The 56,990-nt window shown below is 40.2% G+C and carries 59 protein-coding genes and 2 pseudogenes (1 of these 61 running past the window's edge); 33 read left to right on the top strand and 28 right to left on the bottom strand.

The window, feature by feature from the left end; all coding sequences use genetic code 11:
- Positions 1-474 carry the 3' end of an acetolactate synthase large subunit gene (locus tag ACKTT2_RS46300; RefSeq protein ID WP_407899469.1) on the top strand. 1,170 nt of this gene lie to the left of the window's left edge, so the window shows 474 of its 1,644 coding nt (coding positions 1,171-1,644); the start codon falls outside the window, past its left edge; the stop codon is at positions 472-474.
- Between the two features lie 77 nt (positions 475-551).
- Here the strand turns inward: ACKTT2_RS46300 and ACKTT2_RS46295 are convergent, their stop codons facing one another.
- Positions 552-854: a hypothetical protein gene (locus ACKTT2_RS46295; protein ID WP_407899466.1), complete on the bottom strand. Its 303-nt coding sequence runs from the start codon at positions 852-854 to the stop codon at positions 552-554.
- A 612-nt stretch (positions 855-1,466) separates the two neighbouring features.
- Between ACKTT2_RS46295 and ACKTT2_RS46290 the strand changes: the two genes are divergently transcribed.
- Positions 1,467-1,787, top strand: coding sequence for a hypothetical protein (locus tag ACKTT2_RS46290; RefSeq protein WP_407899464.1), 321 nt, complete (start codon positions 1,467-1,469; stop codon positions 1,785-1,787).
- A gap of 82 nt (positions 1,788-1,869) precedes the next feature.
- Here ACKTT2_RS46290 and ACKTT2_RS46285 read toward each other — a convergent pair whose 3' ends face one another.
- A complete protein-coding gene (locus ACKTT2_RS46285) occupies positions 1,870-2,163 on the bottom strand; it encodes a DUF2103 domain-containing protein (protein WP_407899462.1) in 294 nt (97 codons plus the stop codon).
- 5 nt (positions 2,164-2,168) lie between these two features.
- Positions 2,169-2,483, bottom strand: a complete 315-nt coding sequence (gene clpS / locus ACKTT2_RS46280; protein WP_407899460.1) for an ATP-dependent Clp protease adapter ClpS — start codon at positions 2,481-2,483, stop codon at positions 2,169-2,171.
- 267 nt (positions 2,484-2,750) lie between these two features.
- Between clpS and ACKTT2_RS46275 the strand changes: the two genes are divergently transcribed.
- Positions 2,751-3,494: a PEP-CTERM sorting domain-containing protein gene (locus ACKTT2_RS46275; RefSeq protein WP_407899458.1), complete on the top strand. Its 744-nt coding sequence runs from the start codon at positions 2,751-2,753 to the stop codon at positions 3,492-3,494.
- Here the strand turns inward: ACKTT2_RS46275 and ACKTT2_RS46270 are convergent.
- The 5 genes from ACKTT2_RS46270 to ACKTT2_RS46250 all read right to left on the bottom strand — a co-directional run bounded on the left by ACKTT2_RS46270 (position 3,447) and on the right by ACKTT2_RS46250 (position 11,022).
- Entirely contained in the window at positions 3,447-3,749 is a 303-nt protein-coding gene (locus ACKTT2_RS46270) for a DUF5615 family PIN-like protein (RefSeq protein ID WP_407899456.1), read from the bottom strand. The genes ACKTT2_RS46275 and ACKTT2_RS46270 overlap by 48 nt on opposite strands.
- A gap of 48 nt (positions 3,750-3,797) precedes the next feature.
- A complete protein-coding gene (locus ACKTT2_RS46265; protein WP_407899454.1) occupies positions 3,798-4,460 on the bottom strand; it encodes a glutathione S-transferase family protein in 663 nt (220 codons plus the stop codon).
- A 102-nt stretch (positions 4,461-4,562) separates the two neighbouring features.
- Positions 4,563-5,597 carry a methyltransferase gene (locus tag ACKTT2_RS46260; protein WP_407899452.1) on the bottom strand — a complete coding sequence of 345 codons (1,035 nt, stop codon included), beginning with the start codon at positions 5,595-5,597 and terminating at the stop codon, positions 4,563-4,565.
- A 259-nt stretch (positions 5,598-5,856) separates the two neighbouring features.
- Entirely contained in the window at positions 5,857-6,366 is a 510-nt protein-coding gene (locus ACKTT2_RS46255; RefSeq protein ID WP_407899449.1) for a MarR family winged helix-turn-helix transcriptional regulator, read from the bottom strand.
- A gap of 135 nt (positions 6,367-6,501) precedes the next feature.
- On the bottom strand, positions 6,502-11,022 hold the full coding sequence (locus tag ACKTT2_RS46250) for an AAA domain-containing protein (RefSeq protein ID WP_407899447.1): 4,521 nt from the start codon (positions 11,020-11,022) through the stop codon (positions 6,502-6,504).
- Positions 11,023-11,283: 261 nt separating this feature from the next.
- On the opposite strand from ACKTT2_RS46250, the gene ACKTT2_RS46245 reads away from it, so the two are divergent.
- Positions 11,284-12,012 (top strand): HAD family hydrolase, encoded by a 729-nt coding sequence (locus ACKTT2_RS46245; RefSeq protein ID WP_407899445.1) that lies wholly within the window; start codon positions 11,284-11,286, stop codon positions 12,010-12,012.
- Positions 12,013-12,060: 48 nt separating this feature from the next.
- Here the strand turns inward: ACKTT2_RS46245 and ACKTT2_RS46240 are convergent, their stop codons facing one another.
- Together ACKTT2_RS46240 and ACKTT2_RS46235 are read right to left on the bottom strand one after the other, a co-directional pair.
- Positions 12,061-12,510: a hypothetical protein gene (locus ACKTT2_RS46240; protein WP_407899443.1), complete on the bottom strand. Its 450-nt coding sequence runs from the start codon at positions 12,508-12,510 to the stop codon at positions 12,061-12,063.
- Positions 12,511-12,948: 438 nt separating this feature from the next.
- Positions 12,949-13,386 (bottom strand): DUF6918 family protein, encoded by a 438-nt coding sequence (locus tag ACKTT2_RS46235; protein ID WP_407899440.1) that lies wholly within the window; start codon positions 13,384-13,386, stop codon positions 12,949-12,951.
- Positions 13,387-14,166: 780 nt separating this feature from the next.
- Between ACKTT2_RS46235 and ACKTT2_RS46230 the strand changes: the two genes are divergently transcribed.
- From ACKTT2_RS46230 to ACKTT2_RS46215, 4 genes are all read left to right on the top strand, one after another.
- Positions 14,167-14,976 (top strand): YdcF family protein, encoded by an 810-nt coding sequence (locus ACKTT2_RS46230; protein ID WP_407899438.1) that lies wholly within the window; start codon positions 14,167-14,169, stop codon positions 14,974-14,976.
- 147 nt (positions 14,977-15,123) lie between these two features.
- A complete protein-coding gene (locus tag ACKTT2_RS46225; protein ID WP_407899436.1) occupies positions 15,124-15,441 on the top strand; it encodes a hypothetical protein in 318 nt (105 codons plus the stop codon).
- Between the two features lie 147 nt (positions 15,442-15,588).
- Positions 15,589-15,906, top strand: a complete 318-nt coding sequence (locus tag ACKTT2_RS46220; protein WP_407899434.1) for a hypothetical protein — start codon at positions 15,589-15,591, stop codon at positions 15,904-15,906.
- On the top strand, positions 15,903-16,268 hold the full coding sequence (locus tag ACKTT2_RS46215; RefSeq protein ID WP_407899432.1) for an aspartyl protease family protein: 366 nt from the start codon (positions 15,903-15,905) through the stop codon (positions 16,266-16,268). The genes ACKTT2_RS46220 and ACKTT2_RS46215 overlap by 4 nt, the downstream gene beginning before the upstream one ends.
- A 252-nt stretch (positions 16,269-16,520) precedes the next feature.
- Here the strand turns inward: ACKTT2_RS46215 and ACKTT2_RS46210 are convergent, their stop codons facing one another.
- Together ACKTT2_RS46210 and ACKTT2_RS46205 are read right to left on the bottom strand one after the other, a co-directional pair.
- A complete protein-coding gene (locus ACKTT2_RS46210; RefSeq protein WP_407899430.1) occupies positions 16,521-16,868 on the bottom strand; it encodes a hypothetical protein in 348 nt (115 codons plus the stop codon).
- Positions 16,869-16,910: 42 nt separating this feature from the next.
- Entirely contained in the window at positions 16,911-17,315 is a 405-nt protein-coding gene (locus ACKTT2_RS46205; protein WP_407899428.1) for a hypothetical protein, read from the bottom strand.
- 5 nt (positions 17,316-17,320) lie between these two features.
- Between ACKTT2_RS46205 and ACKTT2_RS52465 the strand changes: the two genes are divergently transcribed.
- The gene (locus ACKTT2_RS52465) at positions 17,321-17,431 is read left to right on the top strand and encodes an IS4/Tn5 family transposase DNA-binding protein (protein WP_500691433.1); all 111 of its coding nucleotides are present in this window, start codon (positions 17,321-17,323) and stop codon (positions 17,429-17,431) included.
- Between the two features lie 62 nt (positions 17,432-17,493).
- A complete protein-coding gene (locus tag ACKTT2_RS46200) occupies positions 17,494-17,778 on the top strand; it encodes a hypothetical protein (RefSeq protein WP_407899426.1) in 285 nt (94 codons plus the stop codon).
- Between the two features lie 242 nt (positions 17,779-18,020).
- Here the strand turns inward: ACKTT2_RS46200 and ACKTT2_RS46195 are convergent, their stop codons facing one another.
- Entirely contained in the window at positions 18,021-18,566 is a 546-nt protein-coding gene (locus ACKTT2_RS46195; RefSeq protein WP_407899424.1) for a hypothetical protein, read from the bottom strand.
- A gap of 210 nt (positions 18,567-18,776) precedes the next feature.
- On the opposite strand from ACKTT2_RS46195, the gene ACKTT2_RS46190 reads away from it, so the two are divergent.
- On the top strand, positions 18,777-19,205 hold the full coding sequence (locus tag ACKTT2_RS46190; RefSeq protein WP_407899422.1) for an IS4/Tn5 family transposase DNA-binding protein: 429 nt from the start codon (positions 18,777-18,779) through the stop codon (positions 19,203-19,205).
- Between the two features lie 577 nt (positions 19,206-19,782).
- Here the strand turns inward: ACKTT2_RS46190 and ACKTT2_RS46185 are convergent.
- Together ACKTT2_RS46185 and ACKTT2_RS46180 are read right to left on the bottom strand one after the other, a co-directional pair.
- Entirely contained in the window at positions 19,783-20,049 is a 267-nt protein-coding gene (locus ACKTT2_RS46185; RefSeq protein WP_407899420.1) for a type II toxin-antitoxin system RelE family toxin, read from the bottom strand.
- 3 nt (positions 20,050-20,052) lie between these two features.
- Positions 20,053-20,292 carry a hypothetical protein gene (locus ACKTT2_RS46180; RefSeq protein WP_017749546.1) on the bottom strand — a complete coding sequence of 80 codons (240 nt, stop codon included), beginning with the start codon at positions 20,290-20,292 and terminating at the stop codon, positions 20,053-20,055.
- Between the two features lie 115 nt (positions 20,293-20,407).
- On the opposite strand from ACKTT2_RS46180, the gene ACKTT2_RS46175 reads away from it, so the two are divergent.
- Positions 20,408-20,773 carry a hypothetical protein gene (locus tag ACKTT2_RS46175; RefSeq protein ID WP_407899417.1) on the top strand — a complete coding sequence of 122 codons (366 nt, stop codon included), beginning with the start codon at positions 20,408-20,410 and terminating at the stop codon, positions 20,771-20,773.
- Positions 20,774-20,804: 31 nt separating this feature from the next.
- Positions 20,805-21,794, top strand: a complete 990-nt coding sequence (locus ACKTT2_RS46170) for a GUN4 domain-containing protein (RefSeq protein ID WP_407899415.1) — start codon at positions 20,805-20,807, stop codon at positions 21,792-21,794.
- A 340-nt stretch (positions 21,795-22,134) separates the two neighbouring features.
- On the opposite strand, the gene ACKTT2_RS46165 is transcribed toward ACKTT2_RS46170, so the two are convergent.
- Positions 22,135-22,368 carry a type II toxin-antitoxin system Phd/YefM family antitoxin gene (locus ACKTT2_RS46165; RefSeq protein WP_407899413.1) on the bottom strand — a complete coding sequence of 78 codons (234 nt, stop codon included), beginning with the start codon at positions 22,366-22,368 and terminating at the stop codon, positions 22,135-22,137.
- 340 nt (positions 22,369-22,708) lie between these two features.
- On the opposite strand from ACKTT2_RS46165, the gene ACKTT2_RS46160 reads away from it, so the two are divergent.
- A complete protein-coding gene (locus tag ACKTT2_RS46160) occupies positions 22,709-23,512 on the top strand; it encodes an isopentenyl phosphate kinase (RefSeq protein WP_407899411.1) in 804 nt (267 codons plus the stop codon).
- Between the two features lie 225 nt (positions 23,513-23,737).
- Entirely contained in the window at positions 23,738-23,902 is a 165-nt protein-coding gene (locus ACKTT2_RS46155; protein WP_407899409.1) for a hypothetical protein, read from the top strand.
- A gap of 165 nt (positions 23,903-24,067) precedes the next feature.
- Here ACKTT2_RS46155 and ACKTT2_RS46150 read toward each other — a convergent pair whose 3' ends face one another.
- The gene (locus ACKTT2_RS46150) at positions 24,068-25,405 is read right to left on the bottom strand and encodes a molybdopterin molybdotransferase MoeA (RefSeq protein ID WP_407899407.1); all 1,338 of its coding nucleotides are present in this window, start codon (positions 25,403-25,405) and stop codon (positions 24,068-24,070) included.
- A gap of 176 nt (positions 25,406-25,581) precedes the next feature.
- Here ACKTT2_RS46150 and ACKTT2_RS46145 point away from each other — a divergent pair, with 176 nt between their 5' ends.
- The 11 genes and pseudogenes from ACKTT2_RS46145 to ACKTT2_RS46095 all read left to right on the top strand — a co-directional run bounded on the left by ACKTT2_RS46145 (position 25,582) and on the right by ACKTT2_RS46095 (position 33,635).
- Positions 25,582-26,955 carry a sensor histidine kinase gene (locus tag ACKTT2_RS46145; protein ID WP_407899405.1) on the top strand — a complete coding sequence of 458 codons (1,374 nt, stop codon included), beginning with the start codon at positions 25,582-25,584 and terminating at the stop codon, positions 26,953-26,955.
- 32 nt (positions 26,956-26,987) lie between these two features.
- A complete protein-coding gene (locus tag ACKTT2_RS46140) occupies positions 26,988-27,434 on the top strand; it encodes a response regulator (RefSeq protein ID WP_407899403.1) in 447 nt (148 codons plus the stop codon).
- Between the two features lie 10 nt (positions 27,435-27,444).
- Entirely contained in the window at positions 27,445-28,998 is a 1,554-nt protein-coding gene (locus tag ACKTT2_RS46135; protein ID WP_407899400.1) for a sensor histidine kinase, read from the top strand.
- A gap of 194 nt (positions 28,999-29,192) precedes the next feature.
- Positions 29,193-29,738, top strand: a complete 546-nt coding sequence (locus ACKTT2_RS46130; RefSeq protein WP_407899398.1) for an RDD family protein — start codon at positions 29,193-29,195, stop codon at positions 29,736-29,738.
- 44 nt (positions 29,739-29,782) lie between these two features.
- Positions 29,783-29,998, top strand: coding sequence for a 50S ribosomal protein L33 (rpmG, locus tag ACKTT2_RS46125; protein WP_407899396.1), 216 nt, complete (start codon positions 29,783-29,785; stop codon positions 29,996-29,998).
- A pseudogene (gene rpsR / locus ACKTT2_RS46120) lies at positions 29,962-30,084 on the top strand (30S ribosomal protein S18); the annotation flags it as partial. The gene rpmG and the pseudogene rpsR, both read left to right, overlap by 37 nt.
- Before the next feature lie 426 nt (positions 30,085-30,510).
- Positions 30,511-32,559 (top strand): ribonuclease catalytic domain-containing protein, encoded by a 2,049-nt coding sequence (locus tag ACKTT2_RS46115; RefSeq protein WP_407899394.1) that lies wholly within the window; start codon positions 30,511-30,513, stop codon positions 32,557-32,559.
- A gap of 2 nt (positions 32,560-32,561) precedes the next feature.
- Complete coding sequence (locus ACKTT2_RS46110) at positions 32,562-32,738, top strand: DUF6888 family protein (RefSeq protein WP_407899391.1); 177 nt, start codon at positions 32,562-32,564, stop codon at positions 32,736-32,738.
- Positions 32,735-33,004, top strand: a complete 270-nt coding sequence (locus ACKTT2_RS46105) for a DUF6887 family protein (protein WP_407899389.1) — start codon at positions 32,735-32,737, stop codon at positions 33,002-33,004. The genes ACKTT2_RS46110 and ACKTT2_RS46105 overlap by 4 nt, the downstream gene beginning before the upstream one ends.
- On the top strand, positions 33,001-33,252 hold the full coding sequence (locus tag ACKTT2_RS46100; protein WP_407899387.1) for a type II toxin-antitoxin system RelE family toxin: 252 nt from the start codon (positions 33,001-33,003) through the stop codon (positions 33,250-33,252). Before ACKTT2_RS46105 ends, ACKTT2_RS46100 begins: the two co-directional genes overlap by 4 nt.
- Before the next feature lie 53 nt (positions 33,253-33,305).
- Positions 33,306-33,635: a hypothetical protein gene (locus ACKTT2_RS46095; protein ID WP_407899385.1), complete on the top strand. Its 330-nt coding sequence runs from the start codon at positions 33,306-33,308 to the stop codon at positions 33,633-33,635.
- A 188-nt stretch (positions 33,636-33,823) separates the two neighbouring features.
- On the opposite strand, the gene ACKTT2_RS46090 is transcribed toward ACKTT2_RS46095, so the two are convergent.
- Both ACKTT2_RS46090 and ACKTT2_RS46085 read right to left on the bottom strand, forming a co-directional pair.
- Positions 33,824-34,624 (bottom strand): TolB family protein, encoded by an 801-nt coding sequence (locus ACKTT2_RS46090; protein ID WP_407899383.1) that lies wholly within the window; start codon positions 34,622-34,624, stop codon positions 33,824-33,826.
- Between the two features lie 349 nt (positions 34,625-34,973).
- A complete protein-coding gene (locus ACKTT2_RS46085; protein ID WP_407899381.1) occupies positions 34,974-35,219 on the bottom strand; it encodes a helix-turn-helix domain-containing protein in 246 nt (81 codons plus the stop codon).
- An 83-nt stretch (positions 35,220-35,302) separates the two neighbouring features.
- Between ACKTT2_RS46085 and ACKTT2_RS46080 the strand changes: the two genes are divergently transcribed.
- Positions 35,303-36,400 carry a DNA methyltransferase gene (locus tag ACKTT2_RS46080; RefSeq protein WP_407899378.1) on the top strand — a complete coding sequence of 366 codons (1,098 nt, stop codon included), beginning with the start codon at positions 35,303-35,305 and terminating at the stop codon, positions 36,398-36,400.
- Here the strand turns inward: ACKTT2_RS46080 and ACKTT2_RS46075 are convergent.
- Positions 36,363-37,280, bottom strand: coding sequence for a hypothetical protein (locus ACKTT2_RS46075; RefSeq protein ID WP_407899376.1), 918 nt, complete (start codon positions 37,278-37,280; stop codon positions 36,363-36,365). The genes ACKTT2_RS46080 and ACKTT2_RS46075 overlap by 38 nt on opposite strands.
- 454 nt (positions 37,281-37,734) lie before the next feature.
- On the opposite strand from ACKTT2_RS46075, the gene ACKTT2_RS46070 reads away from it, so the two are divergent.
- Complete coding sequence (locus ACKTT2_RS46070) at positions 37,735-38,550, top strand: carbon-nitrogen hydrolase family protein (RefSeq protein WP_407899374.1); 816 nt, start codon at positions 37,735-37,737, stop codon at positions 38,548-38,550.
- Positions 38,551-38,679: 129 nt separating this feature from the next.
- Here ACKTT2_RS46070 and ACKTT2_RS46065 read toward each other — a convergent pair whose 3' ends face one another.
- On the bottom strand, positions 38,680-39,249 hold the full coding sequence (locus ACKTT2_RS46065; protein WP_407899372.1) for a Uma2 family endonuclease: 570 nt from the start codon (positions 39,247-39,249) through the stop codon (positions 38,680-38,682).
- Positions 39,250-39,307: 58 nt separating this feature from the next.
- Positions 39,308-39,619 (bottom strand): type II toxin-antitoxin system Phd/YefM family antitoxin, encoded by a 312-nt coding sequence (locus ACKTT2_RS46060; protein WP_407899370.1) that lies wholly within the window; start codon positions 39,617-39,619, stop codon positions 39,308-39,310.
- Positions 39,620-39,937: 318 nt separating this feature from the next.
- Between ACKTT2_RS46060 and ACKTT2_RS46055 the strand changes: the two genes are divergently transcribed.
- The 4 genes from ACKTT2_RS46055 (at position 39,938) to ACKTT2_RS46040 (ending at position 41,139) form a co-directional block, all read left to right on the top strand.
- Positions 39,938-40,147, top strand: a complete 210-nt coding sequence (locus ACKTT2_RS46055; RefSeq protein ID WP_407899368.1) for a hypothetical protein — start codon at positions 39,938-39,940, stop codon at positions 40,145-40,147.
- The gene (locus ACKTT2_RS46050; RefSeq protein ID WP_407899365.1) at positions 40,144-40,413 is read left to right on the top strand and encodes a type II toxin-antitoxin system RelE family toxin; all 270 of its coding nucleotides are present in this window, start codon (positions 40,144-40,146) and stop codon (positions 40,411-40,413) included. The genes ACKTT2_RS46055 and ACKTT2_RS46050 overlap by 4 nt, the downstream gene beginning before the upstream one ends.
- A 112-nt stretch (positions 40,414-40,525) precedes the next feature.
- A complete protein-coding gene (locus ACKTT2_RS46045; RefSeq protein WP_407899363.1) occupies positions 40,526-40,762 on the top strand; it encodes a hypothetical protein in 237 nt (78 codons plus the stop codon).
- Positions 40,762-41,139: a type II toxin-antitoxin system VapC family toxin gene (locus ACKTT2_RS46040; RefSeq protein WP_407899361.1), complete on the top strand. Its 378-nt coding sequence runs from the start codon at positions 40,762-40,764 to the stop codon at positions 41,137-41,139. Before ACKTT2_RS46045 ends, ACKTT2_RS46040 begins: the two co-directional genes overlap by 1 nt.
- Positions 41,140-41,204: 65 nt before the next feature.
- On the opposite strand, the gene ACKTT2_RS46035 is transcribed toward ACKTT2_RS46040, so the two are convergent.
- From ACKTT2_RS46035 to ACKTT2_RS46025, 3 genes are all read right to left on the bottom strand, one after another.
- Entirely contained in the window at positions 41,205-41,444 is a 240-nt protein-coding gene (locus ACKTT2_RS46035; RefSeq protein ID WP_407899359.1) for a hypothetical protein, read from the bottom strand.
- Between the two features lie 155 nt (positions 41,445-41,599).
- Positions 41,600-50,704, bottom strand: coding sequence for a putative Ig domain-containing protein (locus tag ACKTT2_RS46030; RefSeq protein WP_407899357.1), 9,105 nt, complete (start codon positions 50,702-50,704; stop codon positions 41,600-41,602).
- Positions 50,705-50,812: 108 nt separating this feature from the next.
- Positions 50,813-51,037, bottom strand: a complete 225-nt coding sequence (locus tag ACKTT2_RS46025; RefSeq protein WP_407899355.1) for a hypothetical protein — start codon at positions 51,035-51,037, stop codon at positions 50,813-50,815.
- A 764-nt stretch (positions 51,038-51,801) separates the two neighbouring features.
- Here ACKTT2_RS46025 and ACKTT2_RS46020 point away from each other — a divergent pair.
- Positions 51,802-53,631, top strand: coding sequence for a polysaccharide deacetylase family protein (locus tag ACKTT2_RS46020; protein WP_407899353.1), 1,830 nt, complete (start codon positions 51,802-51,804; stop codon positions 53,629-53,631).
- Positions 53,632-53,720: 89 nt separating this feature from the next.
- On the opposite strand, the gene ACKTT2_RS46015 is transcribed toward ACKTT2_RS46020, so the two are convergent.
- The 3 genes and pseudogenes from ACKTT2_RS46015 to ACKTT2_RS46005 all read right to left on the bottom strand — a co-directional run.
- Positions 53,721-55,613 (bottom strand): thioesterase domain-containing protein, encoded by a 1,893-nt coding sequence (locus ACKTT2_RS46015; protein ID WP_407899351.1) that lies wholly within the window; start codon positions 55,611-55,613, stop codon positions 53,721-53,723.
- Positions 55,614-55,624: 11 nt separating this feature from the next.
- A complete protein-coding gene (locus ACKTT2_RS46010; protein WP_407899349.1) occupies positions 55,625-56,566 on the bottom strand; it encodes a condensation domain-containing protein in 942 nt (313 codons plus the stop codon).
- Between the two features lie 248 nt (positions 56,567-56,814).
- Positions 56,815-56,990, bottom strand: a pseudogene (locus tag ACKTT2_RS46005) (fructose-1,6-bisphosphate aldolase); the annotation flags it as partial.

Here is a 56,990-nt window from a genome sequence, read left to right as displayed (position 1 = left end):
CACTGCTACAGCCCCAATACCTGTATTATTTCCAATGGCTTTGCCGCAATGGGAATTGCTATTCCCGGTGCATTAGCAGCAAAACTCGTCTATCGAGATCGCAAAGTTGTTGCAGCCACAGGGGATGGTGGCTTTATGATGAACTGCCAGGAACTAGAAACAGCTTTACGTGTTGGGACACCTTTTGTCACCCTAATTTTTAACGATGGTGGTTATGGATTAATTGAGTGGAAGCAAGAAAACCACTTTGGTAAAGGACGTTCATCCTTTGTCCATTTTGGTAATCCCGATTTTGTCAAATTTGCAGAAAGTATGGGACTCAAAGGCTACCGAGTGGAAGCCGCTACAGATTTAGTTCCCATGCTCAAAGACGCCCTTGCTCAAGATGTACCAGCTGTCATAGATTGTCGCGTAGACTATCGGGAAAACATCCGCTTTACCCAAAAAGCGGGTGAATTGAGTTGTTCTTTGTAATTGTTCGTTGTTAGTGGTTAGTTGTTTACTACTGTACGGGCGCAACGCCTTGCGCCCCTACTAACCCCTAACCCCTATCATTTCCCAAACTTTGCATCAATATCATCTGCAACTGAAGCACCGTGACGAGAGTTAATTTTGAGTGACTCCCCGTTTTTAGGCAAGTCGTAGGTTAAAGGTTGTGTTGCAGAAATTCGCGCTTCTCCCTCCTGTGTTAACGTCTGAGGAGGGTTTTTTGTGATGAAATCTTTCAAGGACTCTATTCTTATTGCTGTAGGTGGAATCGCGGTCTCAAATTCTGGAGTTTTGGCAAGAATATCCAGAGCACGCAAACATCCTTCTGGTTCAAAACCCGCACGGATAGAGGTGAGATAGCCCATTTGGTCTGCTTCTAATTGTTGCTCTTTGCTCTGTAATGCAAACCGTTGGTTTAAATCTTACGGAATGGCAAGAATATTTTAGTTTTTGATATATTTATAAACCTTAAGTATATTTGCGTAAAATTGTAAAATAATTAAAACAATAAGTAGGCATTGTTCACCTAATACCGTCTTTCTTTCGTTCCCAGGCTCTGCCTGGGAATGCATACACTGAGGCGGAGCCTCGCACTTTTTAAGTACACATACAAAAGCATTTTCTTGTACAATGGGCATTTCTGCCCGTTCTGAATAAGAGGCGAGGACACCCACCACATTATGGTTTATTAAGTACGAGAGGCGGAGCCTCGTGGAAGTCATTCCCAGGCAGAGCCTGGGAACGAGGTGAACAGAGCCTGGGAATGAGGTGAGCAGAGCTTGGGAACGAGGTGAAGCTGAAGGGATAAATAAAGATTGTCTTTCGTTCCCAAAGTGACAAATCATTAATAATTTAAAATTCTTTTTATTTGTTTACAAAAAAGCTAGTCATCTATTTCAGTTTGTTACTATTTGCATATCCTAAAAGACTATTCCTTTAGACTAATCTCCAGTGGATTTTTTACGGGATACATACCAATGCAATCATTAAGTTTCATCTGTCACGATTCTGTAGTTGCCGTTTCCTTTGTAGCTTGTATTGTTGGTCTGCTTTTACTGTGGGAACGCAAGCAAAATAACGATGAAGCAGAAGAAACAGAGAAAGTTTTGTTTAGAATGAGCTTTTCGTACTGGCTGGTTTACTGCGTTGCTTTTGCGATCGAGAAAGTTGTTTTACCTGATTGGGAGACAGTCATGATGACTTTGAGAATCGCAGCAGCCCTGTCATATTTCTTAACATTTTCTTGCATTGTCAGTTTACCACTCCACAAACTGGCAATGCGTCATGTTCAGGAGTAGTTATTTGTCATTTGTCATTGGTCATTTGTCATTGGTCATTTGAATAACAAAGGACAAAGGACAACGGACAAAGGACTAATGACTATTTTCTCATCGCAACTGAAATCGCTTCTTCAAGTTGCTCTTTATCTAAGTTTGTTAGAATAAATACTTCTTGCACGGTTTTACCATGACGTGCGATCGCCTTAAAGCCACCCCGAATTGGTACAGATACACGCAATTGTAAATGAGGACAGTGACCTTTCACTCGCCCAATTACCCCAGGCGTTACAGTTTGAATGCCGTTCTGTTGGATCAGACGTTCTAAAATTGGGATGAGACCGCTGATGTGGGTTGAGTGATTCCAGACAAGCCTGCCCTCAGAGGGTTTAGTCATTGTTTTTACGCTGCTTCAAGAGGTGCCATCGTTAATCCAGCACGACGCAGCTGTTGGTGATAAAGTTCAGCTGGTTCTTGCGGACCCACCCAAACAATGGCTTGACCTTCGTAATGCACTTGGTTAGTCAGTTCCCAAGCGCGATCGCTAGTCATACCAGGAATATACTTCACCAAACAGTCGTGAACGTGCTGGAATGTATTAAAGTCATCATTCAAGACTATCACTTTATAATTTGGATATGGCTTGTAAGTAACTTGACTAGACCGTTCAGGAGCTATGGTTGGTACTGTTGCTGCTATTGAAAGTCTGGTAGCCATGATTACCTTGTCCAAAAGCTTAACAAAACTACATTACGATTAACTAGTTTAATTCATTAAGCGTCCGCTATCCGTTTCTTACAGGTAAAAAAATTGGTAGGAGATGAGATAGGGCGGTCATTTGTCAGTCACTTCACTAAATTGATGCCGGCTTTTTGCGTAAATTCCTCAAGCCGCCCCGATAAATTATAAAGACCAAATTATACTGATATACTTGAGAGCACTTGTACATAGAGTGCGCTCATTGCCGATCGCCCTGAATGAAAAATGACACGAATCACCACAATCCTCGGAACTATCTTAGCGATTTTTCTATGTTTTAGCGAAGTTGCACAAGCGCGTACTATTACTAGTATCAGTCCACCCACTGGGCTTGGTCTTGGTGATGTCTTTTGTGCTCAAGTTCAAACCACTGTGGTTACGCCATACCCAAATAATGACAACAGTGTAGCCCCAAGCCCCAATCAGATCGTTAAGTTTCCTGGTTCTTCTTGTACTCCCATAACCTTTAAAACTAATGACTCAGTTGATACTCAAGTATTCGTTGAACCATCAGGAGGGATAACAGAGTATTTCTTCACTCAAACAGTTGTCAATAATACAAGCTCTATCTGGGATGGTTTTACCTTTCAAATTGGATTTGGAGTGAATGATAACTTCGGATCGCCTGAGTTAATTCTTGTTCCACCTGGATTTGCAATTCCGAATTTCGATTTTAGCGTTTCTGGTACTGATGAACCACCCACCTCATCCAAATTTACAAAACTCGATCGAGATGGCTCTTACCGTCTTCTAGCGTCTGGAGGTTCTGTTGCGCCTGGTGAATCTGTTGATTTTACATTTTCAGTCGATGTTCCTGACGATTTTAATGGCGAGAATTTGTACCAATCTTTCACGATTCGTCAAGTTCCTATTGCGCGATCGCTTCCGAGACCTACTTCTACATCAGCTGTATTAGGTTTACTAGTTATTATGGGTGCGGGTTTTGCTTTCAGGCAAAAGCTTTTGTGAAGAATTACTGTTAACAGTAATTTGCTCGTTTCGCGATAAATCTCCCTGGCAAATAAATACAATACCAGCATGGATTTCAGTAGTACGAGCAAACTTTTCAAAATCACGAACATTTGCTGTTATGATTATACGCTCTTCATTAAAAGCGTATTCTAAAACTTGATAGTCTTTTGCACCAAGCAAGCCACGGTCTCTGACAGCAATTGCATCAACAAAAAGCTCGGTACACAAATAACGTGCAACGGCTGAGGTCATTGAGGCGATCGCACTAAATAATTAATATCGCCCTCATGTGTGAAGACCCTACAACCAAGATTGCTTTGCCATCATTGCGGCTACGCGAGATCTTATCGCTGCTAAGATTTCTGGAGTTTGGGTTTTTTGCCACGCCGGACGTGCAGTTAAGCGATCGCACCAAGCACTCAGTTTTGGATATTCACTCAGAGAAATACCACCCCCAGGCAACCACGGTACTATAGTACCAGCTACAGGTTCGGCAAGAGTTATACTTTCACTGCCAAAAAAAGGTCGATTATCGAGCAAACCCTCAAAAAACTTCAGTACTGTTAAGATTTTCTGTTTTGAATGCTCAACTTTTTCTGGATTTGCTCCCGGTAAGTCAAACATCACGGGAGTCAATGGGATTATAGCAGGCATTAATTCATGCACCGTAGCCAGTTGCACCATCCGTACAATTCCCAGATCCTTCGTATCAGTGGGTAACATAGCAGGTGTAGGATACTTTGCCTCTAAATAATCCAATATTGCCAAAGATTCCACCATCTTAAAACCATCATCCACCAAAGCAGGAATTCGGTGAAAAGGGTTAATCGCTAAAAACTCTGGTTTAAACTGTTCGCCATCCAGATTGACTTCCACTTCTTCAAACGAGATTCCTTTTTCCATGAGGGTAATCCAGACACGACGGGAATTCGGTGAAATTGGATGATGGTAAAGCTTTAGCATTAAAGAACCTTAAAGTTTTTGACCAAGTGAGAAGACCCAAACATCAATTATTTCACATTACAGGCAATGGAATCGAATAGAGCGATCGCCTCATTCAGGCGACTAAGGTTTAATTGCCTCAATCAGGCTGGATGGACATTGAGTGGGTATAATTCGAGCTAATTGCAAACCAACGGCGTTGAGGACTTGCTCAAACTCTGTTGCTGACCGTTCGCGCCCTCCAGAAGTGACCAACAGCATCTCTAAATCAGTAAACTTTCCTAGATTGGATTGATTACCAGGCTCAATCACACTCTGCACCATCAAGAGCTTTGCTCCTTGAGGCATAACGCAGTAACAGTTTTGCAGAATTTGAATTGCGTGTTTATCATCCCAATTGGTTAACGTGTTTTTCAAGATATAAGCATCACCGCCTTCTGGAACTGATTCTAGAAAATTGCCGCCAATCGCTTGACAACGATTCTGCAAACCGAGTTTTTCCATGTAAGATTTTGCGCCTTCAGTCACCTGTGGCAAGTCGTAAACAATTCCATTGAGATGTGGATTTGCTTGTAAAATAGCCGCTAGGAATGTGCCTTGTCCGCCTCCGATATCTACCAGCGTATTGATTGATGAAAAATCATAGGCGTGAACGATCGCTGGATTGAAGATCGCACTTGCGCTAGTCATTGCTTGGTCAAAGATTGCCGCAAATTCAGGATTTTGACCTGTGTAAGCAAAAAATGGCATTCCTGTGACCTGCTCAAATGCTGGCTTACCCGTTCTCACGCTGTAAAGCAAGTTTCCCCACATCTGCCAATGCGTTGGTTCACCACCTGACCAAATCGCTAATCCTTGAATAGAATTCGGTACATCACTACGAAGATAATCTGCCATTGGAGTCAATTGAAACTGTCTGGGTTCTGATTCCAAGAAGATCCCGACGCTTGCCAAAGCTCGAAGCAATCGGTAGAGTGACTGTGCATCGACATTCATCGATTCGGCTAGAGTTTCAACGCTTTTAGCGCCTTCAATGAGACGATCGGCAACACCGAGTTGAGCAGCGACACCAATACATTGCGTCATCCAAAACCCGTTCATCATCTGCAAAATTTGCATTAAGGGATTCGGTTGTGAATCAACAGTCGCGATGGACATTTGATTGAGCCTCCAAGGTTTATTTGTAAGAATCACAAAAGCATTCAGCAATTGAACCATTGCGTTGGCGGAGTGTACGTCGCTATTGGTAGTTTTCAAGTTGGCGAGCGTTACCAGCACTATTGCCAGTACGCCTGCAAACCAAAGACTCCTAGAGGCAATATACCCAGAAAGTAACCAGTTTTTCTATTTGTTAGGAACCTGATAGTTAGATTTCTAACTACTATACCAAACATTGGCAGTACAGATTACCCGATAATTACAATTTTTCTGAGAGGTCAATGCCTGAACGCAGTTTTGCCAGCAGTTCGATCAAGGTTTGCTGCTCGCGATGGCTCAGATTCTCCATCCATTCCTTAATCCAAACAAAATGCTGGGGCAGGATTGTATTCATCAGTTCTCTTCCTTTGTCAGTCATGTGAATGGTTAGCATTCTGCGATCTATTGGATGAGGCTGACGGACGATGAGCTTGTCACGTTCGAGTCCATCCAGCAAACTCGTCACCGACGCACGAGTTACACCCGCCCGTTCTGCAAATTCAGACGGTAGTAGTCCGTTTTCATCTGCTTCAACTAACTGCATGAGTAGTGTAAATTTTCCCCTAGACAATCGGTAGTGGGCAAGATAGTTATCTACGGCATTGTAGAAAGCAGTAGAAGTATCCAGAAATGCTAAGCAAGCCTCAACCGAGGGAACATCGATTTCTGGATAGCGGCTTACCATGCGGTGAATAGTCTGTTGGTCAGGTAGTATTAGAGAACTCGCCATAGCTTATCAAGATGTACTTAGAATCCTTATTATAGGATTACTAAACTTAATAAAGTAAGTATTAAAACGAGATACAAATTCATCCGCGTGCATCAGCGTTCATCTGCGGTTCCTAAACTCTTAAATATCCTGACTTCACCCATTTAAAGACAGAACATCAGAAACATCAACAAACCCTCCATAACGACGCACCACCTTAGAAACCTCCTGATACATATTCCCCACCTGACCGACTTTCTGAGTAAATAAATCGTGACACCCAACAATCACAAGTAATTCTTGAGCGCGAGAAAAAGCCACGTTAACCCGTTCCGGTTCCTTAGCAAATCCAATATCCTTTCTGTTATTATTACAGACTGTACTCACAATAATCACAGGTCGTTCCATACCTTGAAAAATATCAACAGTACCAGTCCGAATATTTAAAGACGGAAACTTATCAGTTTCAATTCTATCCTTAATCGCTCTCAACTGAGCGCTATAGAAAGTAATAATTCCCACTTCCTTTTGAAGTTGACCATCAGCCACTTTTGGAAACCATGCTCTCTCCATTTGTTCGCATAGCTTTTCAATAATATCGACTTCTCGCGTATTAAACCGAGAAGTCCCCTCTCTTTGTTCTGCAAAACCTTGTTCCACTGGTGTTTTCACCCAAAGAATGTGATTATTCTCTTGAATAATTGGACTTTCTAAATAATGAGCGCGTTTCGTATCTGGTTCTGGGAGACCGCAAGTTAATCGATGCTGGTAAAACTGATTAATAGCACCCATAATTTGGGGATGCATGCGATATTGAATTGTGAGCATTTGCTTGATACTTGGATGAGCAGCTTCAAACTGCATTTTGAACAAAGATTCTTTGACAAAACTGAGTTCATCTTTTGTCATCTTCAGTTCTTCCGCTATATCATCTATCGTCTCTTCATGTAGCAAAGGCGGTAACTGTCGATGATCGCCCACCAAAACTATTTTTTCGCCTTTTAAAGCCGGAATTAATAATTCTGGAGGCGTGCATTTACTAACTTCATCAACAATGACAACATCAAAACTGGGAAATTCTTTAGAAAAATCTCCTCTTGCTGCTTGAACGCAAGTGATACCAATCACGTTCGCATTATTTATATAGATCTCTTTCAAAGCATTGCGATCTTGAGGAGAGGGATTGCGGAGTTTACCTATCCAATCTTGCACAAAATTTTGATAGCGTTTGAGATAACTTTCTTCTTTATCTAGTTCTCTTTGCCATGAGTCAAATTGTGCTTTGACTTGATGTAAAAACTTTAAAGTAAACAAACTTGTAGATGGTATATCAGGTTTGTATTGCTTGGGTAAACTTTGCCATGCTTTCTCCCACCACTGGCGTTCGTGAATTAAATCTTCTGGAATTTGCGATTGAGCTTTTCGATCCAATTCATTAAGTTTGTTTTGTAATTCTTCTATCTGAAGTTTTGCAGTTTCGCATTCTGCTTCTGACTTAACCCGATGCTCCTCCAAACAAGTTTTGATAATTTGAAGAACAGCAAAAGGATCTAACGCAGCAATCAAAGGTTTTAACTCTTTTGTAGAAGGTTCCCAAGATTCTACTTGTGTTAAAAACTGTTTTGGTTTTTCCCAAATGGACGATCGCTCCATTAGATAATGTTCTGTAAGAATCCTCAATTTTTCTGGAAGATTTTGGTGATGAGTCAATTTCTGCAAAAGATTTGTAACTTTGTTGAGCTTTAAATCTCCCTCTTGCTGAGCTATTTCAAACTGATGTTGAGCAGCAGATATTTTTTGCTGTTGGGTTGCTGTAACTTTCTGAATTTCTCCTAGCTGCTGTTGCCAATACTGAATTTGTTTGTCTGTTTCTGTTTTAACTGATAAAACACATTGACGAGCATTAACAAGGATATTTTCTAAGAGTTCTTTTACAAGATAGTTAAGAGTTACCTCGATATTCCTTGGTTCCCAAGATACGCCATACATCTGTTGCATTTGATTGAGAAAATGCTGTGTATTCTCAATGAGAAGAGGACGTTGATTTGAGGCAATATATGCATAATTTTTATATTTTTTAGCGAGTTCTTGCCATTGTTGATGGTAATTTGCTGACAGAACCATGGGAGTTTGACTTAAACTTTGGTAGAAAAATTCGCTAAATCGGTGCTGCTTACCTCGTCGATCGACAAAACCACCTTCTACCTCGTAAGATAAAGCATTTTTCAACTGTACCCAATTGGGAAGATGATCGATTTTATTAACCTTATAATTTTGAGGAACAAGTGGTAAATTTAAGGTTCGAGCAATCATCCACAATCCTGCTGGTAGTTGAATCAGTTCATCAGTTAATAGCGAACCTGTTTGACGGCAATTGTCTAAGAGTTGATACAATCTAGTAGTTGCCGTTAATTTCCATTCTTTGACTGCATTGATGACAAAATCTAATTCACTTTTCCGACTTAATAAGTTTTTTAGTTTTGTTTCTATATTCTGCTGTTTTGTCAAGCTTTGCTGGTAATCTCTTTGTAACTGTTGAAAAGCATCAGATCTTTTCTTAAAAAATTTTACTGATTCAGATACTTCTTGCATATATTGGGCTGCATTTCGAGCGTCATTGGCAACTATCTCAAATTCTGATATGACTGTTGCTACAGTTTCTTGCAACCAAACTGCCAATCCAAAAGCACCACGGTTGGGACGAGTAAAACCTAATGCAGCAACTTTAGTTAGGGCTGTGCGGACATTGGTAACAAAGTTTTCAACAGATTGGTTGCCATTTGTATAGGGTTTTAACAGTGGTAAAAAGTTGGCAACTTCTGGACTATCCCAATCAATATGGGGTGTGCTTTGAAGAATATGGTCTAATCTTGCTTTGAAAGATTGAACTTCAGTTATAGTATCTAATCTTTGTTTGTAAATGGTATCATATTGTGTGTAGGCTGATTCTAAATTTGTCCTTTCTGCTTGTAATTGTTTTTGTGATTCCTGAAACTCTTCTTCAACTTTAAGATATTTAGCAAATCTTGATGATGATTGTAATAGATTTTGATAAATTTGTACGTTTTCTTGACGTTTTGTGAGATTATTTTCGCAATCGTTAGCCGTATTTTGCAGCCATGTTCCGATCGCATTATCTTCTAAAAAAGGCTGTCCTTCTTCTTGCACTTTTTCAGCTTTTCCCTTCCGCAAAGCACGGATAACAGGGCTGTGAACTAATCGACTCAAAGCATTATCGACTGCTAAATTGGCTTGAGATGCAATCAGTGTCTTTCCACCTCGCAAAGCAACTTGATAGCAAATTTCAGCAATAACTGTAGTTTTACCCGTTCCAGGAGGTCCTTGAATCAAAACCATATCGGGTGCAGAAAGTACCGCTTCAACTGCAGCTATTTGATCGGGATTTGCATCTCGTTTTAATAAATCTTGAGGTTTTAGTTTAATGATTTTTGATGGTTGCTTAGCTTTGGAAGCATCAAATAAGAATTGACCTAATAGATGATTTTGCGATCGCCCTTGTCGCAAGTTATCTAAAGCCTTTTTCTTTTGATTGATTTGATGTAAGTCACCCGCAGCTTCAAAATATAAAAATCCTTTCCGAGGAAGTTGGAAGCGTCCCCGATTTAAACGTTCTACAAAATCGGAATCTAACCTAATACGGATTTTACTTTCTTCAAAATCGATATCTGCAATTATCCCCAATTTTTCTCCGTCTCGTTTGTTACTATATTGAGGCGAGGAATCAAATAATAATACATCTTCATTCCGGGCTTTTTTAGCACGTTGCCAAAAGTCATTTTCATCCAACTTATTTGTAGAAGAACCATCAAGAGTTGCTGCATCTGCATCGATTTCAAAAGTCACTCGTCTGATATTTCCACCATAGTTATGATTTTGAAAAGGTACGCAAAATTGGCGAGATTGAGCTATACGTTCTTCTACTTCTAAAAATGCATTCCAAACTTGTAGCTGTTTTTTTGATGGTATGACCAGTTCTCGAACAATATTTTTGGAATTATTGTTTCTTGTATATATAGCTTCTACATGAGTCGATCGATCTGCTTTAACGACAGCAGAAATCCGAACAACTCTATTGCCATCTACTGCTTCAATAGACAAAGAACCTGAGAGAATCGTTCCGGTAGGAATATCTCGTGCATCCAGTATTAAGCACAAATCCTGCACACCTGGAGATAAGTGAGAATCTTGTACTCTCAACCAACTAACATCAGAGACAATTTTACACGGTGTCCCTAATTGTACTGTCCAAGAACGTTCGATTTGGCGATCGCTTTCTATTTCTCCAAAGTCCAACACGGCGGGAACATCCCAATTCGCCCGATCCCATGTCACGTGAGGTGCAATTCCAGTCAACCTAACAGATTGACAAATTGGGGCTGTTTCTTTTGTTGCTGAGAGGGCTATCTCTCCCTTGTCTCCACCAACAGTGCGAGCGATCGCTAAATTTTCCAGTCGCACCCCAGGAACTTGCACTACCAATGCTGGTTCATCAACGGCAAAAATTACAGTCTCTGCACCTGTACCGCGAAGAGTCAGGGATTTTTCGATAGTGAACGGTCCCTTATATTCCCCAGACTTCAAGCTGATTTCCGCACCATCACGGACAATTTGCAGCAATTCAAGAAAGTTTTCTGGTTCAGCTTGAAATGATGGCATCGTTACCTCGGAGAGTTGGGGGTTGGAAAGGGAGATTTCGTAAGGTACAGAATAATAATGAATTAACCGCAGATGAACGCAGACGAACGCTGATGAATCTTTACCTTAGCAGACTAGGAAGCGCTATATATTATAGTTACCGAAATTTTGATATAGTAACAGACTGAGAAGGTTTGTTTTCACGATGGTAATAAGAAAAGTTATAGTCATGCGATAAGCCGGGTACGGCTTGCGCCAAAGGCGAATGCTAGGAGATTTATTTTGGTAACAGTACAATGTAAAAGCGTCACTTTTTCCAATATCCAGGCGATTCTGTTTGACAAAAACGGGACTCTAGAAGATTCAGATGCTTATTTACGCGCCCTTGCACAGAAAGGCGCAAGGATAATAGACGCACAAATTCCTGGTATTGGAGAACCACTGTTAATGGCATTTGGTGTTAGTGGTGATACCTTAGATCCAGCAGGTTTAATGGCGGTAGCTAGTCGTCGAGAAACAGAGACGGCGGCGGCGGCTTACATTGCAGAAACTGGGCGGGGATGGTTTGAGTCGTTGGCAATATCCCGTAAAGCGTTGGATGAAGCCGAGAAGTACGTTAGCCAAACACCTTCACCTCTGTTTGCTGGGACTTTGGAAGTTCTTCAGTCTTTGTCCCAAGCAGGGTTGAAACTTGGTATTCTTTCAGCAGCGACAACTCATGAAGTTCGTAGTTTCGTACAAAATCATCAATTAAGCGACTTTATTCAAGTGACAATAGGAGTTGATGAGGGACCGAGTAAACCAGACCCCATTCTATTTGTACGGGCATGTCAAGCTTTGGGAGTCGAACCTAGTGCGACACTGATGGTGGGAGATTCTGTAGGTGATATGCAAATGGCACGTAATGCCAAAGCAGCCGGTTGCATTGGCATCACCTGGAATGGGAAGTCGGAGAATGTTAAAGGTGCAGATGTGGCGATAAATCGACTCGAGCAAATTGTAGTGGTATGATGGGCTTTTCGGCCCGTACCACAAGACAGCAATCCAAAATCTTATGACTTATCCTAAAAAAAACTCTAGTAAAAACGGGTAAAACTTAGTAGCCAATAACTCAAACTTCTCTCCAATACCATCAGGTGACGTAATCCTATACCCCATACCATTTAACCAATTAAAATTATTTCCAGGAATATAAATTAAGTGAGCCATTCCTTGTGAATAGTAACCAGATAAAATCAAAGTCTTGATTTTTGGAAAAAACATCACTCTAAAGTTCTTAGAGGAACGCTTGCCTTTAAAAGTCAGCGATAAATTCTCACTTCCTATTTTTGGAGATAACAACTCAAATTGAGTTTTTGGCAGTACTAAAGCTGCACAATCTTTTCCAATAAGTTGCGAGTAGATCTGAAACAGGGTTTCTGGAAACACCAAACTAGCCATATGAGCAGCTTCTGTCTGGATATCTGATTGTACGGTGTGAAAAAGATCCCCTGCGCCTGTGGTGAACATGTTTTTTCCTTCGATGATAGATTTAAAAATTGTTTGATGACAGATCGATATGATGTAACAGCTAAGATTTTCGCATAATTAAATTTTCTACAATAAAAGTTCAATTAAATATTTTTGCTGTTAGCTTCCTGGATTTATTTACTTAGTAAAATAGGCAGAAAAAATGAAGATTTTGTGAAGACTCGGAAATTAGAATCACTGTCGCGAATCTCATACAACCATTGCAGTTTCAGCCTTTATTAAATATTGTGACTTATAAAAACTTGACAACTGTGTGGTGGACTCTACATTAAAAGTAGCGATTTTTCGGCATTGCTGAGGAGACGAGTTGGGGATGAGGGCAATTTCTTGCACAAAAGAAAATCCCCACTTTAACCTCCTGTTGGTTGGTTAAAGTGGAGTTTTACTTGTATAGTCGCGACTTCTAGTCGCAAAGACTTAATTCTTCGTATAGTTATCAATGACCTTGGCTAGACCCGGTACAGCTTCCTCCACATGCTTCTTAGCTGAGTTACGGAGTTTGGTATATACACCTTTCACAGTTGTGTTGTTGCTTTTTGAGATTCTTTCATCTGTAACGCTAAGCAACGCATCTGCGGTACGAGAACGATTTTGAACTAGATGTGCAACTGGATCTCCTGTTTGTACGCCCTCATTCCAAATAGGGTCGAGTGCTGTAAAAGATTGCGGTAGAAGTCGTTCAATAGCAGTTGTGCAATACGTGGGCGCAATTCCTTTAACAGCAGCATAACCAGCTTTCAAAGCTAGCCCAGAAACGCCTCCCATAGAAGCCACTTGTTCGTCCAACAATTTTGTACAGTCAGCTACAACCCTATCCTTTTTATTTGGGTTGTCAAGACCATCACTAAGTCCCATTTCAATATCTCCTTATGATAGAAAAATAACTAATGTTTATTCAGTTTCTGGTTGCTAGAAAGTAGAAACTGACAGAAGTGCAAATAGAAAGCTAGAAGAAATATTTCAACTTTCTCATATGACTTGAATAGAAAAATCTTAGTAAAAGCAACCTGGAAGAATGACTAAAAAAGCTAATTTTTCTAACCTTTTCATCTTTATCCTTTGGGATTATGTTAATTTTCTTTAACTGTTATAACCATATTTGCTTTCTATGTCAACTAAAAACAAACAGAACAGACAACCAATAACACTTATACTTTGTGAAGTAGGAAAAGAAAGCAAGTTCATCAAGTCTTTAATTAATAAGTCAGAAAAGTGAGGATTTAGGTAAGTCTTGACAATTCCAGTCGGATTTTTGGAGATGTCTTAGAACTCACTAAGATTCTTTTTTGTAAAGAAATATAAAATTTGTAATTGTTTGTATATTTAATTACTCCCTTCCCCCTCCTATGATTACCTAAACAGTAGGGTGGGCACTGCCCACCAACGCTCGGTCAATGGTGAGCACCCACCCTACAAGTAGGAGTGGAATTTTAGAGCGGAACGCGAGTAATACCAATTCTCCAAATGATTGCTACACACGCTACACACGATCCCCCATTATCCACGCCCTTACGGATAACTCATACTTAAGGTGGGAGAAATCTTGAGTGGCTTGTAAATAACACATCAAAAGCGAAATTTTCGCTAATATGACAAAAAGTAAAGAGTGTATTGACAATATAATGGGTTAACTCCATGTTCAATTTAGCTACGTGCGTTAGTGAAACTTACCGAAGGTATCGCTCTGTAAGTCAGTGGCTTGGTTTGAAAGCAACGCTTGCTCAATGGTTGACAACCCCTGTTGTTGTCGTATTGCCACTCTTATTTCTCGTTTTGTTACCTTGGATCATTCCCCGACTGCGTTGGAAACGTGTCATTAGTGGTGTGGGAGCATTGTTACTCGTTCTATACTTTAGCGCCACTTTTCCACTCACTCTTGCAGTTGCAAAAAAAGGATTAGTTGCTTTTATACCCCCTGACTCTGGTACCACTGTCGATGCAATTGTGATACTAGGGCGGGGGAAACCTTTTAGAAAGTCGCGAGTGGAAGTTGCAGCCGAACTTTGGCAAGCGGGTCGCGCACCTGTTATTTTTGCTAGTGGTGCAGGTGATGGTTCGGAAATTGTCGAGCAACTTAAAGAAAAAGGTATTCCTGATTCCGCATTAAGCGAAGAGAATTGTTCTGAGACAACTAGAGAAAATGCACTCCTGACCGCATCAGAATTGCAACCACGAGGAGTCAAGAAAATTTTGTTAGTAACCGACCCGCCTCATATGTTGCGATCGTTACTAACCTTTCAGAGTATGGGTTTTGAAGTCACTCCACACGTTAGCCCCGTACCAAGTGAGTTATCTTCGAGTAAAACAGCACTACTTTTGTTTTCTGAGTATATGGGCTTATTTAGCTACGGTATTCAAGGGCGATTTTTGCCTCAAGATGAAGTTGCTAAAGAAATTACTCCACCAGTTGCAAAGAGCAGAAATTTACAAACAGGGAATTTGTAAGGGAGCATTCCAATTTGGAAAAAGCAAAATAAATTAACCATCTTGTGGGATGGGCGTCCTCGCCCGTCCTATATTTTGTTTTGACTGTGCTTATTGCATGAAATTGCTAGTCTATAGTTATGAGGAACAGTAAAAAATAAACACACCATGACTCAATTATCTAGTAACCGCACTCCACGGCGGGGAAGAATATTTCCAGAACGTCAATTATCTCCAGAAGAGATAGCAAGACGTAAAGAGGAAGATGAAGTATTTGCTAAGCGGTGTCGTCTAGTTTTTGATAGGGTTCAACCCGAGTTAATAAAAAACCATTACGATTGGTTTATCATTATAGAGCCAATCAGTGGTGATTATTTCATCGCTCCGGATGAAACCGTTGCTAGAAAAAGAGCTGGTGAAAAACATCCTGACAAACTAAGATTAATTATGCGTCTTAATGAGACGGGAACGTGCGGTAGAATATGATTTCATGAGAGTTTAATAGTAAAGAAGAGTTAATTTTTGAAATCTTCACTTGGATAAGTGCAATCGCGAAGCGCAAGCCGTACCCGGCTTATCGCAAGAATATGCTAGTCTATAGTTATGTTTTTTTAATGAAAAGATAGACACAGTATGAATCAACTCTCTAGTAACCGCACCCCACTTCGCGGAAGGGTATTTCCAGAACGTCGATTATCTCCTGAAGAAATAGCAAGACGAAAAGTAGAAGATGAAGTATTTGCTAAGCAGTGTCGTCTAGTTTTTGATAGAGTTCAACCAGAGTTAATAAAAGACCATTATGATTGGTTTATTATCATAGAGCCAGAAAATGGCGACTATATCATCGCTCCAGATGAAACAGTTGCAAGACAAAAAGCCCGCGAGCAATTTGGTTCTAAAATGAGGCTCATGATGCGAATAAATGAGACTGGAGCCTGCGGCACAATATGATTTCGGGCGAGTTTAATAGTAAAGGAGAGTTAATTTTTGAAATCGGATTAATTGCTACTGATAGTGATATAGTTCCAGTCAACGCAATTTTAGATACAGGTTTTACAGGTTGGTTAGCAATTGACAATCAAGATGCTGACAGTCTTGGTTGGTTACTTGAGTCTCAGAAAGAACAGATGCGGACAGCACGAGGAGAAGCACGATTTAATCTATATCAGGGAACCATACTGTTAGATGGACAGGAGTATACAATTCCAGTTTTGGGTGGAGATGACCTTCCTGATATTCTCTTAGGTGTAAATTGGTTGCAACTCAAGCGACTTGTAGCAGATTTTTCAGCAGGAGTTTTGACTCTTGGATAAGTGCGATAAGCCGGGTACGGCTTGCGCTTCGCGATCGCAGAAAAATGCTATTCTTCTGTGTGAGCAGCATCACATCTATTTTGATCTTTCAGTCTATACACATAAATATGGGAGCATACCAAAAGTGTAGAAACCTTACTTACCCCGAGCCCCTTCTCCCTACTGGTAGAAGGGGAATTATCGGTCTACTTACTTTAGGAAAAGGGATCTCTTATCGAGAATCTTGGAAAGGTAAACAGGGAAAAAATCTTGTTAACAACCTCTGCCATCCCGAACAACCAGTTCTAGCTTATTTTTTAAGTCTTGTGACACAGGTAGATTACGAATTTCAGCTAAAAGGTTGCTATGTGACTCATTTATTCGTCGTTGGCAGTAAACTCCTACAAGAAAATTCTCAATACCGACTTTAGCTACAGCATCAGCAACTAAGCCTGCAACTCCAAGAACTGCAATACCACCAATCATTCCAACGGGTCCACCAAGGGCAGCCAGTGCTGTTGTCAGAGCCGCACCACCAGCAAAACCTGTAGTAGCTATTGTAATTGCTAGCAATACGCCCGGTAATCCCAAAGCAGCAACCTTTCTAATAATTTCATCCATATGTCTAGTTATCTTTAAATTTTCTATTCCAAATAACGTTTTTTAACATTCCCATTCATGGTCTGGATCGTCAAGTGCGGCTCTTACTGATGTCAAATCGGCAAGGTCTTTAAATGGGCTAGATTTTGTAATTTCTGTTATTGAATGTAGGGCTAAAGCTAATTGATTATTATCTCCTTCAGCTAGCGCTCGCTCGACTTTTTCAAAGAAAAAGCTAAAGTTTTTAGCACGTTCATCAAATGAGTGTTCAAGATACTTTACCAAAGCATCTCGCCGAGCATTAATCTGAGTAATAGTTGTTTTTTCACAGGCTTCTATACCACGCCGTTTAGTTTGCTCTTCTTCCGCAACTATTTTGTATTCAGTGTAGGCTTGAATAATATCACGTAAGCATTCAGCAGCCGAGCCTCCACTAACAACTTCTACAGGAACTTTCTTGAGTATCATGTCTGATGTCAATTGGCAGAGCTTTAAGCCAAGGATTTGGCAAGGCGCTGTCAGAAATCTTCATTAGTGCAAATGTACTTAAGAGATCTGATGAATTTTTGCCAATCCTAAAGTAGAATTTGCCAAACTAATAGAGCCACACTGCCAAATAACAACTGAAATCGTTGCGGAGCGCCATTTGGTACTGTGTGTTGAAAATACCACTTTTCTTAATTATGGTAATATTATCATAAAACGAGTTGGTTATGGTCCCATTGACAATGGCGGTAATGGTTTAATACTGCATAGTGCTTTAGCTATAGATCCGCAACAGGGTCAACCGATAGGTATGTTGTGGCAGAAGCTATGGAATCGGGAGCCAAAACAGAAGCCACCCAAAGATGAAACACCAGAGCAAAAGAAACAACGGCAAGCTCAAGCGCGAAAAGCAGCAAGAGAAACCTATTTCTGGCTAAATTTTTAGGTCTAGTTTTTAGCGATTCTCCTTCGGAGACGCTACGCGAACGCATTAAAACTGAGTGCATAAATGTTCGATTAACATAACACCCATATTCTGCACTTTATGTCAACTACTTGTACTCGATCGGCGCTCTAAGCTGTGGCGCATCTAAGTTGTACTTTTTGGAGCTTGAAAGCCTTACTGTGAGGTTTTCAGCTTTAACAATTAAGTGCATCTCAGCTTAGCAGCCCTTACATAGTAAAGGTTTACTCAGGTGTAATTCTACTGCCTGAATAGTTAGACACGAATGGACCGCCTGTATTTGGTAGCAGGACAGGATTTTGAGGAGTGCTATTTATATCGTAATTGTCATATGAGGCAGTCCCGGTTATTGTCTGAGTTTTTGGATGGAAAATTAACTTATATGTCGTGATACTGATGCTAGAAGCTAATCCCTCGCGTGTTTGATAATTGAAATTAAACACTTTGGCAACAATCTCCTTTCCTATACACTTCCAGCTACCGTGTGCTGAACCAAAAGGTTGGTTATTCACACTGGTCGTATCCGGATCGCCGCCTGCATTTGAGTCAGTAGCAATCAGGTTGCCATCTTTGTTAAAAGCGATCAGTTCACTATAAGTTGTGGCAGGATCGCTAATTGAGTTAGCTGAGTTAGCTGTTGCTAGGTATGTGCCTACAACTGATTGGCAACCGTTTTCCTTCAATTCATCAGCCACAGCTTGACGGGAAATCATCAAAGTTGGAATCGTCAGTGCTAATAAGGCACAAGCTGTGCCAAAGATTCTCTGCATAAACTACCGAAAAAATACTAAATGATGACAAATCTTACCTTTGTTTTGGCATCTGCTCATATGAAGAATTATGAACCTATCCCACTAATAGAATCCTTTGAATCCATATATGGATCTGACTTTTCACGGGATGTGGAAAAGGAAAGGTGGTTCGCGAGAATTAGTGGCGAACCGCTCTCTGATTAATCCTTAGTTGAATTTTGATTAGCAATGATGAAACTTTTAGAAACAAATCCGTATAATGACTATAATTTTTGTGACAAACGCCTCAACGTGAGAGCAGCTTTAATTGCGGATGCCTTGCAGGTAAATTATGGACTACCGCTATCACAAGTATTTGCCAGCGCAAGTACCTTGCGGCGCGGTTACGAATTTTTCTCTAATCCTAAAACAACATTTGCTAAATTGACACAACCTTCTTTTCAATTAACTGCACAAGAAATCAACGGCATACCAATAGTTTTAGCGGTGGGTGACACAACCTTTCTGGACTACAAAAAAATAGTCGAAAAACGAGATGATTATGGTCCGACAGGGAACGGTGGAAATGGATTAATTTTGCACAGTTGTTTAGCTGTAGAATCTGATTTTGGTCAACCACTAGGAGCTTTTATGAGAGAAATTATGGCATCGAGATAAGAAAATCTCTCCACCAGATGGGGAAACACCAGATCAGAAAAAAAAGCGATTAAAAAAAGAGCATAAAGCTAAAAGAAAACAGGATTTTAAGTCGAAAGAATCTTATCGATGGGTAGAAGCATTCCAAAAATCGGCTAGTGGTTCGCCACTAATCCTCGCGAACCACTTTGACTTTTCCACATCCCGTGAAAAGTCAGGTCATTTGTCTTATCACCAAAAGTAACTATTCTAAAGTCGAAGCAGCTTTCAAGACACTTTAAGTCTTGGGTGGAACCTAAATCTTACTCCCTTCCCACTAAAAGATTACTAACAAGGTATTATAAAAAATACAAATATGCAACAAAAAAAATCTCTCGTTTTTACCGTTTATACCAACAGAGAGTATAACTGGTTACAGAAGCACAGCAGTTAGAGAAAAAGTGAACTAGGGAAGGATATCACGAGGCGATCGCGAAATACCAGCAAGCCTTGAAAATTGCTTAAGAATTAGGGCTGAGAAAAAAAGAAGTAGAAATATTGGTGTATGTTGGAGCCTAAATGGACATACTTTTAGTTTTTATTTGCTTGATTTTATTTATCAACTTTTATTTTTATAGACCTCTCCCCGACCAGCCACTTTGATAACAGTAACTAACAATACATCGTCTTCTATTTCATAAACTACTCGATAACTTCCAATTTTAATTCGGTAGGTATTTTCTTCGCCTTTCAACTTTTTCACCCCACTAGGGCGAGGTTCTGTGGCTAAAGCATCTATTTTTGGTTGTATGCGGTCTTGCAAGTCTTGAGGTAATTTCTTAAACATCTTTCTTGCACTAGGAGAGAATTCAACTGTGTAAGTCATCAATTAAGCCACGTCTTGTTTTCTCTCTTCAGCAATTTCTTTTTTAATTTCTTCCCAAGAGAATGTACCGTGTAAGCGTATCTCTTCTCTGGCTTCTTTAACAGATTTTAAATCCTCTTCATCCTCTTCATCTTCAATGTTTTGTAAGAGTGCGAGTATTTCATCTAAGGTACAGTCATAAGCTTGATTTAGCAGTACGTTGATAGCTTTGATTATTTCTTGTCTTTCGTGTTCTGTTTTCATTATTTAATCTCCTTACTTTTTCTATTTCCGACTTTAGTTTCACCTAAAGGTTGTTCATTTGTATCAATGATACCCATAGCTTTCAGAGAATTAAACAAATAATCTTCTAACCGGCTTGTGCCAAAGCGCTCGCATACCCAGTTTTGGCTTTCTGGATAAAAACGGGTATCTCTATTTTGTCAGCCGCAACACCCACGCTACTTCTCAAAACCAAATATATACCAGCAAAGCTGTGTCTGCTCGGTTTATTCAAGAGCAGTGTATGAACCTCAGCCCATCAAAGCGACAAGTGTTGATTCTTGACTGTTGCTTTAGCGGCGCATTTGTAGAGCGTATGGAAGCAAAACAAGCAATTCCAATTATCGACGATAAGATTCAAGCTCAATTAGGTGGTGAAGGTAGAGTTGTGTTAACCTCATCGACAGTCTTACGAAGATCGCGAAGGAGGATTTTATACCCGTTATCTAATCGAGGGAATTGAAAAGGGCGCGGCTGATGCTGATAACGATGGCATGATTTCAGTCGCTGAACTGCATGAGTATGCCAAGCGTAAGGTACAAGAAGCACAACCTGCAATGAAGCCGGAAATCTTTGCAGTTCGGGAAGGATATACCATCCACTTAGCCAAAGCTCCTTTAGGTGACCCAAGATTAGAATACCGCAAGGAGGTCGAGCAATGTGTCAAGAATGGTGGCTTCTTGGTACAAAAGAATTGCTTCAGGTATCTTGCTTATGCGGTTCTAAATGAGAAGCAAAACGAATTAGGAATAAAACCTGAAGAGGCTAAAGGTATAGAAGAAGAAGTTCTTCAACCATTTCGTAAGTATCAAAAAAGTTTAGGAAAATATGAAGAAGTTTTGGTAAAGGCATTACAAGAGGAAAATGTTCTTAGTAATGTTAGCGGTAGGCGATTTTTGAAACGATTACAGCAGATTCTGAAACTTCAAGATGAAGACGTTACACCAATACACGAACGCTTGATACCATCGCAACAACCAATTTCATCCACACCTCAACCAACCTTACCCCCTACAAAAGCTATTACAACAGAGGAAGATGACCTGAAATCTGAAAAAGGGTTAGACTATACAAAATTGCAAAACCTGTTGGTAGCAGGAAAGTGGGAAGAAGCTAACCAAGAGACTTATTTGGTGATGCTTCAAGCTATAGGTCGTCAAGAAGGCGATTGGATTAGAGAAAGAGAAATTTTAAACTTTCCCTGCACAGATCTTTGCACTATAAACCAATTATGGGTAAAATACAGCAATGGACACTTTGGATTCAGCATTCAGAAGCGAATTTATCTTGATGTTGGTGGAATGCCAGACGGAAAGTATTCGATGTTAATCTATAGTAAGTATTGCGATCGCGTGGGATGGAAAGTAAACGGAAAGTGGATCGATCAAATCATTTTTGATACCTCAGCCCCTGTGGGACACCTCCCCCGATGTCGGAGCGAGCATCGGTTTCTCGCATCAAGACTTGTAAAGTGTAACATTTAAGCGTTTCAGAATTTTGTAAATATTTATTTCAACCCTACTTCCCACGATATAATTAGCTTTTCTAATTTGCCCGCACAAATTTTTCTGCTACCTCATGTACTTCAGTACTCTCTGTTACCTTCTGGTTATCCCACGGCAAACTCATCTGTCCGGGTGATTTCTTTGTTTTCCTTTTTTTAAACTCACTCCTGCTAACAAACGGCTACTCCAAAAGTTTCTTTTCTCTGGCTTCGCTTGTGGTCGGTATTTTTGGCAAAAGCCTCGGTACTTAGCAGCGCACTCTTCCAAAGTTCGCCCTAACTGTAAAAATGCAGGATGCCATTGGGTGATACCATCATCACTAAACTACATCACATTCTTCTATAGGAGTTGCTAATCCTTCTTTTATAGATTCTCGCATTCCAGGAACAGATAATAAGTAAAGAGTTTCCTGAATAGCAGACCAGTCTTTTTCGGCAAGCAGAATTGCATTACCACGCTCACCCTGAATAATAACGGGTTTACCCTGCTCTGAAACTTGGTCGATTAGCTTTTGTAAATTATTTTGAACATCCTTGACGGGAAGCAAAGACATCGTGCTTTTTTTAACTCACGGTAATTTTACTCTAGCATATCTATGAACTAGAGATTTTTGTCGAGTTCATTATTGATAACTTTTCATACATTTTCCATAAATATTCGCTGAAGGAATACTAAGGAACTTCTAAATAAAAAAATATTCAACTTTCTCTTATGGTGCGGGCTTCTAGCCTGCTACTAGTATAGGACGGGCGGGGACGCCCGTACCACATACCACAAGATTGGGTAATTTATTGCTTGGAAATCCCTAAGCGCAAGTTTACAGAGAAGGATTTGTACAGTTTTTGTGGTAGTCTCTATCAAGCTGAGTATTCCGCTTTTACCAAAATTTCATTATGGAGCTAGCATTAATAAAGCTAGGAGGGTCTCTCATTACAGATAAGGATAAACCTTACACTGCTCGACCCGAAGTGATGCAACGATTGGCTAGAGAAATAAATTCTATACGGAATCAAAATCCTAATCTCAAATTAATTATTGGCAATGGAGCCGGTTCTTTTGGTCATCAATCGGCTAAGAAGTACAACACTATTGATGGTTTTGTCTCTCCTTATGAAAAAGTAGGATTTTGCTTGGTACACCAAGATGTTTTAGACCTCAATCTGCTACTAGCTAAGATTTTATTGCAAGCAGGTTTACCAGTGGTTAGCTTACCTCCTCTCACAATGGCAGTCACTAAGAATAAAAAACTACTAGAAAGCAACTTTGTTTCTATAGAAAATAGTCTAGCCGCTGATTTGATTTCTTTAGTTTTTGGTGATGTTGTTCTGGATAAGGCTATCGGCGGTACTATCCTCTCTACAGATACTTTGTTAGCAGAATTAGCTAAATATTTTTTCCTGCAAAATCAATACAAAATTGTTTTAATAAATGCTGGAGACTATCCAGGAGTCCGCGATCGCAATGGAGAAGTCATTTCTCTTATTACCAAAAGTAACTATTCTGAAGTCGAAGCAGCTTTAGGTTTAAGCCATTCAGTAGATGTCACTGGTGGAATGAAAAAGAAAGTAGAGGAGTTTTTAGCTATTTCGAGTCTGGGGATCGATTGCTGGATTATTGACGGAAATATTCCAGACAATTTAGTTCAAGCTGTTTTAGGAAAACCGACTTCAGGCACTCTTATTCGAGCATTATCATGAGTGGGAGGAAATTTCTGCTTCTCTTTCTTTGGTTTTCTTTACTTTTGGTAGCGCTCAAAAACATAAGTTAATGGAGTAGCTACAGTAGCGATCGCACGAACAACATCACGACTCATCATTTTTTACAAAATTGATACAAAGTGATTTGTCATTAAGCAAATAAATGTGATTTGTTATAAGTTATGATAGAATTGTAAAAATTTAGAAGTAAAACTATTAAAAAATATGACTAATCAAATAACTATTACTTTGCCAGATGAAGTTTACAAACGAGCCGAACATTTCGCACGACTTGCCAACCGGGATATAGCTAGTATCTTAGCTGATACCATACAATTTGGAATTCCATCCATTAGTACGGTAGCAGCAGCTTTTGAACCTACAACTTAACAATACTTATGCATTAACTGTTAGGCAAGTATGGGTTTCAGCTGGTTGGCATCCACCCCAAGATGATTTAAACTAATTATCATAGACAACCCTTATCTTTTTGCTGAAATAATCCCATCAATTTGCATTTGTTGTGTGGTGGGCAATGCCCACCCTACGTGCTGATTACTGAATCAAAACTTGAACCTCTTCACCTCTAGCAACGAGTGTTTGCCTCACTGGCAATACAGCTAGACTATTTGTTTGAGCTAAATTAATCAGATTTCCAGAATTTTGAACGCCGCTTGCTGGATAAAAGTGATAAATTCCATCACTCAAACGCATTTGACCCCAAATGTAAGTTTCACGTTTGCCATCGGAACGTAATTCTTGAGATGCACGCGCCTTGATAAACTTTGGTTCCCAACCTTCAGCTATTCCAGAAAGCTTTTTAATGGCGGGTTGTACAAATCGCCAAAATGTCACTAAGACGGCGGCGGGATTTCCCGGTAAGCCAAAGTATATTGGGGAACTCGGGGCCCCCTCTGGGGATAAGGGGCAATGGGGATTAGGGATTGGGGAGCCAGCCGCGTGCGGGGGTTCCCCCCCTTGAGCGGACTGGCGTGATTGGGAAGGAGAAGAGGGGGGGAAAATGGCGACTGTGAGGGGTTTACCGGGTTTCATGGCTACAGAACGAATGTGTATTTTTCCCCCTAAAGACTCTAATATTTGTTCCACATAGTCGTAGTCTCCTACGGAAACACCTCCAGATGAGATAATGATATCGGCTTGAGTCAGAGCGTGGGCGATCGCTTTCTCAAGGGCTGTTGGCTCATCTCTGACAATGCCTAACATAATTGGTTCAGCACCCATCTGTTGAACCAAGGCTGCTATGGCATATTGATTTGAATCTACAATTTGACCTGCTTGCAATGGTGTTTCGGGTGTCACAAGTTCATCACCCGTAGATAAAATTGCTACACGAGGACGGCGGAAAACTTTTAATTTCGTGCATTGAACAGCCGCTAACACTGCAATTTCTTGAGCGTTTAACACAATTCCTGTTGGTAGTAATTGCGACCCAGCTTTATAGTAAGATGCTTGCTGCCTCACAAATTCTTTCGGTTTTGGGGTTGCAAAAATAAAAACTTGGTTTTCCTCGCGGCGAGTTCGTTCCTGCATCACAACTGTATCTGCCCCAACAGGCATAACAGCCCCCGTCAAAATCCGTGCAGCTTTCCCCGATTGAACGATAGACTTAGGCTGAACTCCGGCAGGAATTTCTTCGATAATCTCTAATACCACTGGTTTTTCTGCGTTACAGTTCCGCACATCTTCGTATCTCACAGCGTATCCATCCATTGCCGAGTTATCCCAATGAGGAAAATCTAGTTGACTCGTGACTGGAGACGCCAGAATGCGACCATTTGCTGCGAATAAATCTATAACTTCCGTATTTATAAAGCTATCTAAGGGTTGCACCAACTGTAGAATAGTAGCTTCTGCATCGCTAACTGAAAGCATGGCATCACCTCGGACTCTGTACCGTTTGATTTTATGTCAGCACCCCGTACTAAAGTGATGGGGCTTCATGCCTCCAAATTTTAATGAGAAGAAAACATGACTTGTTGAGGCACTACCAAGGTAAATCAGTCAACATTCGGAGGATTATAAGTTTTTTTTATACATGGTGATTCAAGATGGAAGGAGCGTCTGAAAGAATTTTTACAGGAGGATTTACCCTAGTATTACAGTTATTTAGTGGAGTCAGTAAATCCTCTGAGATTCTTATTGAATGTTTATTAGGTTTGAGTCTTCTACTTGGGATATATTTTCTAATCAAAAGGCAAATTTCTGAACGGGACACCGTATTAGAGGAACGCAAACTAGCAGAACTAGAATTGCGAAAACTAGCTCAAATGGTGGATTTTGCCAATGATACCATCGTAGTCCGCGACCTTAGCGATCAGATAATTTATTGGAATCAAGGAGCAGAACGACTGTACGGGTGGACGAAACCAGAAGTCTTGGGAAAGCACATCCATACATTTTTAAACACAGTTTTCCCCAATCAATTAGAAGAAATCAGAACTGAGTTTTGTCAAAAGGGGTATTGGGAGGGCGAATTAATACATACCATACGAGATGGCAAGAAAATTATAGTTGCGAGTCGGTGGACGTTACAAAGAGATGAAAATCATCAACCCATCGCGATTCTTGAAATTAACAACAATATTACCGATCGCAAGTTGGCTGAGGAAGCCCTGAAAAACGCTAAAGAAGAGTTAGAACTTCGGGTTCAAGAACGGACACAAGCACTGACTGCGGAAATCGCCGAACGGAAAGAAACCGAAAAAAAATTAGAACAAACGATGGAGCATCTGAAACGTTCCAATCAGGAACTAGAGAGATTTGCCTTTGTCGCTGCACACGATCTGCAAGAACCTTTACGTGCAATTACTGGTTACACCCAACTTTTAACACAAGAATATCCAGAGCATCTTGACTCGTCTATTCGAGAATATATGGGTTATATTGTGGAAGGCTCGACAAGGATGCAGCATTTGGTTCGCGATTTGCTGATTTATTACCGGGTTGGTTCTGTTACCAGATCCTTCGTTCCCACTGACTGCAATGCTATAGTGCAGCAGGTTGTCGATCGCCTACAACCTTCTATAACTGAAAGTAAAGCGATTGTGATTTATGAAAATTTACCAACTGTGAGTGCCGATAAAACTTTATTCCTACAATTATTTCAAAATTTAATTGACAATGCGATTAAATTTCGAGCGTCGGAAATACCAAGAGTTCGCGTAACAGCAGAATTTACAAAAAATCATGAATGGTTATTTTGTGTAAGTGATAATGGGATTGGGATAAAACAAAGGTATTTGGAGCGGATTTTTGAAATTTTCAAACGACTCCATACCCATAAAAAGTTTCCCGGTACTGGCATTGGTTTAGCTATTTGTAAAAAAATAGTAGAACATCACGGAGGGCAGATTTGGGTAGAATCTGAGATAGGAGTGGGAACAAAGTTTTACTTTACAATTCCTCCATCAGATGCATCCTAAGAACGAAAATACGGATAGATAATTAAGTACTTATGAGCGATCGTCAGAACTTGCAACCCGTTGAGATTTTGCTCGTTGAGGACTCGTATAGTGATGCTAATCTCACTATCAAAAGTTTAGGTAAAGCTAATATCGCCAATAATTTACACTGGGTAGAGGACGGCGAGACGGCAATTGAGTATTTACGACATCAAGGCGAGTATACCACAGCTACACGTCCAGATTTGATTTTACTCGACCTAAATCTTCCAGGATTAGATGGGCGGGAAGTTCTTGCGGAAATTAAAGCCGATCCCGATCTCAAACGTATCCCTGTTGTGGTTCTTACAACAAGTGCAGATGAACAAGATGTACTTAGGTCTTACGATCTAAATGCTAATTGCTACATCACTAAACCTGTTGATATTCACCAGTTCCTACAAATCGTGCATTTGATTAATGACTTTTGGCTAGCAGCAGTTAAATTACCACCTAAATAAGCTTATTCTTATGAACGATACTTCAATTAGGATTCTTTTAGTAGAAGATAGCCCTAGCGACGCCAAACTGTTACAGCAAACTCTATCGCGTTTGGGTGGAGAAAGATGGCGAGTCAGCCACTTTGAGCGATTGGGTGATGCGATTGATGCTTGTAGCAACAAAGGTTTTGACATCGCTTTGTTAGACCTCTCGCTACCCGATTCTGAAGGTGTGAATACTGTTGCTGAATTTCATGCAGCCGCCCCAGATATCCCGATTGTAGTACTGACTGGTTTTGATAATGAAGAAATCGCCTTACAATCTGTGGCAAAAAGAGCACAGGATTATCTTGTAAAGGGACAAATTACTCCCCAACTTTTAGGGCGTGCCATCCGCTATGCTATTGAGCGAGGACAAGTTCTCAAAAAAATGGAGGAAAGCGAGCGTCGCTTTCGAGGTATTTTTGAACAAACATTTCAGTTAATGGGATTATTGTCTCCTGAAGGTATTATCTTAGAAATTAACAAAACAACTCTCGACATCTGTGGTGTTGAATTAGAAGCTTGCGTAGGTAAGCCTTTTTGGGAACTCCCGCGTTGGAATTGCTGCGAAGCAAGGGAATGGTTAAAAACTGCTGTTGCTAAAGCTGCTGATGGAGAGTTTGTTCGTCAAGAACAGCAAGTTTGTGGTAAGGACGATACGGAAGTATGGATGGATTTCTCCCTCAAACCGTTGAAAGATAATACGGAGAAAGTGGTATTGTTGATTGTCGAAGGTCGCGATATTAGCGATCGCAAACGTGCTGAAGCAGAAATTAGGAACGCTTGGGAAACAGAACGGGAACTCAACGACCTGAAATCTAAATTTGTGTCGATGGTTTCTCATGAATTTCGCAATCCTATGACCGTTATTCGGACTGCAGTTGAAATTCTAGAAACCTATAATAATGAATTAAGCGAGCGGCAAAAAGGGAAATACTTTGGGCAAATTCAAAGTGCTCTTCGCCAAATGTTGCAACTCTTAGATGAAGTTTTGTTACTTGGTAGAAGTGATGCCGGAAAATTAGAATACGAGCCTACTACTCTAGATTTAGAGACCTTCTGTAACGAACTCGTACAAACTTTACAACAGAGTGCAGGAGAAAATTACCAAATTAACTTTAGCATTCAAGGAGAACAACCTTCAGTAGAAATGGACGAAAGTCTACTGCGTCATATCCTGACGAACCTACTGTCTAATGCTATAAAATATTCTCCTCAAGGTGGTGCTATTCAATTTGAATTAGCTTACCAAGAGAATAATGCTAATTTCCGCATCCAAGATTCAGGAATTGGAATTCCATTAAAAGACCAACAACGATTATTTGAAACTTTCCATCGCGCTAGTAATGTTGGTCGAATTCAAGGAACGGGATTGGGGCTTTCGATTGTGAAAAAATGTGTGGATTTACATCAAGGTCAGATTCGGTTAGAGAGCGAAGTAGGCGTTGGAACAACGTTTACAGTCACGTTACCATTAAATCCTAACAACACTCTGTCTTTAGAATTGACCGACGCTCCTTGGAACTCTCAAAAATTGGCTTGAAAATGGGGATTGGGGAACTCGGGGCCCCCTCCTTGTTGAGGGGCAATGGGGATTGGCGATTGGGAACTGGGGACTGGGAAAGAAACATTTTCATCAAGAGCGTTGTGGACTGTTGTCTATAGGTGTCTATTAAGATAAAGATGAGGCAGTTGCGATGAAAAAATTTTCACTTTAAATTCACACACCTATAATGTATGTCTATTGAGCGAGTTCCCCCCAAGCACTTTCCCAAAGTTGAGTTTGGACGACGAGCAATGGCAAGCGGAGTTGATTTCCTCATTGTCTGGGTAGTTAGTTCTTTGTTGGGTGGTTCTCAACTCGGCATTCAAATTGTTCAAATACTTGTCTTTATTGTTGGTTGGGCAATTTTACGTGTTATCGTACCCTACAACAATCAAGGGCAAAGTTTGGGGCGCTATGCCTTTGATATTAAGGTGCTAGATGTGGAAAGCGCTCGGATTCCCGATTTACAAACATTTTTGCGGCGAGAAGGGATATTGTGTTTGAGTGCGCTATTGGTTTCTATTACCCTCAGTAACATCATTCGCAATCCTACTGCTATACTTCTGTTGATTCCCTTGGCTATCGATTGCGGTGCGGCTTTCTCCGATCCCCAGTTTCGCCAAACTTTGCACGATCGCTTTGCCAAGACTATGGTGATTTCGTCACGTCGTGGCTATTCCCTCGATCTAAAAGTTAAGCAAATACTTGATAAAGTGCAACGGAATATGAGACAATAGATATTTGTGTTAATTCTCAACCAGCTGTATTTTTTGATAAGCTTATGGCTAAGAGTAAAGGTGTCCGCATAGTAGTGACACTAGAATGTACTGAGTGTCGTACAAATCCAGAAAAACGCTCTCCTGGTGTTTCTCGTTATACCAGTACGAAAAACCGTCGCAATACAACCAACAGGCTAGAACTGAAAAAGTTCTGTACCCACTGTAACAAACACACTGTTCACAAGGAAAGATACTTCCACGTCGGATTACAGGGCTGACAGCACAGCAACAAAGAGAGTTAACACTAGCGATAAAACGCTCCCGGATTTTGGCTCTGTTACCGTTTATTAACGCGGAAGGCTAATCAGTGACCAGTGACCAGTGACCAGTGTAATGATTGGGAATTGTATTCCCAGTCTCAAGTCCCCAGTCCCTAGTCCCTATTTTCAGATAGTATGACCGGAAAGCTCGGTTCGGTTAGCTCGAAATCTGAAGTCTTGGCGAAAAAATGTAAAATTAAAGCCAAAAATACTAATGTTCATTTGGAATTTGATACCATAGGTGTTCAATCCAAAATCCAAAATCTAAAATGGAATTTGATACCATAGGTGTTCAATCCAAAATCCAAAATCTAAAATGGAATTTGATACCATAGGTATTCAATTCAAAATTTAGAATCGGATCTGATACCAGTAGGTATCTAATCTAAAATCACGCCACTTGCTTCAAGCCGGGGAACCAGTCCAACGCAGTGGCTCCAAAATCTAAAATCTAAAATATTGCGAGGCTTGTGGAGAAGGGGACGCTGGTTGAATTTAGAGTAGGTAGCGATCGCCGTTTGGGTGTAGTAGACCGTCCAGACGGAAAAGCTCGTTGGTTTGTAGTGGATGAACGCGGTCAATCCCACAGTCTCGCACCTCGGCAAATTACCTATACAGTAAGCGGACAAACCTACAAGCCATCGCAAATTCCCGAATTTTTGGAGGAAGTTAAGCCCTATTTAGATCCATCGAGCTTGGAAGTTGCATGGGAACTCCTTGTGGAAACAGGGGAAACCGCAACTCCAGCAGAAATGGCTAATTTACTATTTTCCTCTTCAGAAGCGTATCATTGTTACGCTGCTTATTACTTGTTGTCAGATGATAAGATATACTTCAAGCAAAAAGGGGATGCTTACGAGCCGCGAACATCCGCAGCCGTGGCAGAGCGCAAGCACCAACTCGAAGTAGAAGCGCTCAAAGCCAAGGGGCAGCAAGAATTTCTGACGCGAGTAGAGGAGGCACTCAAAGGAGAATTGGTGGAGTGGCAACGTCACGATCGCCACAGGCTAGAAGCTCTAGAAAAGTATGCCTCACTCCTAGCAGATATTGTACGTGTGGGTTTAAGTTATGACACTCTGGCTCGCGCTTATCCACCACCCCAACCAGTCCAAGAAACAATGAACTTACTGGGACGCCCTGCAACCCCTCAAGGAGCTTTTCAACTCCTAGTAGACTTGGGTTGGTGGAATGAGCATGAGAACTTATTTCTACGGCGTTCGTCGATACCCATACAATTCCCTACCAAGGTAATAGAAGTGGCGCAACAGCGATTAGACTCACATCTACCAGATCGAGATAATCGTCTGGAACTCACGCATCTTAAGGTGTATACAATTGATGATGAAAGTACGACTGAGATTGATGATGGTGTGAGTTGGGAATCACTCCCCGATGGTAGGGAAAGACTGTGGGTACATATTGCTGACCCCACACGTTGGTTGTCGCCAGAAGACGATCTCGATTTAGAAGCTAGGAAGCGAGGCAGTACCGTATATTTACCGACAGGGATGATACCCATGTTCCCAGAAGTCCTGGCAACAGGACCTATGAGTTTGGTGCAGGGGAAAATTTGTTGCGCCTTGAGTTTTGGGATTATTTTAGATGAAGCAGGCGCTGTAGAAGAATACAGCATTCATCCAAGTCTGATTAAACCAACTTATCGCCTCACTTATGAAGATGTAGATGAAGTGCTACATTTAGGCGTAGAGGCAGAACCAGAAATTGCTGCGATCGCTCAGTGGGCAAATCGGCGCAAAGCTTGGCGGTATGCCCAAGGAGCTATCAGCATCAATATGCCAGAGGCAATGATTAAAGTTAAGGGAAAGGGAGAAGATATCAGCATTGATATCTTAGAAGATTCCCAATCTCGGCAGTTAGTCGCTGAAATGATGATTCTTGCCGGAGAAGTAGCCGCTAAGTACGGTCAAAAACATAACATACCCTTACCCTTTCGCGGTCAACCACAACCAGAATTACCACCAGAGCAAGAACTCGTACAACTCCCCGCCGGATTTGTACGAGCTTGTGCCATGCGACGCTGTATGCCCAAGAGCGAAATGAGCATAACCCCTGTACGTCATGCGGGTTTGGGTTTAGATACATACACTCAGGCGACTTCTCCCATTCGCCGTTACAGCGACTTGCTCACCCACTTTCAACTAAAAGCACATCTGCGAGGTGATGTGCCACCGTTCTCAGCAGAACAACTTAAAGAAGTGATGCTATCTGTATCTACCATCACTCAAGAAGTGACAATGGTTGAGCGGCAAACAAATAGATACTGGGCTTTAGAATATCTGCGCCGCAACACAGATCGAGTTTGGGAAACAGTGGTTTTAATGTGGCTGAGAGAAGACAGTGGTTTAGCACTGATTTTGTTAGAAGAATTAGGTTTGCAGTTACCAATGTTCTTCAAGCGTTCCGTGAAATTAGGCGAAGAAATCTTAGTCAAAGCCGCCCATTCCGATCCGCATAAAGACGTGATTCAGTTCCAAGAAATTATCTATCAGGAAGCTTAATAATGCAACCAACCTTAGAGCAGTTACGAGAATGTTATAGAATATGTAGTGCTCTAACTAATATGTATTTACAAATTCAGTTAGTAAGGTTAGATAAGCGCTCTGAGGAAGTTTATATACTAGCAGGTAAAGAACTAGAGTTTCTAATTCGACCAAACGGTAAAGTGAGAGTGCTATGACAAAGCTAAATTTTTATACAATGAGCAGAGAAGAGTTAAGAGCTTACGTGCTAGAGCATCGGGATGACGAAGAGGCATTTCAAGCATTGATGGATAAATTACAAGAATTACCGGGTGTTGAAATTACCTCAATAGAGCAATTGAGTCAGATTATTGAATCAAAACGTGACAAAGTTGATGTAGAGGATGCTCGTGCAGCCTTAGAAGTAGCAGACGCTATTGGTACAACCCCTCTTGAAGAATTGAAAAGGGAGTTAGGCTTGTGAGTTACGAAGTCAAATTGACATCCACAGCTTTAGAGCAAATCAAAAAACTAGATTCTGAAACTCAACGACGAACAGCAATGAAGTTACAAGAATTAGCAGTGAACCCGCATTTAAGTGAAGCAAAAAATCTCGACAATGCTGACTTTTTATACAAAATTAGCCTAGATGATTACCGCATTGTTTATCAAATAGAGGATGAATTTTCATTAGTTACTATAGTAAAAATCGCTCATTTAAGAGACTATTGATAAGTAAGCTTTACAAGTCAAATAAGAGAGAAAGTAATAGAAATCACTAGCTTATGAGTTGGGTTACTGATGTACTTTTAGTGTTTAATTTAGGTGAACTTTATGATGACCAAGATGAACCACTAGAAGAAGTGTTTCCACTAAACAATATCAACGCTTGGCTTCAAAAGCATCGCAAAGGAACTCTAGACAATCTAAATGAACACGTAAGTAGTGGTGGAAAAGCAATGCAAGCTTGTGTGTATGGCGGTGCATTCAATTTTCTCAAGATTGACGAATTTATTGAAGTTGTGAAATTACAGCCATGGAAAGAACCACAAAACGTTCAATTACTTATTCACGATGAGGAAGACGAACGATTTACCCTATACACTCTTTCTTAGAGTATGATAGATTGTTAAAAAAAACTGTTAATGAAAATTCAAATACTTAGTGATTTACATATCGAATTTCAACCTTTTCACATTCCCGATACTGATGCTGATGTTGTTGTCTGTTGTCCTTGCAGGAGACATTCATTTAAGAGAAAAAGGAGTTAATTGGGTAATAGAGAATATTCCAAACAAGCCAGTTATATATATATTAGGAAATCATGAAAAGCTATTTTTTGACCATTTGGAGATAAAGAAATTTTTGCTGTATACCTGCCATATTGTGGCAGTTCGGTAATAACAGTTTCATTTAATGTGTCTACATCAACAGCAGACAGATAAGCAACTGTTTGTGTATCACATAATTTGAAAGCGTGAAAGAAAACACGTTTGCTATCTTGTGACCATCCAATAGGAACGCTCAGCATTTGTTCGTCTCTCATTTTAGCTAAATTCTTTTGATTTGAACCATCAGAATTCATCACATAAATATTATCTTTGACTCTTAATTTAGAACACCTTATATTATTTTGAGTAATATCATTAGACTGATTGTCTGAAGCAAAACTTCTCGTAAAAGCAATATACTGACCATTGGGTGACCAAAGCGGTAATGAATCACTTGTTTCACTCTTGCTTAAATTTTTAAGATGAGAACCATCTGTATTCATAACATAAATTTGGTTTTTAAAATAAGTAATATTAGCGAGGGATTGAAATGCAATATATTTACCATTAGGCGACCAAACAGGATGATTGCTAAAAACTGTATTGGAAGTTAAGTTTTTTTGATTCGAGCCATCTTTATTCATTGTATAAATTGCTCTATCTCCAGTACTTCTATTACCTTGGCTTACAAAAGCAATCAATCCAGGACACATTCGTTTGGAAAGTTGAATGTTTTGATTTTGATAAGTTTTTTTGTTGTGACAACCTGTAAAAGATAGTAATAAAAAACTCAATAAACCTATTATTTTTATTTCAATGCTCAAAAAACTCATTTAAAACTTCAGATTAGCTAAATTTCCAATACAAGATTATTTAAAATATGAGCGTTCGTCAATCAAAGTCATCTCTATCATCTTATTTTTATAAAAAACTTTAATTACTGTAGATAATTTCTCTGACAATCAAAAGCTTTATATTGTAGACAATGCTCCTTCTACGTATATATCATGGATTAAATAAAATTTTGTTACTCTATTTTTTTGTTGAATTCAGTAAAAATACCGTAATAATTACTCTTCATTAGAGAAACGATATTAAGATATGTAAACACTAAAATTTTAGTAATCTTGTCGAGTTTCTCTTAAATTTGATTTTTTAAATGAGTAATATTGGCAAATTTCATTAAAAAACACGAAGCTGAACCCCGATTCCACTACCATTTTTATAAATAAATTCAACGCCTCCCCTTTCAAGGGCTTCTTTAATAGCTAGCATATTATTTGTTACTGGTACACGAGCTTCACGTTCAAAATCTGCTACTGTCGCTCGTGCAACATTTGCCTTTTTTGACAATTCTTCTTGTGACCATCCTAGTAGTGCTCTAGCAGCTCTACATTGAGCTGGAAAAATGGATAAATTGTCTGACATAATACAAAATGTTTGACAAAATGTATGAAGTTAGTTATTTTATATGATAGTAAAGTATATCCCCTTAATTTGGGAATACACCAATGAGCCAAATAATCAAGGCAAACCAAACACTCAATAATAAATTTCATATCTTAAAAGCACCAAGTACAGTTGGTAGACCTAAATCGATATCTCTAAATACAGAGCCAACATTTACTCTTTGGCAAGACTCTTACCTTTCGTTGCACTTTGGAGATAGCTTAGACTACTACACAACTTGGGAAACTCCCACGGTAATAGTTTCTGATGGCGGGTATGGTATTTTAGGTTTTGAGGGTGATACTTCCGATCATTTTAATCTGCCACAATGGTATGAACCACATATAGAACAGTGGACAAAATATTCTGTTCCTCAAACAACACTTTGGTTTTGGAATTCTGAAATAGGTTGGGCATCTGTTCACCCAATACTAGAAAAGTATGGATGGCATTACGTTAACTGCAATATTTGGAATAAAGGTAAAGGGCATATTGCTGGTAATGTTAATACTCAAAAAATACGTCGCTTCCCAGTAGTTACAGAAGTTTGTGTTCAATATGTACTTAAAGCTCGAATCAATGAAATACCTCTCAAAGAGTGGCTTCTATCTGAATGGAAACGAACTGGGCTACCACTGAAGAAAGCTAATGAAGCTTGTGGAGTAAAAGATGTAGCCACAAGAAAGTATTTTGACCAGGGACATTTATGGTATTTTCCTCCTCCAGAAATGTTTGAAAAAATGTCAAATTATGCGAATCAGTATGGAAATCCTGATGGTCGCCCATACTTTTCAAGAGATAAAAAAACTCCTATGACAAAAGAAGAATGGAAAGCGATGAGATCCAAATTTTATTGCCCTCATGGTATTACCAACGTCTGGGAAAGAAATGCACTTCGGGGTAAAGAAAGAATTACTATTAATTCAAGTAAAGCGGTTCACTTAAATCAAAAGCCTCTAGATTTGACGCTCCAAATTATAGAAGCGTCAAGCGATGTTGATGATGTTGTATGGGAACCTTTTGGTGGTTTATTTACTGCTTCAATTGCTGCAAGAAAATTAAGACGTAAAGCGTTTGCGGCAGAAATTGATTGGACTTACTTTTATTATGGTGTACAAAGAGCTAAAGCAGAATATCATCTGCCCGCTTTTCTTGAATAGCTAATTTTTCCTTAAGAAGAAGCTTCAGTTGCGTTAAATCTTTTTTTCCGATTAACTTTATCCATTGTTTTATGGAAAGCCCGTGTATATCTCGTACCATAATTTGATTTTTAAAAATTTCTATATCAGGATGCACTATTCTATCTATTTTGGCAAAGTTAGTATCTAGACGATATGGAAAGCGATTAATAAGTTGCCGTAATAATTTTTGATATTCCCTCGTGGGTTGATACTTTTTAGCATTTTCTCCCCAAGCTTCTACTATTTTTTCTGCTTCTTCAAATTCAATGGCATTGCCTTGCCATTTATACCCGTTAGTAGTAGTCTGTTGTAAATTTTTAGTACGATTATCAGTGTCTTCTGGCTCTAAAACTAAGTAGTCAGGCGGTTTATGGTAATGTTTGTCTCTTGCTTCCGCTACTGAACGAGCTGATACTATACAAATATCTAAAATATAAGGTTTCCCATATATCAAATGACTTGGTAACCAAGGAAGCAGCACAACATAAGTATTATTATATCGGAAATGATTTTGGCTACCCTTAAAACGAGCCGTTATTTCAGTTACTAAAGGGAACCAAGCTTTAATTTCAAAGCCTGGGATAGGTTCTATTTGTCCTTCAAATATGGTATCTGGAAAACCAGGATCTTGACGTTTCCATTGTCCAAGATGACTAAATTCTTCGTAGTCATTGAGAAATTCAACGATGTTAAATTCAATTAAATTTCCTAAAATAGGAGACAGCTTTGAGATCGCTTTAGCTAGATTAACAGCAGCATCAGAAGATATGGGTTTTGAGAGAGTTAATAAATCAAATTCATGACCAGGCAAATTCCTAAGTTGGTTTATTGCCATGTTTATAATATCTTCTGTTTTCATTAAATTTAGCTAAAAAACACACTGATTCTTCTTAAAATAAATCATTTTATATAAAAAACATCTATTTATAAACGATATTTTTGACAAACAATAGGATCGAAATACTGTACATAATTCTAATCCTTTATAAAAAACCGTCATTACTGTAGGTGGTTACTCTGCCAAATAAAAGCCTAACATAGCTTGCAATGCCTGCTTTACGTATATGCCACGAAGCAAATAAAAATTTGGTTACTCTAGTATTTGTTAAGTTCGGTGAAAATATCGTAATAATTACTCTTTTTAGACAAATGATATTAAGATATGTAAAAAATAAAATTTTAGTAATTTTGTCGAGTTTCTCTTAAACTAAACCTAAGCGCTTCTCTATTAGGATAGATTTTGATATTCTACTGTTCAAGTCAAACAAAGCCTTATCCCTTCTCACACACATCTACTATTTTGTTTTAAATCTATGAAGTCTTATTTAGCCGCCGCTATTCAAATGACCAGCGTGTCTAACTTGGAAAAAAACTTGGCGCAAGCTGAGGAATTAATCGATTTAGCCGTGCGCCAAGGTGCTGAATTAATCGGATTGCCAGAAAATTTTCCTTTTATGGGAGAGGAAAGTGAAAAATTGGCTCAAGCTGATGCGATCGCTCGTGGCTCGGAAACATTTCTTAAAACAATGGCGCAGCGCTATCAGGTGACTCTCTTAGGTGGCGGCTTTCCCGTTCCGGTAGATGATGGCAAGAAAGTTTACAACACTGCTCTACTCATTGCTGCCAACGGTCAAGAACTAGCTCGCTACCACAAAGTCCATTTATTTGATGTTGACGTTCCTGATGGCAATACTTATCGAGAATCCAGTACAGTGATGGCAGGAGAGCAGCTACCTCCCGTTTACTATTCACAGGAACTTGGGAACATCGGGCTTTCCGTTTGTTACGATGTCCGCTTTCCCGAACTTTACCGACATATAGCTTATAAAAACGGAGATGTTTTATTTGTTCCTGCTGCCTTTACAGCTTTTACTGGCAAAGATCATTGGCAAGTCCTTTTACAAGCCCGTGCTATTGAAAACACCTGCTATGTCATTGCTCCAGCCCAAACAGGGCTTAACTATGCTCGCCGTCAAACCCACGGACACGCCATGATTATAGATCCGTGGGGAGTTATTTTAGCAGATGCCGGGGAAAAACCAGGAGTCGCGATCGCCGAAATTAAGCCTTCGCGAATTGAACAAGTGCGCCGTCAAATGCCTAGCTTACAACACCGCATTTTTGTTTAATCTAGGTATTTCCAAGAAATAAATTATCCATCTTGTGGAACGGGCGTCCTCGCCCGTTCTATATTAGTGGCGGGCGGGACGCCCGCACCACAAGAGAAAGTTGAATATTTTTTATTTGTAAGTCCCTTATCATACAAATAAACGTTCAACAGCATAACTAAATCCTGGCAAAAGAGGACTAGTTAAATTATCATCTTTATACAAAGTAGCAGCTAGTTTCAAAATTGCATTTTCTCTACGATAAATTTCCACCTTTTCCCTTTCGCGGTCAAAAATCCAGTATTCATTTACTCCTTGAATTGAGTACAGTTTTAACTTTAACTCTCGGTCGCGTTTTTCCTGTTTTTCTCCTGAAGATAATACTTCAATTACCAATTCTGGCGCACCTGTCAAATGTCCTGCTTCATCCAATAATTCTGTTAATCGTTGATGACTTGCCCAAACTACATCAGGAATTACGTTATCAACATCAGTAAAAATGATACCTGGTGCAAACGCAACCCTTCCCAATCCACTTTGAGTTGACCAGATTTCTAATTGCGTACCTATTTTTACACAGACTTCTTGATGTTTCCAGTGAGCTACTCTCGTCACAAATAATTCTCCGTCAATAATTTCATAACGGTTGCCATCATCTGGAAATAACTCTAGATCGGCAGTTGTCAAACGAATTTTTTCGTTTGTTGTGGTTGTCGTCATACACTCTTACCTCAACTAGTTTCTATGTAAATAAGCATTTTTGTACTAAATATTGGCACTAGCTAGCTACAGCAACATCATCTGTACTATCTTCATTCAACCCAAACTTATTGTATATTTCCTTGACACTTTGAGGCTCGATTATTTCTGCTTTTGTACGTTCTAGTGTAGTCAGCAAACTGGCTGAATTAGCAGGTGAACGAAGTAAATACAAAGTTTTTAATAAGCTGTTAAATTCTGCTTCAGAAATTAAAACAGCATTTTTACCATCTGGTTGGCTAATAACAACAGCTTCTCCTGTCTCTACAATGTGACTGAAAAGCTTTTCTAAGTTTTCATTGGCTTCTTGTAGTGTCACTTTAACTGACATAAAGATTTGACTCCATATATTCTGATTTTATACGCTTTTGGTTGCAAGACTACTCGGTGTTCCCGAAAATTTCGACCTGTAAAGACTAAGCATAACAAGTCTTTATAAAGGTTTTCACGCTTTGCGAATTGCGAATCTCGTTCGGCGTTGCTTTTGGTCGTACAAGCAAGCCATTTGTTTGTAAGTTTTTAAGGTCACCTTGATACTGCTAGCCTGCAAAGTGTACAAAGTATGCTCGCGCTTTGTGTGGAAGCAAAGCTATAATACTTACAGCCAAGGACGTGTTACCATCAAACCAACACCAATTCTATAAAATATATGATTGATATTAACCTAGATGAAAATAAACTCAAAGAAATCTTCAAAATGGCGATCGTTGAATTAATGCAAGAACAAAAAGAAGTATTTTCTGATTTGTTTGCAGAAATTATTGAAGATATAGCTCTCGAAAAAGCGATTCAAGAGGGTGAAAAAACAGAAAAAATTAGCCGAGAAGCAATTATGAAAATTTTAGATAAGAAAGCATGAACGTAGAGTTTAGAAAAAGTTTTGAAAAAGATTTAAGCAAGATTCAAGATGATGCATTACTACAAAAAATTAAAGCTGTAATTGAAGAAGTAGAAAAGGTAGAAAATATCCGTGAAGTCGGCAATATCAAAAAGTTGAGATATGATGCTGCTGACTATTATCGTATTAGAGTAGGAGATTATAGGATAGGTATTACCATTTCTAATGGAGTGGTTGTTTTTGTGAGAGTCTTGCAAAGAAAAGATATATACAGGTATTTCCCATAAAAGCGTCCGTTCCTTGAGAGAGGTCTATTGTGGATTTTAACTTTTGAATTGATAATTGTTAATACTTATAATTATTGATTATTATAGTCTGTTAGCAAAAGTTGAGGAAAAAATGGCGAAGCAGGTTACTCTTGAGGAGGTTTTAGAATTGGCAAAACAACTTTCTCCTCTAGATAAGCTACGTTTGATTGAGCGGGTTACTCCTCAAATTAAGAGAGAGTTAACTATTGCTCAAGCTAAACCACGTAAATCTTTACGAGGATTATGGAGAGGTATTGATATTACAGACGAAGATATTGTTGAAGTGAGACAGCAGATGTGGGGTAATTTTCCGCGTGAGGATATTTAATGATTGATGCTGTAACCGACACTCATGCTCTGATTTGGTATCTAGAAGATAGCCCACGCTTGAGTATTGCGGCAAATCAGGCTTTTGAACAGTGCGATCGCGGTGAGATTAGCATTTACATTCCCACTATTTGTTTAGTTGAAATGGTTTACCTGCAAGAGAAGGGACGTATTTCACAAAACTTAAAGGCTCAACTAGATGTTGAATTAAGCTCTGGAACTACTAGCTTGATACTTGCTAATCTGACAGAAGAAGTAGCTGAAGCTTTGGCAAAGATACCACGAACTGCTGTACCCGATCTTCCTGACAGAATCATTGCTGCAACATCTCTACATTTAAATTTCCCATTAATTAGTCGAGATACAGAATGCCGCTAGCAGGCTTATCTCTAATTTGGTAATTAAGCTTGACAATCATTGTTATATCAACGATTAATTAGTAATTACGTGGGTGGGTAAACTTGGTTAAGTACCTCCTCCCAGAGTTCTCGCGGGACAAGCCGGACAACTTTCTTTAAGCCATAGCATTTAACTAAAGCGATGAGCATTAGGTAGCCGTCAGTCGGATAACCTTGGTGAAGTTCTAGAGGACGTGGGAAAAAGTTAATGTATTCATCAAAGGTTAGGGGATTAGGATTGATTGCAATTTGGGATTTAATTGAGCGTACTTGTTCTGGATTCATACAATAATAGTATTTGAATTATCCTACAATCTTATCCCATAGAATGCTTTTGGTTCTACCAGCAAGTTATTTATTCATTGGCAGCGATCGCTTACCACTTTGACTGACAAGACGAGATTGACTATTGTATGGCAGAAGGATTTTTACTGAGTTTATCATCTGATATTCACTTGAGAGCGAATGTAGTCTAATCCTACTTCGTATCCCCGTTTAAAGCCTCCTTGACCTAGGCTTTCAATTGTAGGAGTGTTACCAGTCACATAGATGGCTCTCTTAGCAGCATCATTTAAATCCGGTAGAACTTTGAACTCTACACCGCTAATGTAAGAGCTTAAAAAGTTATTACTTGGAAATACTGCTCGACCTCTAGTGAGATTTGTGGCAATATCTTCTACTTTCTTTCGTGTATTGTCTAAAGCAGTGCTAAAGTCACTTTCTGTTAAACTTCCGTTATTATTAGAAGCAATTCCCAGAACCTCTCCAATAAAAATTAGATTTGTGACACCGAAACCTTGCAAACCTCCTATTACAGCACCAGACACTGCAAGTTCATTAACTTTGAGTTCACCCTTAATTGGCACTCCTGCAACCTTACCTAATCTTACTGAGTATTCGAGGGCTGCAATTAACCCACTTGGGTCAATAGCATTCACTGGATTATTACTCACATAGCGATATAAATTAGAATCTTCGCCACCAAATCCTATTGGGTCTTGACTAATAAACCGCCCTAAGTTCGCATCATAATACCGAGCGCGGTTGTAGTACAACCCAGTCTCACTATCAAACTCCCTTCCAGTAAATGCAAATCTATCTCCTGCACTAGAATTTGTCTGAGACAGAATTTTTCCAAAACTATCGTAATCTATACTGTTAACTAAGTTACCCACAGAATTAGCAATATCTCGTATACTCCTTAAGCGATCGCTTAAGTACCAAGCAGTTCCCTCACCCGGACGGTAACGAGCAACTAATTCATCAACGTTCGCACCTTGCAGATAGTGATTGATTACTTGTCCTGCTTGATTTAATTCTGCCCACAATTCATCACCATCGTTGACAAAATATGTGGTTTCTCCGTTTACTGTCTTAGAAATACGACGGTCAAAGGCATCATATTTAAATTCCACAGACTGAGTTGTATTTCCACTTGCTTCTTTATCTGTAACTCCCACTAGTCGAGCGCGAAAATCGTAGGTATAGCTTGTCACATTACCTGTACTACGGTTGGTCTTAGTGGCTAGATTACCTTCCCTATCGTAACTGTAATTAAAATTACCATTGGATAAGATTTGGTTATTTGCTCCCACTATTAAGCCACTACCTGTACGGTTTCCGTTAGCATCGTAAGTGTAGTTTTCGTCTGGAAGTACGGATCTGTCAGCATTAACAAGCTGGTTAGCCCCATCGTAAGTGTAATTTGTAGTTTGTGCTTTATATGTTTCGCTGCTGAGGATACTTGCCAAATTGTAGTTGTAATCGTAGTTTGCTAGGGTAGAACCTGCACCATTGAAGTGGGTTAAACTAGTTAACCGTTGCAATTCATCGTAGCTGAAAGTGCTACTTCCTACGAGCTGCGTACCAGCTAAGTCTGAGAACCGTCTTGTTTGAGTGCGATCGCCTCTACTGTCATAAGAGTATTCGACTCGTGCTGGGTCAATACCTGTTCCTTGCCAAGTTTGACTGGTTAGTAAATTACGTACATCGTAAGTCGAGTTAACGCGAACGCCTAAATTATCGCTTACGGATGTTCTATTACCAGTTCCATCGTAGGTATAATTCAGATTTACAGGTACTAGTCCCGTTATACCTGTACTGTTCACTTGGGTAACTCTATCTCGACTGTCATAAACAAAATTATATGTACTATCAACGTCAGTAGACTTAATCAAATTACCTACAGCATCGTAAGTGAAGTTAATTGTACGCTCTGGGGTGTTGTTATTCAGCCAGTTTTCTTGAATTAGACGATTAACTCCATCGTAAGTAAAGGTACGCTGACGATTATTGCGGTCTGTGAGCTGAACTAAATTATTTACTCCATCGTAACCATAGGTGGCGACATTACCCAATGGGTCAGTTTTACGAATCTGTCGTCCCACAGCATCATAACCAAAGCCTGTTAGATTACCTAATGGGTCAATAACCGCCGTTTGGTTTCCAGCCAAGTCATACTCAAAAGAAGTTTTTTGGTTTTGGGAATTGGCAATACTCGCAATCAAACCATCAGGTCGATAAGTTGTAGTGGTTGTGCGTCCTAATGGATCGATTTCACTGATGCGTCTACCAAGTGCATCATAGCCAAACTCAGTCACAGCGTTAAATGGGTCTATCTGACGAGTTAAACGACCTGCGTTATCATACTCAAACCGCACTGTATTACCTAACTGGTCAGTAATGCTGCTGATAAGCTGAGCATCGTAGGTGTATTTTGTTTCGTTTCCTAAAGCATCACGCTGAGCGACCAATCGCCCAACAGAATCGGTAATGTAATCTGTGGCGTTACCATTTTCATCAACTAAGCGAGTAATTTGCCCAAATTGATTGTATTCAATTCGCTGGCTACTCCCATCTGGGAAAGTTACCTGAGTTGGTTTACCCAAAGTTGTACCTTCATAACCAAAAGTTATAGTGTTGCTATTGGCATCAGTAAAGGTACTAACTCTACCTAGATTATCGTAAGTGAAGCGATCGCGTTGACCTGTAGCATCAATTAACTCAACCAAATTACCATTGGTATTATAAACAAATCGAGTTGTGCGTCCCAACGAGTCGATTTCCGATGTAACGTTGTTGAACTGGTCGTAAGTAAAGGTACGAGTATTACCCAACCCATCAGTAATATTAGTAACGTTACCCCTTGCATCAAATATCCTGGTTGTGGTAGATCCTCTAGGATCGGTAACACTAATTGGGTTATTGTTTGTGTCGTAGCTAGTTCTAGTAATTGCACCCAACGGGTTGATAACAGAGGTAATGTTACCGCGACTGTCACGTACAGTTGTTGTAGTGTTACCTAGAGCGTCGAGTTGCGTGACAGTAGAACCACCAGCACTAACGTTGTAATCGTTTGAGATAGTATTGCCTAAAGCATCTTTAGTGGCTTTTACCCGTCCCTTTTCATCATATTCTGTACGGATAACAGCTTGACCGCGTGGGTCAATAATTTGCTCTAGATAATTGCGATTATTCAAATAAGTATGACGGGAAACGAGTCCCGCTTGGTCAGTCACACCAACTAAATTCCCCTTAGCATCGTAATTGTAAAGAATTGCCTTACCTGTGGGGTCACTGATTTGGGTAATGCGTCCTTGGGTATCCCGGAGAAATTCGACAGAAGCACCTGTGGAACTGAAGATGCCATTATCGTTGAAGGTTAAGGTATTGTTGTTACGGTCTTTGATTTCTTGCAGACCATCAAACTGGTCATACTCGTAAGTCGTCCCATCTTTGGTAGTAAGTTTATACTCTGAAGGGTTGTAAGCAAAGGGGATAAAGAACAGCGCAAAAGTTCCATCCGAGCGCTGTGACAAATTAATATCATCAACTTCAAGTTTGTCGTAAACTCCTGGGTCAGCAATAAACCGGGGTTTCCAAATTGTACCTAACAAACTGACACCACTTATAAATGGGTCAAAGGTGAAACCAACACGACGACCTTCGGGATTTGTTAAATAAACTTTTGTTCCAGCAGTGAAGGGATTCGATCCAAATATTGATGGTACGCCCTGTTTTTCAGCTTCCGTTAACGGTACTGATTCCTGAATTTTGGCATCTTTGACTCCCAAACTCCAACCAAAACCGAAGTCACCGGATTGATTGGCTTGCAGTGTATCGTAAATGCGGTTTATTTGAATGGGGATACCAGCCAGAGGAATGGATAAATCGGTTAATTCTAATCGGAAATTACCAAGTTTATTGTCACCAGAGACACCAAGAAGAACTCCCTGTGAGTTGATATTACCACTGAAATCTTGAGCAATAACCCGCACTACGTAATTACCATTGAGCAGCAAGGTGGGGTCAAATTCACCAAGTACGGCGTTGTTAACACTAGTCTTCCCTTGAGCAAAGGTCACAAAATCCGGGTCTGGAGCAGCTAAATTATTGATATCAACTTGGTCTAAAGCTGCATACTCAACTCGATAAAATTCCAGATTGTCATCGGTGACAGTTCCGACAACATCAGTTAGGTTAGTAACTGTTTTACTTGTTTGTGGACTAATAATTTGGATTTGTGGTGCGGTGGTGTCGCTAGGGTCAAGTACACGTAGAGAAACAGCTTTTTGAACTATATTACCCGCAGTATCAGTTGCAGTTGCGACGACTTGGAACACACCCGCTTGATTCAACTGTACTGTAGCGGAACCCGTGTTATCAAGAGTTACGGGGTTTCCATCAACGGTGAGAGCGATCTTGTCAACACCAGCGTTATCTGTAGCAGCTACAGTGAAGGTAACATTTTCACCGATTTGAACAACGTTACTGGTAAAGCCTAAATTTACAACTGGAACTTGTCTGTCTATTCCATCACCAACGTTGATTTGGAAAGATTGTTGAGCAGAACCACCTTTACCATCTTGTACCCGCAAGACAACATTATAATTACCGATTTGGTCAGCAGCTGGTTGCCAAATTAACGCACCTCTCTCTGAGTCTATAGCCATACCTGTTGGCTTCTCTACCAACTCGTAAGTTAAGACATCTCCGTCAGGATCTGTAGCTGTAGCGTCGTAGCGGAATAATTTTCCTGTTTGAGCTTCTGTAGGTGGTGCTGTAATAAAGTTCGGTACTTGGTTAGGCTTGGTAACATTTTGTTGATTACCAAAGTTTCGATTTTCTACGATTTCTCCTGCACCTAAGTTAACCGTATAAAAACCAGGTGCAGGTCCAATGCTATCAGGCAAAACTTCAACACTGACTAAATCAAAACCGGGAGAAGTGCCAAGGTTATCAACCCCAACAACTCTGACAGCCCGCACTGGATCTGTAAATCCAATAGATGCTAAGTCAAGCCCTTGTACCCCAAGCTGATTGACACGACCAAGAAAATTAAAGTCTGTACCATTGCTGCTGACAAAAACATCTGCACTTTCACCTGCAGAATCTTGTGGGTCAAAACTGCGAATGAAAATATCATTACCAGGTCCATCAATTACAGTCTCATCGGTAAATCCGACAGTGACATAAGACCCCTGCGGTAGCGCTAACCAGTTTACTTGTGGATTGCTACCAACTACAGGGCTTGGACCTGGTGCTCCTAAAACAACATTTGGATTGACCGTTTCTACAGTATATAAGGGTGACAAGCGATTTTGGAAACTAGGAATTCCACCATTAGAACCATAAGGTTCTTGTAAACCATCTGGTGCATTACCAGCAGCAAAGTATTCTAAGACAACATCGGCGTAGCCATCTCCTCTTGTACCTCCTTGACCACCTGGAAATGTTTGTGTATAACCATTTGGTACAACCTGGCGTACTGTGTAAGTGTTGGGAAGTAATCCGGTAAATCGATATTGACCTGTCGTGTCGCTAGTTACCTGTGTCGGCTCATCTGCATCAAACGCTGCATTATTGTTCAAATCTAGGTAGACCCGTACACCTCCTAAGCCCGGTTCTACAACGTTCTGACCACCACCCAAATCGTTGAAAGTACTCAGTAATTCATCGGTATTCTTGAAGATCTTGGCATTGGAATCGATGGTAATTAAATCATCATCAAGTCTATCCCTATCATTTAACGCAGCACCTTCACCGACACCAAAAGCATATAATTTAACTCCCAAGGCTTTAAGGTTGTTAACTTCATCCGTTATACTTCCGGCATTACTCACACCATCAGATAAAAAGACAAGAGTACCATTTCCTGGGGTTGTACCTATAGTTTTAAAGACGTTTTCAGCCTCTTTTAATGCGGATTCAAAATTGGTAGCAGAACGTGTCGAAAGTGACCGCAAGACTTGTTCAACATCTAAAACTCCGTTGTTGTCCCTATCCGCAGTAGGATTCGTGACTAACTGCTTCCCACTAACATTTGGAATCATATCTCTAGAAGATGCACTACCTGCAAAATCAATCACTGAAACCCTTGCAGTTTGACCCAACCCTTGCTGAATTAACTGTTGATTGAGAGCAATAAAACCAGCAATTTCCGCATCTAATATAGTATTAGCTTGTCTATCTAGATTCAGGTCACCAACTGGCGAACCTACAAATGGGTCGTCCGCACTAAAGGAAACATCTATTACAAATACAACATCTGGATTCGCACCTTGAGCAAAGCTAGTATCTCTAATTCCATTACCATTTAGGTCATCCCAAACAACTCCTCGGATTTCTCCAGGGGGTGTATTTGATAGTGCTAGGGTAAATCCTTGAGTATCGAAACCACCTTTACCATCTTCTACTTGGACGTTGATATTGTAATTTCCAGCTGTTTGAGTGGAAGTATTCCAGGAAATAAGACCCGTATTTTGGTCAATGGTCATTCCCTGGGGTGCAGTCAACAGGGAGTATTTGAGGACATCGTTATCCGGGTCAATAGCATCTACATCATAGGTATACTGTGCCGTAGCTGCTACTGTAGTGACAGGGTTACTCGTAATGACAGGTCTGAAATTATCAGATGATGATGACTGACTTGATGAACCTTGAGTCAATATTGTAAAGACTTGCTCAACCTCACCACCTCGGTCATCTTTCACCAAAAGTTTCACTTGTTGAGCGCCAACTTGGTTTGCTTGCGGTGTCCACTGAATCAAACCATCAGGGGAAACGCTCATTCCCTGTGGCGCTTGGTTTAACTGGAAGTCTAATCCGTCTAGATCGGGGTTATCAGCAATAATTTGATAAGTATAGTTTTGTCCGACTGTTGCATTCTCGGTAGGGTTAGATGTGATACTGGGTAAGCGATTTGGGTCGAGAACATTTAATGTAAACTCTTGAATATCTTGACCGCCTTTACCATCCTCAACTTTGGCTTTAAAAACATATTCCCCAGTCGTAGGTGGAGTCCATGTTAACTTACCAGTTGTGCTATCTATAGTTGCTCCAGTCGGTGCGGATAATAAACTATAGGTGAGAGTATCTCCATCTGCGTCAGTCGCTTGTACTTGGTAGAAATAATTTTGAGCATTGCCAAAGTTTATTTCCTCTACGCGATCGCTGTTATTTAATGTCAGATTATATGTAGCAGATGTTGGTATTGAACTCCAGCCATCTTTGGAGACTTGTCTAACTTCATAAGTTCCTGCTTGGAGATTAGTAAATCTATATAAACCCTGTTCTGTCACGGGATTAATGCGACCATTCCCATCTAAATCTACACTGCGAGCGATCTGCGTCGCCACAATTTCACCTGTGGCTGGGTTAACTAACTCAACCGCAAAACCATCTAAACCAGCTTCTTGAGAACGCAGACCATTCCTGTCAAAATCTAAAAAGGCTTGTCCTTCTATTTCCGACAAGCCTGCTTGAGTTGTTCCTAACGGAATTCCCTTGAGTTGTAGGTCGCTGTTGCGAAGAACGGTGTAATCAGTCTCTGGTTGACTGGTAATTTCGGGTGAGCGATTTTGAACCCCACCTCCAGTAGCTACTATGACATTAAACTGACTTGTGGTAATATTCCCAGCTATATCTGTACTAGTTATAACTAACGTGCGATCGCCATTTTGAATACCAGTAAAATCAATGGTTTGGTCAAATACTCCCGCAGCATTAAATGCTAGAGGAATTTCCGATGAATTATCAAATTTATAGCTGAGCGAAGCAATTCCTGAACCTGTTCCGTCAATTGTACCTGTCAGTCTAGCGCCACTTTGCAAAGGAGCAGTATCAATTGGGCTTGCTGGGTTGAGCAGTGGATTAACAGTATCGATTAAGACAGGTAGTGGTGAAGAGACGGGGCTAACGTTACCTACTGTATCAGTGGCGACTGCTGTTAAATTTTGAGTACCATTATTTAACTCTCCTGTAGTAATCTCCCAATTACCTGTGGTATCCGCTGTCGTTTGTCCCAGAAGTACAGAGCCATTATACAGTTGTACCACTGCTCCAACTTCTGTATTACCTATAATCGTGGGAGTACTGTCACGGGTAATGTTGTCACTGTTACTAACACCACTATCACTTTCAAGAGCTAAATCCAAAGTAGGTGCCAGAATTGTACCAACAGGAGTGCCAAATTCATAGCGAAAAACTAAGTCATCGAAATCTTTATCGCCGCCACCTGTTAAATCTTCCCAACCCAATTGATTAAGTGGAAGTTCAACGATATGGTCAAATTCATCTGGGTTTACGCTTGGGAATAAGAAAAAGGCTAAAGGACCTTTACCAATTTCATTTTGGGGATTCTGATTCAAGAACTTCTCTGTTGTCGCATTCTGAATTAAGTAAAAACCGAAAAATACTTGAGATGGAAGTTCTAAATTCTTAACAGCACCTTCAGTTTGACCGCTATTAAATACAATCTGACGAGATGCACTATTTAATGCAGCTTGTGCATAACCCGGATCTGTAGGTAAAAGATTGCCAATTTTTCCTGTAGCATCATCAACAATAAATAACCCTAGTTCATTATTGAAAGCAGCTTCGCGATCGGTCCAAGTAAACTTTGTTGCTACTTTTTGCCCGATTTGTCCTGGAACACTTAAAGCTTGTCTCGATTTACCAATTGTAAATACAACATCATTAAAATCGCGATCGCCTCCTCCTGTCAAATCTTCCCAGTTCAACTGCACCAAAGCATTGGTAGGAATTTGAGTTGAAACATGGTCGAATTTGTCTGGATTGGTATTTTCAATCGAGAAAAAAGCTAACGGTTCTTTTCCTAATTGATTTTGCTGATTAGAATTCAGCCAAGTGTCAGTTGTCTTATCTTGAATGATATAAAAAGCGAGGCGATCTCCTCCTCGAAAAGTTAATTCACGTTTCGTCCCAACCCCTTGACCGCTAGAGAAAATAATTTGTCTAGTAGAACTATTGATAGCAGATCGAGCATATCCTGCTTCTCCTGGCGTAACACCATCAACTCTTCCCAATTCATCCACAATGAAAACACCAACTTCATTATTAAAAGCGGCTTCGCGCTCTGTCCATTTAAAATGAAGTGTAATGGGTTCTCCAATTCTTCCTGGTACAACTACTGTATCCTCAAGCAATTGCTCAATTTCTGGAGTAGATGCTGTCTGAGAAAAAAAGAGATTTTTGTTAATTGTCTCACTTTCTTGGGAAGAAGATGAAGCGGGAAAAGCTATCAAAATATTATCAGAAGAGGCTAAATTTGTGCTTTCTAATTTTCCAACAAGTAATCCATCTTGACGGTAATCAGCAATTGAAGAATTAGACTGTTCCCCTTGATATTGAACCTAAGGTAGTCGTAAGGATTGAATTAAATTAACACTTGTATTTCCCTCTACTTGCCCTCCTATATTTTGACTGTAATCTGGTAGTAGAGAAACGCTCATTCCTACTGCTTCTCTCTTTCCAATCTTGTCTCGATCGCTGAGATTAAGCGGCTGTTCGTCAAATACGGCGATCGCATTACCATCTGTATTAAAATTTTTATTTAGACTATTTTCAAAGCTGTTCATAGTTATAAGACTTTAATTACACTATAGATAGTAAAGACTAGCAACATACCCTTGTGAGAACGAGACATCTAGCTCTCAAAGAGTCATACCTATAGGACATCAATACATTAATTAATTTCAAAAACCTCAAGATTGAAATATTATCAATTTCCGAGACGGCAGCCTAGTAACTAGCTATGTATGGTTTGCTAATACTAACTACACCCTGTGTAGACTTTGTACTGTTTTAGTTATGACATTTCTTCTACGTATGTCTAATGATTTACGAAAACAGATTTTTTGTCTAGTGTTTGTACTGTTAAAAAGCTCAAACATTACTAAAACTTTATATATAATTCTTTTATGTTGAAATTTCAGTAAATATAACTAGAAATAAAGAATATTAGGCTCTTATCTCAATACCACTCAAGTTTTGCTCAAAAAACGAAATTATGTAGTATGCACTACAAAATAAAACCAAAAGGAACATTTTTCCTATCCCATCCAGTCAACTGAGGGATAGCCAACCATAGCTCGTTCTCATCGCGTAAAGTACATATTTATCCGCGTGCATCTGCTACAGGGTGCGGTTCCTTAATTCAAAAACCGCTATAAGCCTCACAGACTGCATCCCTTTTGTAACACTTAACCAAGCCCTATTTTATACTTAATCATTTTTTAAGGTTTTATACTTTATTTTGAGAAAAAAAAGCCATAATGTGTAGGCGTTGCTGTAAGTCGCATTCAAACCACGGCGAGCAAGCAGAATTGTTTTCCTTAAAATTATGAAGCTCGAAACAAATACTTATATTTTAAAGCACCTATTTTTTAATCTTCGCCCACAGAATCTACTTTATACCCTCATCTGTGGACTGTTTGCTGTTTCCACCTTTTTTCCAGAACCAGCAGTTGCCCGCAGTCGTATTAAAAGAGCCATCGAACCTCAAAATAATACTGAGATTAGTGAAAGTTGCAGTAACACTGAGACAGGAATCAGCAATCAATTCTCTCTTGTCGCTAGTAACTTTGCTCTTATGTCTACTGTAGTCAGCCAACCTAAAATAGGGCTGACATCTCTCATTGAGTCTTTAGGTCCATACGTTTTTGCCTTCCTAAATCGAGGCGATGGCATTAGCATTAACGAGCAGGCAAAGTTAGCTAAAGTTCCCATCTTAATGTATCACGATATACTTCCAAAAAAAGAAGTCTTTTTTGATGTGACTCCAGAAGAATTGGAAGCCCATTTCGAGTTACTAAAAGAGAATGGCATGACCCCCATTACTCTGGACCAGTTAGCAGTTCACTTGCAAACAGGAGTTCCTCTCCCGGAAAAACCTGTGCTCCTAACATTTGATGATGGTTACGGGGGACATTACGAATACGTTTATCCTTTACTCAAAAAGTATGGCTATCCTGCTGTTTTCTCCATTTACACCAAAGGAGTTGGCAATAATGTCGGTCGAACTCACGTCAGTTGGGAACAACTCAAAGAAATGGCAGCCGATCCTTTGGTAACAATTGCTTCTCATAGCGTTAGCCATCCACGTGACTTAACAGTTCTACCACCAGAAGAAATCAAAAAAGAAGTCGTAGAATCCAAAGCTATTCTTGAGTCTAATTTGGCTATCCCCATTCGTTACTTTACTTATCCTGAAGGAAAATATGATGCCCAAGTTGCAAATGCAGTACATGAGGCAGGATATCAGCTAGCACTGACTATGAGTAATACTGACGAGAAATACGCTGGCGCATCAGAAAGTTTGTTGGCAGTTTCTCGCTTTGGTCAATCTAGAATTAAAGAAGTAATAACCGAAGCTTGGGGTGGTCCCAAATTGCCCAGTTGGAAAATCGGTTTTGACTTCACCAGCCCCATACAAAAAAATGATGTCAATATTGACAAAATTCCCTTAGTCTTAGTTTCTGGCGGTAAACCAATCACCATTCATGCAGATAGTCGCTATCAAGTAGCAGAAATTTTAAATAAGAGTGGTACTAATGCTGTTGCTGCTATAGATGGGGGCTTCTTTTCTTTAAAATTCTTAAACTCTAATGTCATGATTGGACCAGTCTACAGCCAGAGTACAAAACAATTTATTCCTGGCAGTGCTTGGGATATTCAAAAAATAGGCGGACGCCCTTTAGTCCTAATTAGTCCTCATGCAGTGCGTTACATTCCTTTTGATTCAACAAAGCACAATACTTTGGAAGGGATAAAGGCTGAAATGCCGGATGTGACTGATGCTTTTGTAGCAGCAGCGTGGTTGGTCAAAGATGGTCAGCCTCAAGAAGCAAGTACCTTCAATGGTTTGTATGGTTTTGACATACCTCGACATCGAGCTTTCTGGGGCATTAACCAAAACAAACAACCTACTATTGGCGTTTCTTTGGAGTCTGTAGACTCTGTATCTTTGGGCATTGCACTTGTTAAAGCAGGGTTGCAAGATGCTGTCATGGTTGATTCCGGTCAAAGCGCTGCTTTGGTTTACCAAGGGGAGTCTCTAGTCCGTTACGAACCGCGCCCCGTACCTCATGCAGTTGCACTTTTACCATCCGCATCAGTAAATAATAACCCTTGTGTTCTCGTACAAAATAAAACAAAAAACCGGGGAACTTAATAGTTGTAGGGCAGGCATCTTGTCTGCTCAAATAGAACAATTCGTGTTGCCCGTTCTACGTAGCGAAGGTGACCTCCTATGAAATGGTATTATAGCGTTCTATCAGCCTTCTCCAAGCAATCCTTTAATTTCTCTGCCACTACCCGTACATGAGGTTCCTTGAGCAAGGTAAAGTGAGAGCCGGGAATGTGATGCAGATCTATTGCGCTAGTAATTAGATTGCCCCAACCTAATAGCGGATCGGTTTGAAAACCAACAAATGCCTCTTGTGCATCTCGAGAGCGATCGTCAGTTCGTAAGAGGGTGATTCGACCTGGATAAGGTTGGAAAGTATAGGTTTCCCAAGCCTGCTTATTAACGATAAGGATGTCGTTTTCAGTCTCAGTTAATGGTTGGGTTCTTCCCAAAAAACTAGTGTATTTCTCTGTAATATAGGACTTGCCCCACTTGCTCCAACTCGCAAGTTTTTTACTGAGGTAGTCGGGTCCAAATTGGCAAAAATTATTTATATGTATAAAAATCCGTTTTTGGAACGGCAATCGCTTTGTATAACCTCGAACACTACTATCCAAAATTGCGATCGAACCCACTTGCTGACCTTGTCTGCGAAGTTGTTGAGCCATTTCATACGCAATAACACCCCCCAAGGAAAACCCACCAAGAAAATAAGGACCATTCGGTTGAATCGTCTGAATTTCTTTGATGTAAAGCTCTGCCATGTCTTCAATCCGGGTTAAGGGAGGCTGTGTTCCATCAACTCCAAGTGATTGTAGCCCGTAAAATGGTCGATCGGCTCCAAGATGCATTGCCAAATCGCGGTAACACAAAACATCTCCACCAGCTGGATGAACGCAAAACAAAGGTGGCTTAGAACCATGAGGTTGAATGGGTACAAGGCACAACCAACTGTCTTGTCTCTCTTCGTGCAATTCTGCTAAAACCTGGTTCTCAGTCATTTTATCCTGTATAGAAAGCATTTGGGCAACAGCTTCCACTGTACCGGAAGTGAAAAGGGTAGCAAGCGGCAATTTTTTGCCGAATTTCTGCTCAATTTGTGCGAATAACTTCAAGGCAAGCAAGGAATGCCCCCCGATATCAAAGAAGTTATCCCTGACGCTAATGGGCTTGACAGTTAAAATCTCTTCCCAAATTCCTGTTAGCTGGCGTTCTAACTCATTACGAGGAGCGACAAAAGTGGCTTCCAACTCTTGTCTTACTTCCTGGGGTGCTGGTAAAGCTAGACGATCGACTTTACCATTGTTCGTCAAAGGCAACGCCTCAAGCATGACAAACGCTGCGGGAATCATATGGTTAGACAACTTTTGCTTCAAGAAGTGACGCAAGTCACTGACTGTAGTCGCTTGGTTTTGATTTGGAACAACGTAGGCTACTAAACGTTTGTCGCTTTGAGTATCTTGACGAACAATGACTGTAGCAGATTGTATGGCAGAATGTTGGCTGAGTACTGCTTCTATTTCTTCCAACTCTATACGGAAACCCCTGATTTTGACTTGACGATCGATACGTCCAACAAACTCAATGTTCCCATCTGGGAAATAGCGCACTAAATCCCCGGTTTTATACAGTCGCGCTTGGTCTTCACGACTAAAAGGATTGGGAATGAATCTTTGCGCCGTCAATTCTGGACGCTTGAGGTATCCTTTAGCTAAACCAGGACCTCCAATATACAATTCACCTATGACGCCAATGGGTACGGGTTGGAGATAGCGGTCAAGAATGTAAGTTTGCGTGTTGGCAATGGGGCGACCAATCGGGATTGTTGCTCCTTCCGGGACGCTTTGAATTAAGTACCAAGTCGAAAAGGTTGTACACTCTGTCGGTCCATAAACATGAAGCAGTCGTTGGGGTGAACCGTTTTTCAAAATCGCTTTGACGCTGCTAGGATCGACCGCTTCGCCACCAAACAAAAGATAACGTATGTTTTTGAAAGCATCAGGGACAACACTTGCTAACTGATTCAATAAGGCTGTTGTCAGAAAAAATGCTCCTGTAAAGCCGCATCTACCGGATAATTCTCAAACACCACAATACTTTCAAACAACGGTAGCCCTCGCGGCACGTCACTCATCCGTTGAATCTCTACCAGTGGAGTGTACTCGTAGGTACTAATTTCAACTTGTTGCTTGTGTATTTCCTTGAGCCAATGTAGAACCGTGTCTTCATCTTTGACTCCTACCCGCATCGGTAGAGTATTGATAAATAGCCCAACTATCGACTCCACACCTTTGATGGCGGCTATACGACCTGAGACAGTCACGCCGAACACCACGTCGGTTTCGCCACTGTATCGCAAAAGCAGTAAAGCCCAAGCTGCTTGCACTAAGGTGTTCAACGTCAGTTGATGCATTCGTGCGAACGATACTAGCGAGGAAGTGACTGTTGGGGTTAGCGTCAGAATCTGCTCGCTGTAGCTACTTGAGCTTTGTTTTCCAGACAAACTATGATGTGGTTTATCGACTACTAGGGGCGTCGGTGCTGTTACACCGTGAAGTGTTTGCCGCCAAAATTGTTCGGCAGTTTCCAACTTCTGCTTCTGTAACCAGACAATGTACTCCCGGTAAGAACGGCTTGGTGGCAGTTGTAATTCTTTCCCCACAGTCAATGCTTCGTAATAGCTCAGCACTTCGGTGAAGACCAACGGTAGCGACCACCCATCTAGAAGTATATGGTGATAACTCCAGACAAATTGGTAGACATCAGAAGACGTTTGAATGAGAGTCAGACGCATCAGTGGTGCTTTAGACAGTTGAAAGCCACGTTGGCGATCGCACTCAAGAAAGGTTTGTAGTTGCTGTTGCTGCTCCTGTGGAGATAGCTCGATCCAAGAATAAATCTCCAATGGTAGTTTAACTTGCCGATATACGACCTGTAGCGGCATATCTTCTGTCAAGTTGTACGAACCAATGTGAGCCATACTCGCTGCTCTATTGTAAGTACAAGCACAAACACTTTATTTTATACGAAGCTGTTTTTTTAAAATATATCAATTATTACACGTTCTAACTAGGTTAAACACAAAAGATATTAAGATTGGATGAACTAAATAAAACAAAAAACCGGGGAACTTAAGCGCTACCCGGTTGAGTCTCATTAATACTAGAATCCTCAGTGATGTAGGGACACAAGCAAAGTATGTGTCCCTTTTTCCCTTTATGTCTTTAATTAGACAACGGCAGCTTTCTTTGTAACGGCGTTGAGTTCACCCTTAGCATATTTAGCAGCAAAATCTTCAAGAGAAATTTGCTTAATCTTGCTAGCGTTACCAGCAGTACCAAATTGCTGATAGCGATCGCTACAAACCTTCTGCATATATTTAATAGAAGGCTTGAGGAAGTGAC

The sequence above is a fragment of the Scytonema hankhaensis NUACC26 genome (genome assembly GCF_045865695.1).
GTDB lineage: Bacteria > Cyanobacteriota > Cyanobacteriia > Cyanobacteriales > Nostocaceae > Scytonema.
This window is presented reverse-complemented; position numbering and strand designations above follow the sequence as displayed.

Coding starts and splice junctions, on each gene's coding strand:
- ACKTT2_RS46295 (WP_407899466.1), bottom strand. CDS start 854: ATGGGCTATCTCACCTCTATCCGTGCGGGTTTTGAACCAGAAGGATGT.
- ACKTT2_RS46290 (WP_407899464.1), top strand. CDS start 1,467: ATGCAATCATTAAGTTTCATCTGTCACGATTCTGTAGTTGCCGTTTCC.
- ACKTT2_RS46285 (WP_407899462.1), bottom strand. CDS start 2,163: ATGACTAAACCCTCTGAGGGCAGGCTTGTCTGGAATCACTCAACCCAC.
- clpS (WP_407899460.1), bottom strand. CDS start 2,483: ATGGCTACCAGACTTTCAATAGCAGCAACAGTACCAACCATAGCTCCT.
- ACKTT2_RS46275 (WP_407899458.1), top strand. CDS start 2,751: ATGACACGAATCACCACAATCCTCGGAACTATCTTAGCGATTTTTCTA.
- ACKTT2_RS46270 (WP_407899456.1), bottom strand. CDS start 3,749: ATGACCTCAGCCGTTGCACGTTATTTGTGTACCGAGCTTTTTGTTGAT.
- ACKTT2_RS46265 (WP_407899454.1), bottom strand. CDS start 4,460: ATGCTAAAGCTTTACCATCATCCAATTTCACCGAATTCCCGTCGTGTC.
- ACKTT2_RS46260 (WP_407899452.1), bottom strand. CDS start 5,597: ATGTCCATCGCGACTGTTGATTCACAACCGAATCCCTTAATGCAAATT.
- ACKTT2_RS46255 (WP_407899449.1), bottom strand. CDS start 6,366: ATGGCGAGTTCTCTAATACTACCTGACCAACAGACTATTCACCGCATG.
- ACKTT2_RS46250 (WP_407899447.1), bottom strand. CDS start 11,022: ATGCCATCATTTCAAGCTGAACCAGAAAACTTTCTTGAATTGCTGCAA.
- ACKTT2_RS46240 (WP_407899443.1), bottom strand. CDS start 12,510: ATGTTCACCACAGGCGCAGGGGATCTTTTTCACACCGTACAATCAGAT.
- ACKTT2_RS46235 (WP_407899440.1), bottom strand. CDS start 13,386: ATGGGACTTAGTGATGGTCTTGACAACCCAAATAAAAAGGATAGGGTT.
- ACKTT2_RS46230 (WP_407899438.1), top strand. CDS start 14,167: ATGTTCAATTTAGCTACGTGCGTTAGTGAAACTTACCGAAGGTATCGC.
- ACKTT2_RS46225 (WP_407899436.1), top strand. CDS start 15,124: ATGACTCAATTATCTAGTAACCGCACTCCACGGCGGGGAAGAATATTT.
- ACKTT2_RS46220 (WP_407899434.1), top strand. CDS start 15,589: ATGAATCAACTCTCTAGTAACCGCACCCCACTTCGCGGAAGGGTATTT.
- ACKTT2_RS46215 (WP_407899432.1), top strand. CDS start 15,903: ATGATTTCGGGCGAGTTTAATAGTAAAGGAGAGTTAATTTTTGAAATC.
- ACKTT2_RS46210 (WP_407899430.1), bottom strand. CDS start 16,868: ATGGATGAAATTATTAGAAAGGTTGCTGCTTTGGGATTACCGGGCGTA.
- ACKTT2_RS46205 (WP_407899428.1), bottom strand. CDS start 17,315: ATGATACTCAAGAAAGTTCCTGTAGAAGTTGTTAGTGGAGGCTCGGCT.
- ACKTT2_RS52465 (WP_500691433.1), top strand. CDS start 17,321: ATGTCAATTGGCAGAGCTTTAAGCCAAGGATTTGGCAAGGCGCTGTCA.
- ACKTT2_RS46195 (WP_407899424.1), bottom strand. CDS start 18,566: ATGCAGAGAATCTTTGGCACAGCTTGTGCCTTATTAGCACTGACGATT.
- ACKTT2_RS46190 (WP_407899422.1), top strand. CDS start 18,777: ATGATGAAACTTTTAGAAACAAATCCGTATAATGACTATAATTTTTGT.
- ACKTT2_RS46185 (WP_407899420.1), bottom strand. CDS start 20,049: ATGACTTACACAGTTGAATTCTCTCCTAGTGCAAGAAAGATGTTTAAG.
- ACKTT2_RS46180 (WP_017749546.1), bottom strand. CDS start 20,292: ATGAAAACAGAACACGAAAGACAAGAAATAATCAAAGCTATCAACGTA.
- ACKTT2_RS46170 (WP_407899415.1), top strand. CDS start 20,805: ATGATTTCAGTCGCTGAACTGCATGAGTATGCCAAGCGTAAGGTACAA.
- ACKTT2_RS46165 (WP_407899413.1), bottom strand. CDS start 22,368: ATGTCTTTGCTTCCCGTCAAGGATGTTCAAAATAATTTACAAAAGCTA.
- ACKTT2_RS46160 (WP_407899411.1), top strand. CDS start 22,709: ATGGAGCTAGCATTAATAAAGCTAGGAGGGTCTCTCATTACAGATAAG.
- ACKTT2_RS46155 (WP_407899409.1), top strand. CDS start 23,738: ATGACTAATCAAATAACTATTACTTTGCCAGATGAAGTTTACAAACGA.
- ACKTT2_RS46150 (WP_407899407.1), bottom strand. CDS start 25,405: ATGCTTTCAGTTAGCGATGCAGAAGCTACTATTCTACAGTTGGTGCAA.
- ACKTT2_RS46145 (WP_407899405.1), top strand. CDS start 25,582: ATGGAAGGAGCGTCTGAAAGAATTTTTACAGGAGGATTTACCCTAGTA.
- ACKTT2_RS46140 (WP_407899403.1), top strand. CDS start 26,988: ATGAGCGATCGTCAGAACTTGCAACCCGTTGAGATTTTGCTCGTTGAG.
- ACKTT2_RS46135 (WP_407899400.1), top strand. CDS start 27,445: ATGAACGATACTTCAATTAGGATTCTTTTAGTAGAAGATAGCCCTAGC.
- ACKTT2_RS46130 (WP_407899398.1), top strand. CDS start 29,193: ATGTCTATTGAGCGAGTTCCCCCCAAGCACTTTCCCAAAGTTGAGTTT.
- rpmG (WP_407899396.1), top strand. CDS start 29,783: ATGGCTAAGAGTAAAGGTGTCCGCATAGTAGTGACACTAGAATGTACT.
- ACKTT2_RS46110 (WP_407899391.1), top strand. CDS start 32,562: ATGCAACCAACCTTAGAGCAGTTACGAGAATGTTATAGAATATGTAGT.
- ACKTT2_RS46105 (WP_407899389.1), top strand. CDS start 32,735: ATGACAAAGCTAAATTTTTATACAATGAGCAGAGAAGAGTTAAGAGCT.
- ACKTT2_RS46095 (WP_407899385.1), top strand. CDS start 33,306: ATGAGTTGGGTTACTGATGTACTTTTAGTGTTTAATTTAGGTGAACTT.
- ACKTT2_RS46090 (WP_407899383.1), bottom strand. CDS start 34,624: ATGAGTTTTTTGAGCATTGAAATAAAAATAATAGGTTTATTGAGTTTT.
- ACKTT2_RS46085 (WP_407899381.1), bottom strand. CDS start 35,219: ATGTCAGACAATTTATCCATTTTTCCAGCTCAATGTAGAGCTGCTAGA.
- ACKTT2_RS46080 (WP_407899378.1), top strand. CDS start 35,303: ATGAGCCAAATAATCAAGGCAAACCAAACACTCAATAATAAATTTCAT.
- ACKTT2_RS46075 (WP_407899376.1), bottom strand. CDS start 37,280: ATGAAAACAGAAGATATTATAAACATGGCAATAAACCAACTTAGGAAT.
- ACKTT2_RS46070 (WP_407899374.1), top strand. CDS start 37,735: ATGAAGTCTTATTTAGCCGCCGCTATTCAAATGACCAGCGTGTCTAAC.
- ACKTT2_RS46065 (WP_407899372.1), bottom strand. CDS start 39,249: ATGACGACAACCACAACAAACGAAAAAATTCGTTTGACAACTGCCGAT.
- ACKTT2_RS46060 (WP_407899370.1), bottom strand. CDS start 39,619: ATGTCAGTTAAAGTGACACTACAAGAAGCCAATGAAAACTTAGAAAAG.
- ACKTT2_RS46055 (WP_407899368.1), top strand. CDS start 39,938: ATGATTGATATTAACCTAGATGAAAATAAACTCAAAGAAATCTTCAAA.
- ACKTT2_RS46050 (WP_407899365.1), top strand. CDS start 40,144: ATGAACGTAGAGTTTAGAAAAAGTTTTGAAAAAGATTTAAGCAAGATT.
- ACKTT2_RS46045 (WP_407899363.1), top strand. CDS start 40,526: ATGGCGAAGCAGGTTACTCTTGAGGAGGTTTTAGAATTGGCAAAACAA.
- ACKTT2_RS46040 (WP_407899361.1), top strand. CDS start 40,762: ATGATTGATGCTGTAACCGACACTCATGCTCTGATTTGGTATCTAGAA.
- ACKTT2_RS46035 (WP_407899359.1), bottom strand. CDS start 41,444: ATGAATCCAGAACAAGTACGCTCAATTAAATCCCAAATTGCAATCAAT.
- ACKTT2_RS46025 (WP_407899355.1), bottom strand. CDS start 51,037: ATGAACAGCTTTGAAAATAGTCTAAATAAAAATTTTAATACAGATGGT.
- ACKTT2_RS46020 (WP_407899353.1), top strand. CDS start 51,802: ATGAAGCTCGAAACAAATACTTATATTTTAAAGCACCTATTTTTTAAT.
- ACKTT2_RS46010 (WP_407899349.1), bottom strand. CDS start 56,566: ATGGCTCACATTGGTTCGTACAACTTGACAGAAGATATGCCGCTACAG.